This window comes from Cupriavidus sp. CP313 (assembly GCF_054072015.1).
The window spans coordinates 1-54,029 of sequence record NZ_JBSVZB010000038.1 but is presented as its reverse complement, the minus strand read 5'-3'; the positions used below and the strand labels follow the sequence as shown (position 1 = coordinate 54,029).

General features: G+C 60.9%; 54 protein-coding genes and 13 pseudogenes. 30 read left to right on the top strand and 37 right to left on the bottom strand.

The genetic code is table 11. From position 1 onward, the window contains the following. Window positions 1–156: 156 nt before the first annotated feature. From ACW4E8_RS34825 to ACW4E8_RS34815, 3 genes and pseudogenes are all read right to left on the bottom strand, one after another. Window positions 157–261 (bottom strand): annotated as a pseudogene (locus tag ACW4E8_RS34825) (LysR family transcriptional regulator); the annotation flags it as partial. Window positions 262–392: 131 nt separating this feature from the next. After that, the gene (locus ACW4E8_RS34820; protein WP_456808681.1) at window positions 393–533 is read right to left on the bottom strand and encodes a hypothetical protein; all 141 of its coding nucleotides are present in this window, start codon (window positions 531–533) and stop codon (window positions 393–395) included. Between the two features lie 7 nt (window positions 534–540). Then, window positions 541–672, bottom strand: a pseudogene (locus tag ACW4E8_RS34815) (IS110 family transposase); the annotation flags it as partial. 307 nt (window positions 673–979) lie between these two features. On the opposite strand from ACW4E8_RS34815, the gene ACW4E8_RS34810 reads away from it, so the two are divergent. Continuing rightward, window positions 980–1,372, top strand: a complete 393-nt coding sequence (locus tag ACW4E8_RS34810; RefSeq protein WP_456808657.1) for a hypothetical protein — start codon at window positions 980–982, stop codon at window positions 1,370–1,372. Window positions 1,373–1,670: 298 nt separating this feature from the next. Here ACW4E8_RS34810 and ACW4E8_RS34805 read toward each other — a convergent pair. Then, window positions 1,671–2,600: pseudogene (locus tag ACW4E8_RS34805) on the bottom strand (cupin domain-containing protein). Here ACW4E8_RS34805 and ACW4E8_RS34800 point away from each other — a divergent pair. The 4 genes and pseudogenes from ACW4E8_RS34800 to ACW4E8_RS34785 form a co-directional block, all read left to right on the top strand. Next, window positions 2,599–2,910 carry a hypothetical protein gene (locus ACW4E8_RS34800; RefSeq protein WP_456808656.1) on the top strand — a complete coding sequence of 104 codons (312 nt, stop codon included), beginning with the start codon at window positions 2,599–2,601 and terminating at the stop codon, window positions 2,908–2,910. The pseudogene ACW4E8_RS34805 and the gene ACW4E8_RS34800 sit on opposite strands and share 2 nt — an antisense overlap. 16 nt (window positions 2,911–2,926) lie before the next feature. Then, complete coding sequence (locus ACW4E8_RS34795) at window positions 2,927–3,118, top strand: hypothetical protein (protein ID WP_456808655.1); 192 nt, start codon at window positions 2,927–2,929, stop codon at window positions 3,116–3,118. 292 nt (window positions 3,119–3,410) lie between these two features. Then, complete coding sequence (locus ACW4E8_RS34790; RefSeq protein ID WP_456808654.1) at window positions 3,411–3,758, top strand: DUF4148 domain-containing protein; 348 nt, start codon at window positions 3,411–3,413, stop codon at window positions 3,756–3,758. A 44-nt stretch (window positions 3,759–3,802) separates the two neighbouring features. Continuing rightward, window positions 3,803–4,033, top strand: a pseudogene (locus ACW4E8_RS34785) (SDR family oxidoreductase); the annotation flags it as partial. Window positions 4,034–4,282: 249 nt separating this feature from the next. On the opposite strand, the gene ACW4E8_RS34780 reads toward ACW4E8_RS34785, so the two are convergent. The 4 genes from ACW4E8_RS34780 to ACW4E8_RS34765 form a co-directional block, all read right to left on the bottom strand. Beyond that, window positions 4,283–4,519, bottom strand: coding sequence for a hypothetical protein (locus ACW4E8_RS34780; RefSeq protein ID WP_456808653.1), 237 nt, complete (start codon window positions 4,517–4,519; stop codon window positions 4,283–4,285). Between the two features lie 141 nt (window positions 4,520–4,660). Continuing rightward, window positions 4,661–5,161 (bottom strand): hypothetical protein, encoded by a 501-nt coding sequence (locus tag ACW4E8_RS34775; protein WP_456808652.1) that lies wholly within the window; start codon window positions 5,159–5,161, stop codon window positions 4,661–4,663. Window positions 5,162–6,089: 928 nt separating this feature from the next. Continuing rightward, the gene (locus tag ACW4E8_RS34770; protein WP_456808651.1) at window positions 6,090–7,205 is read right to left on the bottom strand and encodes an alkene reductase; all 1,116 of its coding nucleotides are present in this window, start codon (window positions 7,203–7,205) and stop codon (window positions 6,090–6,092) included. A gap of 425 nt (window positions 7,206–7,630) precedes the next feature. Continuing rightward, a complete protein-coding gene (locus ACW4E8_RS34765) occupies window positions 7,631–8,524 on the bottom strand; it encodes a LysR family transcriptional regulator (RefSeq protein ID WP_456808676.1) in 894 nt (297 codons plus the stop codon). A gap of 209 nt (window positions 8,525–8,733) precedes the next feature. On the opposite strand from ACW4E8_RS34765, the gene ACW4E8_RS34760 reads away from it, so the two are divergent. Further along, the gene (locus tag ACW4E8_RS34760) at window positions 8,734–9,288 is read left to right on the top strand and encodes a M23 family metallopeptidase (RefSeq protein ID WP_456808650.1); all 555 of its coding nucleotides are present in this window, start codon (window positions 8,734–8,736) and stop codon (window positions 9,286–9,288) included. A gap of 388 nt (window positions 9,289–9,676) precedes the next feature. Here the strand turns inward: ACW4E8_RS34760 and ACW4E8_RS34755 are convergent, their stop codons facing one another. Continuing rightward, on the bottom strand, window positions 9,677–10,216 hold the full coding sequence (locus ACW4E8_RS34755; protein ID WP_456808649.1) for a carboxymuconolactone decarboxylase family protein: 540 nt from the start codon (window positions 10,214–10,216) through the stop codon (window positions 9,677–9,679). A gap of 113 nt (window positions 10,217–10,329) precedes the next feature. Between ACW4E8_RS34755 and ACW4E8_RS34750 the strand changes: the two are divergent. Further along, a pseudogene (locus ACW4E8_RS34750) lies at window positions 10,330–11,257 on the top strand (cupin domain-containing protein); the annotation flags it as partial. Between the two features lie 195 nt (window positions 11,258–11,452). Here the strand turns inward: ACW4E8_RS34750 and ACW4E8_RS34745 are convergent. After that, on the bottom strand, window positions 11,453–12,172 hold the full coding sequence (locus ACW4E8_RS34745; RefSeq protein WP_456808648.1) for an SDR family oxidoreductase: 720 nt from the start codon (window positions 12,170–12,172) through the stop codon (window positions 11,453–11,455). 252 nt (window positions 12,173–12,424) lie between these two features. Between ACW4E8_RS34745 and ACW4E8_RS34740 the strand changes: the two genes are divergently transcribed. The 5 genes from ACW4E8_RS34740 (at window position 12,425) to ACW4E8_RS34720 (ending at window position 17,373) form a co-directional block, all read left to right on the top strand. Continuing rightward, entirely contained in the window at window positions 12,425–14,089 is a 1,665-nt protein-coding gene (locus tag ACW4E8_RS34740; protein ID WP_456808647.1) for an FAD-dependent oxidoreductase, read from the top strand. 557 nt (window positions 14,090–14,646) lie between these two features. Then, window positions 14,647–15,441 carry an SDR family NAD(P)-dependent oxidoreductase gene (locus ACW4E8_RS34735; RefSeq protein WP_456808646.1) on the top strand — a complete coding sequence of 265 codons (795 nt, stop codon included), beginning with the start codon at window positions 14,647–14,649 and terminating at the stop codon, window positions 15,439–15,441. Window positions 15,442–15,674: 233 nt separating this feature from the next. After that, the gene (locus ACW4E8_RS34730; protein ID WP_456808645.1) at window positions 15,675–16,088 is read left to right on the top strand and encodes a PaaI family thioesterase; all 414 of its coding nucleotides are present in this window, start codon (window positions 15,675–15,677) and stop codon (window positions 16,086–16,088) included. 87 nt (window positions 16,089–16,175) lie between these two features. After that, complete coding sequence (locus tag ACW4E8_RS34725; RefSeq protein ID WP_456808644.1) at window positions 16,176–16,943, top strand: SDR family oxidoreductase; 768 nt, start codon at window positions 16,176–16,178, stop codon at window positions 16,941–16,943. 61 nt (window positions 16,944–17,004) lie between these two features. Then, window positions 17,005–17,373 (top strand): gamma-glutamylcyclotransferase, encoded by a 369-nt coding sequence (locus ACW4E8_RS34720; protein WP_456808643.1) that lies wholly within the window; start codon window positions 17,005–17,007, stop codon window positions 17,371–17,373. A gap of 321 nt (window positions 17,374–17,694) precedes the next feature. On the opposite strand, the gene mrdA is transcribed toward ACW4E8_RS34720, so the two are convergent. The 12 genes from mrdA to arsS form a co-directional block, all read right to left on the bottom strand. Beyond that, window positions 17,695–19,902 (bottom strand): penicillin-binding protein 2, encoded by a 2,208-nt coding sequence (gene mrdA, locus ACW4E8_RS34715; RefSeq protein ID WP_456808642.1) that lies wholly within the window; start codon window positions 19,900–19,902, stop codon window positions 17,695–17,697. 149 nt (window positions 19,903–20,051) lie between these two features. After that, the gene (locus ACW4E8_RS34710) at window positions 20,052–20,897 is read right to left on the bottom strand and encodes an S-methyl-5'-thioinosine phosphorylase (protein WP_456808641.1); all 846 of its coding nucleotides are present in this window, start codon (window positions 20,895–20,897) and stop codon (window positions 20,052–20,054) included. Window positions 20,898–20,900: 3 nt separating this feature from the next. After that, on the bottom strand, window positions 20,901–21,917 hold the full coding sequence (locus ACW4E8_RS34705; protein ID WP_456808640.1) for a metallophosphoesterase family protein: 1,017 nt from the start codon (window positions 21,915–21,917) through the stop codon (window positions 20,901–20,903). After that, window positions 21,914–22,693 (bottom strand): phosphonate ABC transporter ATP-binding protein, encoded by a 780-nt coding sequence (locus ACW4E8_RS34700; RefSeq protein ID WP_456808639.1) that lies wholly within the window; start codon window positions 22,691–22,693, stop codon window positions 21,914–21,916. The genes ACW4E8_RS34705 and ACW4E8_RS34700 overlap by 4 nt, the downstream gene beginning before the upstream one ends. Next, entirely contained in the window at window positions 22,680–23,591 is a 912-nt protein-coding gene (gene phnE, locus ACW4E8_RS34695; protein WP_456808638.1) for a phosphonate ABC transporter, permease protein PhnE, read from the bottom strand. Before phnE ends, ACW4E8_RS34700 begins: the two co-directional genes overlap by 14 nt. A gap of 16 nt (window positions 23,592–23,607) precedes the next feature. Beyond that, window positions 23,608–24,519, bottom strand: a complete 912-nt coding sequence (locus tag ACW4E8_RS34690) for a phosphate/phosphite/phosphonate ABC transporter substrate-binding protein (protein WP_456808637.1) — start codon at window positions 24,517–24,519, stop codon at window positions 23,608–23,610. Then, complete coding sequence (locus ACW4E8_RS34685; protein WP_456808636.1) at window positions 24,516–25,682, bottom strand: FAD-dependent oxidoreductase; 1,167 nt, start codon at window positions 25,680–25,682, stop codon at window positions 24,516–24,518. Before ACW4E8_RS34685 ends, ACW4E8_RS34690 begins: the two co-directional genes overlap by 4 nt. Further along, window positions 25,679–26,287, bottom strand: a complete 609-nt coding sequence (locus ACW4E8_RS34680; protein ID WP_456808635.1) for a TIGR04282 family arsenosugar biosynthesis glycosyltransferase — start codon at window positions 26,285–26,287, stop codon at window positions 25,679–25,681. Before ACW4E8_RS34680 ends, ACW4E8_RS34685 begins: the two co-directional genes overlap by 4 nt. Continuing rightward, complete coding sequence (locus tag ACW4E8_RS34675) at window positions 26,284–26,961, bottom strand: TIGR04283 family arsenosugar biosynthesis glycosyltransferase (RefSeq protein WP_456808634.1); 678 nt, start codon at window positions 26,959–26,961, stop codon at window positions 26,284–26,286. Before ACW4E8_RS34675 ends, ACW4E8_RS34680 begins: the two co-directional genes overlap by 4 nt. Then, window positions 26,958–27,785, bottom strand: coding sequence for a DUF547 domain-containing protein (locus ACW4E8_RS34670; RefSeq protein ID WP_456808633.1), 828 nt, complete (start codon window positions 27,783–27,785; stop codon window positions 26,958–26,960). The genes ACW4E8_RS34675 and ACW4E8_RS34670 overlap by 4 nt, the downstream gene beginning before the upstream one ends. Next, window positions 27,782–29,947 carry an FAD-dependent oxidoreductase gene (locus ACW4E8_RS34665; protein ID WP_456808632.1) on the bottom strand — a complete coding sequence of 722 codons (2,166 nt, stop codon included), beginning with the start codon at window positions 29,945–29,947 and terminating at the stop codon, window positions 27,782–27,784. The genes ACW4E8_RS34670 and ACW4E8_RS34665 overlap by 4 nt, the downstream gene beginning before the upstream one ends. After that, on the bottom strand, window positions 29,947–30,966 hold the full coding sequence (gene arsS / locus ACW4E8_RS34660; protein WP_456808631.1) for an arsenosugar biosynthesis radical SAM (seleno)protein ArsS: 1,020 nt from the start codon (window positions 30,964–30,966) through the stop codon (window positions 29,947–29,949). Before arsS ends, ACW4E8_RS34665 begins: the two co-directional genes overlap by 1 nt. Window positions 30,967–31,153: 187 nt before the next feature. Here arsS and ACW4E8_RS34655 point away from each other — a divergent pair, with 187 nt between their 5' ends. Genes ACW4E8_RS34655 through ACW4E8_RS34635 form a run of 5 tightly spaced genes read left to right on the top strand, consistent with a single transcriptional unit; the run spans window position 31,154 to window position 34,463 of the window. Next, window positions 31,154–31,456, top strand: coding sequence for a BufA1 family periplasmic bufferin-type metallophore (locus tag ACW4E8_RS34655; RefSeq protein ID WP_456808630.1), 303 nt, complete (start codon window positions 31,154–31,156; stop codon window positions 31,454–31,456). 53 nt (window positions 31,457–31,509) lie between these two features. Then, the gene (gene bufB, locus ACW4E8_RS34650; protein ID WP_456808629.1) at window positions 31,510–32,400 is read left to right on the top strand and encodes an MNIO family bufferin maturase; all 891 of its coding nucleotides are present in this window, start codon (window positions 31,510–31,512) and stop codon (window positions 32,398–32,400) included. Continuing rightward, window positions 32,397–33,158, top strand: coding sequence for an HvfC/BufC N-terminal domain-containing protein (locus tag ACW4E8_RS34645; RefSeq protein ID WP_456808628.1), 762 nt, complete (start codon window positions 32,397–32,399; stop codon window positions 33,156–33,158). Before bufB ends, ACW4E8_RS34645 begins: the two co-directional genes overlap by 4 nt. Next, window positions 33,155–33,838: a sigma-70 family RNA polymerase sigma factor gene (locus ACW4E8_RS34640; RefSeq protein WP_456808627.1), complete on the top strand. Its 684-nt coding sequence runs from the start codon at window positions 33,155–33,157 to the stop codon at window positions 33,836–33,838. The genes ACW4E8_RS34645 and ACW4E8_RS34640 overlap by 4 nt, the downstream gene beginning before the upstream one ends. After that, window positions 33,828–34,463: a DUF1109 domain-containing protein gene (locus ACW4E8_RS34635; protein ID WP_456808626.1), complete on the top strand. Its 636-nt coding sequence runs from the start codon at window positions 33,828–33,830 to the stop codon at window positions 34,461–34,463. Before ACW4E8_RS34640 ends, ACW4E8_RS34635 begins: the two co-directional genes overlap by 11 nt. A gap of 13 nt (window positions 34,464–34,476) precedes the next feature. On the opposite strand, the gene ACW4E8_RS34630 is transcribed toward ACW4E8_RS34635, so the two are convergent. After that, entirely contained in the window at window positions 34,477–35,421 is a 945-nt protein-coding gene (locus ACW4E8_RS34630; protein WP_456808625.1) for a cupin domain-containing protein, read from the bottom strand. 186 nt (window positions 35,422–35,607) lie between these two features. On the opposite strand from ACW4E8_RS34630, the gene ACW4E8_RS34625 reads away from it, so the two are divergent. From ACW4E8_RS34625 to ACW4E8_RS34610, 4 genes and pseudogenes are all read left to right on the top strand, one after another. Continuing rightward, window positions 35,608–36,993: a dihydrolipoyl dehydrogenase gene (locus ACW4E8_RS34625; protein ID WP_456808624.1), complete on the top strand. Its 1,386-nt coding sequence runs from the start codon at window positions 35,608–35,610 to the stop codon at window positions 36,991–36,993. Window positions 36,994–37,034: 41 nt separating this feature from the next. Next, window positions 37,035–38,147, top strand: a pseudogene (locus ACW4E8_RS34620) (FAD-binding and (Fe-S)-binding domain-containing protein); the annotation flags it as partial. Next, entirely contained in the window at window positions 38,068–38,271 is a 204-nt protein-coding gene (locus ACW4E8_RS34615) for a hypothetical protein (RefSeq protein WP_456808680.1), read from the top strand. The pseudogene ACW4E8_RS34620 and the gene ACW4E8_RS34615, both read left to right, overlap by 80 nt. After that, window positions 38,272–38,480, top strand: a pseudogene (locus ACW4E8_RS34610) (3-carboxy-cis,cis-muconate cycloisomerase); the annotation flags it as partial. A 216-nt stretch (window positions 38,481–38,696) separates the two neighbouring features. On the opposite strand, the gene ACW4E8_RS34605 reads toward ACW4E8_RS34610, so the two are convergent. Next, window positions 38,697–39,050, bottom strand: coding sequence for a hypothetical protein (locus tag ACW4E8_RS34605; RefSeq protein ID WP_456808623.1), 354 nt, complete (start codon window positions 39,048–39,050; stop codon window positions 38,697–38,699). A gap of 106 nt (window positions 39,051–39,156) precedes the next feature. On the opposite strand from ACW4E8_RS34605, the pseudogene ACW4E8_RS34600 reads away from it, so the two are divergent. Next, window positions 39,157–39,678, top strand: a pseudogene (locus tag ACW4E8_RS34600) (transposase); the annotation flags it as partial. A 139-nt stretch (window positions 39,679–39,817) separates the two neighbouring features. Here the strand turns inward: ACW4E8_RS34600 and ACW4E8_RS34595 are convergent. The 3 genes and pseudogenes from ACW4E8_RS34595 to ACW4E8_RS34585 all read right to left on the bottom strand — a co-directional run. After that, a pseudogene (locus ACW4E8_RS34595) lies at window positions 39,818–39,907 on the bottom strand (hypothetical protein); the annotation flags it as partial. Between the two features lie 80 nt (window positions 39,908–39,987). Next, complete coding sequence (locus ACW4E8_RS34590; protein ID WP_456808622.1) at window positions 39,988–40,962, bottom strand: YeeE/YedE thiosulfate transporter family protein; 975 nt, start codon at window positions 40,960–40,962, stop codon at window positions 39,988–39,990. Window positions 40,963–41,090: 128 nt separating this feature from the next. Further along, window positions 41,091–41,435 carry a hypothetical protein gene (locus ACW4E8_RS34585; protein WP_456808621.1) on the bottom strand — a complete coding sequence of 115 codons (345 nt, stop codon included), beginning with the start codon at window positions 41,433–41,435 and terminating at the stop codon, window positions 41,091–41,093. Between the two features lie 195 nt (window positions 41,436–41,630). Between ACW4E8_RS34585 and ACW4E8_RS34580 the strand changes: the two are divergent. Next, a pseudogene (locus ACW4E8_RS34580) lies at window positions 41,631–41,935 on the top strand (transposase); the annotation flags it as partial. Window positions 41,936–42,158: 223 nt separating this feature from the next. Here ACW4E8_RS34580 and ACW4E8_RS34575 read toward each other — a convergent pair. Further along, window positions 42,159–42,575, bottom strand: a complete 417-nt coding sequence (locus ACW4E8_RS34575; protein WP_456808620.1) for a hypothetical protein — start codon at window positions 42,573–42,575, stop codon at window positions 42,159–42,161. Next, a complete protein-coding gene (locus ACW4E8_RS34570; RefSeq protein WP_456808619.1) occupies window positions 42,572–42,760 on the bottom strand; it encodes a hypothetical protein in 189 nt (62 codons plus the stop codon). Before ACW4E8_RS34570 ends, ACW4E8_RS34575 begins: the two co-directional genes overlap by 4 nt. Here ACW4E8_RS34570 and ACW4E8_RS34565 point away from each other — a divergent pair. After that, window positions 42,750–42,956, top strand: coding sequence for a hypothetical protein (locus ACW4E8_RS34565; protein WP_456808618.1), 207 nt, complete (start codon window positions 42,750–42,752; stop codon window positions 42,954–42,956). The genes ACW4E8_RS34570 and ACW4E8_RS34565 overlap by 11 nt on opposite strands. On the opposite strand, the gene ACW4E8_RS34560 is transcribed toward ACW4E8_RS34565, so the two are convergent. From ACW4E8_RS34560 to ACW4E8_RS34545, 4 genes and pseudogenes are all read right to left on the bottom strand, one after another. Further along, a complete protein-coding gene (locus ACW4E8_RS34560) occupies window positions 42,926–44,041 on the bottom strand; it encodes an alkene reductase (RefSeq protein ID WP_456808617.1) in 1,116 nt (371 codons plus the stop codon). The genes ACW4E8_RS34565 and ACW4E8_RS34560 overlap by 31 nt on opposite strands. 375 nt (window positions 44,042–44,416) lie before the next feature. After that, window positions 44,417–45,337 (bottom strand): LysR substrate-binding domain-containing protein, encoded by a 921-nt coding sequence (locus ACW4E8_RS34555; protein ID WP_456808616.1) that lies wholly within the window; start codon window positions 45,335–45,337, stop codon window positions 44,417–44,419. After that, window positions 45,318–45,563 (bottom strand): annotated as a pseudogene (locus ACW4E8_RS34550) (glycine cleavage system protein H); the annotation flags it as partial. The gene ACW4E8_RS34555 and the pseudogene ACW4E8_RS34550, both read right to left, overlap by 20 nt. 146 nt (window positions 45,564–45,709) lie before the next feature. Next, window positions 45,710–46,108: a CzcE family metal-binding protein gene (locus tag ACW4E8_RS34545; protein WP_456808615.1), complete on the bottom strand. Its 399-nt coding sequence runs from the start codon at window positions 46,106–46,108 to the stop codon at window positions 45,710–45,712. Window positions 46,109–46,543: 435 nt separating this feature from the next. Between ACW4E8_RS34545 and ACW4E8_RS34540 the strand changes: the two are divergent. Both ACW4E8_RS34540 and ACW4E8_RS34535 read left to right on the top strand, forming a co-directional pair. Further along, window positions 46,544–47,638: pseudogene (locus tag ACW4E8_RS34540) on the top strand (IS5 family transposase). An 807-nt stretch (window positions 47,639–48,445) separates the two neighbouring features. Next, complete coding sequence (locus ACW4E8_RS34535; protein WP_456808614.1) at window positions 48,446–49,468, top strand: cupin domain-containing protein; 1,023 nt, start codon at window positions 48,446–48,448, stop codon at window positions 49,466–49,468. A 99-nt stretch (window positions 49,469–49,567) separates the two neighbouring features. Here the strand turns inward: ACW4E8_RS34535 and ACW4E8_RS34530 are convergent, their stop codons facing one another. Continuing rightward, window positions 49,568–49,795 (bottom strand): SDR family oxidoreductase, encoded by a 228-nt coding sequence (locus ACW4E8_RS34530; RefSeq protein WP_456808613.1) that lies wholly within the window; start codon window positions 49,793–49,795, stop codon window positions 49,568–49,570. Here ACW4E8_RS34530 and ACW4E8_RS34525 point away from each other — a divergent pair. Beyond that, window positions 49,757–50,803: pseudogene (locus ACW4E8_RS34525) on the top strand (IS630 family transposase). The gene ACW4E8_RS34530 and the pseudogene ACW4E8_RS34525 overlap by 39 nt on opposite strands. Here ACW4E8_RS34525 and ACW4E8_RS34520 read toward each other — a convergent pair. Both ACW4E8_RS34520 and ACW4E8_RS34515 read right to left on the bottom strand, forming a co-directional pair. Beyond that, window positions 50,722–51,021, bottom strand: a complete 300-nt coding sequence (locus tag ACW4E8_RS34520) for an SDR family NAD(P)-dependent oxidoreductase (protein WP_456808675.1) — start codon at window positions 51,019–51,021, stop codon at window positions 50,722–50,724. The pseudogene ACW4E8_RS34525 and the gene ACW4E8_RS34520 sit on opposite strands and share 82 nt — an antisense overlap. Continuing rightward, a complete protein-coding gene (locus ACW4E8_RS34515; RefSeq protein WP_456808674.1) occupies window positions 51,000–51,134 on the bottom strand; it encodes a hypothetical protein in 135 nt (44 codons plus the stop codon). The genes ACW4E8_RS34520 and ACW4E8_RS34515 overlap by 22 nt, the downstream gene beginning before the upstream one ends. A 139-nt stretch (window positions 51,135–51,273) precedes the next feature. On the opposite strand from ACW4E8_RS34515, the gene ACW4E8_RS34510 reads away from it, so the two are divergent. From ACW4E8_RS34510 to ACW4E8_RS34500, 3 genes are all read left to right on the top strand, one after another. Beyond that, window positions 51,274–51,441 (top strand): hypothetical protein, encoded by a 168-nt coding sequence (locus tag ACW4E8_RS34510; protein WP_456808612.1) that lies wholly within the window; start codon window positions 51,274–51,276, stop codon window positions 51,439–51,441. A 561-nt stretch (window positions 51,442–52,002) separates the two neighbouring features. Next, window positions 52,003–52,890, top strand: coding sequence for a group II intron reverse transcriptase/maturase (locus tag ACW4E8_RS34505; RefSeq protein ID WP_456808611.1), 888 nt, complete (start codon window positions 52,003–52,005; stop codon window positions 52,888–52,890). Then, window positions 52,877–53,242, top strand: a complete 366-nt coding sequence (locus tag ACW4E8_RS34500) for a group II intron maturase-specific domain-containing protein (protein WP_456808610.1) — start codon at window positions 52,877–52,879, stop codon at window positions 53,240–53,242. The genes ACW4E8_RS34505 and ACW4E8_RS34500 overlap by 14 nt, the downstream gene beginning before the upstream one ends. Window positions 53,243–53,427: 185 nt before the next feature. On the opposite strand, the gene ACW4E8_RS34495 is transcribed toward ACW4E8_RS34500, so the two are convergent. After that, on the bottom strand, window positions 53,428–54,029 hold a 602-nt coding region (locus ACW4E8_RS34495; protein WP_456808609.1), incomplete at its 5' end, for an IS5 family transposase.

The window sequence follows — 54,029 nt, the reverse complement described above, 5'->3', positions numbered from 1 at the left end:
GCCTCTGCAGAAGGGGGAGAAGCGGGCTCCCCGGGTCATGCCAAGACACGGGGAACCCGCTATCACAAGGGCGTGTCCCGCGCGGTGCCGCGGGTTCGGACGCCCAAACGCCATTGCACCTAACGCGGCCAAGGACGGGACAATGGTTGCGGGTCGCCCCACCTCCATGTCCGGAATGACATCGGCGGCCGGTCCGGCCTCGATTTCCTTCCCCTCCAGCGACCACGGCCGGAACACCATGTCAGACAGCACCGTGATGCCATGGCAAGTTATACCGAGAATTCCCCCCACTGGCTGCCGGACGCCAATTGCCCGGCACTCGAATGTCGGAGCGAGGCATCCTTCGCGAGAAGTGTGTTGGGGCCTGACCAACTATTGCCCGAGGCGTGGAACTATGTGCCGAATTCGCAGCTTTCACCCCTTTCCGACTTCTTTGTCGAATGACCAAATTCCACGGCTTCGCAAATCGCTTCCGCATCGGCCATGTCGATCTTATTCGTCTTCACATAGGGCTTGACGAACTGGGGAGCCATGAGCCGCATCGCCGAGCAGCCCGCGGATCTGATTCGCCTGCGCAGTGCGGGCGCGCACGAACCCGTGACGGGCGCGGTGTAGCGCAAGAACCGCTTGCTGATCGACGTTCTTGATGGGCACGAACCGCATATTCGGCCGTGGGCTGCGGATTCAACCGGCCATTCGGCGCACCGCTGGCATACGGCTAGAGGCTTCACGACGAAGCCACCTCGGAAACCGTGCATCGTGGTCGAAGATTGATTTGTCCACGTTTGTTGTACGGCTCCTACCCCCGACTTCGGCGTATGTGGACACAGTCGCGGTAGTCCATGGATGTGTGAGACGAAATGGCACTAATTCGAGCCGCTTCATCATTCACTGACTCATTCCGTCGCCCTACACTGGTTTGCATCAGGACGGCATTGACGCTACGCCTGGCCCCCTAACCAGAGTTAAGGAATTCATCATGAACGTAAAGACCATTGTTTCCGCGATCGCGCTCGCTTCCATCTTCGTTGCAGGCGCAGCCGAGGCGCGCATCAGCAACCGCGATGGCTACACCGAAGACGCCAAGGTATCGCGCTCGGCCGATCCGTATCTTGACGGTGCACGTTACGATGCCAACGGTCCGCGCAATCCGTTCGTGGACGGCGCTCGCATCGGCCCCCGCGACGTGTACACCGACGGCGCCCGCATCGTCGCGGGCCTGGACCATGTGGGTGTGTCGGCACCTCCGGCTCGCTCGGCCGACCCGTATCTTGACGGTGCACGTTACGATGCCAACGGTCCGCGCAATCCGTACTACGACGGCGCTCGCATTGGCCCCCGCGACGTGTACACCGACGGCGCGAGGGCGTAAGGACGGGCTCGATACGAAGTGCTCCTCTGCTGCTGCATGATGCCTTCGTACGTAGCTCCAAGGTATATAGACAACGTCCGGCGTGTTCAGGCCGGACGTTTCTATTCCCCGGCATTAACGAATGTATGCGCGATGGAATAACAAGGCCCCGGCGCTCCTTTTGTGACCCAACGTCGCTAAGCCGTGCAGGGCCTGCCAACTGGCAGGCTTCCGAAGCGCATCAGCATGTCGAAAATCGATATGTGCACACCGTGCATCCGATTCAGCATGTTCGAGTTGCGACTGTTTGCATCAGCCACTAGTGTCCAGCGTGGCGCCACGCCGCCGGCGTCACACCCATGTGTTCCTTAAAGGCGCGTCGGAAGGCGGCAACGGATTGATAGCCGACCCGCTCCGCTACGGCCTCGGTCGATACGATCGGGTTGCGTAATTCACTCGCCGCGAGCGTCATACGAATGTCCGCCAGCAGTTCGCTCGCGGACTTTCCCACCTTGTCGGTGAAATGGCGTGCCAGTGTGGCGCGGGACATATTGCAGAGTTGCGCCAGGTCTGGGAGCGTCCACGGATGTGCAGGATCATCGAGCATTGCGGTTAGCGCCGGCGCGAGCCGTGGATGCCCCGCAAGAGCGAGTAGCCCTACAGGCGCCGTTTCCGACTCACTGGCAAGCCGAAGCGCCAGCGCGAACAATGCGGCTGACAGGCCGTTCAGCATGGCAAGCCCACCCAGACTGTCGACAATCGATTCGCTTCGCATGAGATTGACCAAATTCACTACCTTCCCAGCGGTTTCCGACAACTCGCCGTCCTCCTCTCCAGTTCCCGCACGCACCACCAGCGCCGATGGCAGATAGTTGCGCACGAGCCTGTCGTGCTGAGGCGCGACCACGAACCTGCCGCATAGCATGTCCAGCCGGTCACCCCTTCCGCGGTTCTCGCTAACGATGAAGTTGGAGGTGTCGCGCTTGTGGGCCGGCGATGGCTTAACGCCGCTGCCGTCATGCAATACATGGGCCGACCCGTGCGAGAGCAGCACGATATCGCCAGCGTACATCTGTACTCACACATCACCGTCCTCGAGAATGGCCGATCCGCTCAGTATGACGTGGTACGGCATTTCCCCTGGCGCTGACCGTTCGTATGTCACCCGCCAAGGCGCTCCGTAGACACAGCGAATCTCGAGGCGCCCGCTCACGGGCATGATCTCCAGCAGTTGGCTAAGCCAGTCCATGATCGTGAACCCGATTCGAATGAGACGAATGAGCGTGGCATCGAGTATTTACGTCATTACAGAAGAAGGTCATCGTGCCCTCTGCATCGTTACCGCTTTCGATACCGCCACCGGCGCAACCGGGTGTCCAGGTGATAAGCCGCTGGTGGCTGTGGTCGTGCAATGCAGGTACCAAGGTAGCGACTTCGCAAAACCCCGCGATATGAGACGAATGAGCATGCAGACGATTATTTTTGGCATTCATTTAATCACTGGTCTCCCCTACACTGGTTTCCATCGGGACGGCATTTCTGCCACGCCTGGCAACTAACGAATGGAAAACCAACATGAACGCCCTCATCAACCGAATCTCCACCACCAGCCTGTTCCGCAAGGATCTCGACTACCACCTGGTACGGGCTTCGATGGTCATTATCTTCCTCTTCTTCGGTTACCAGAAATGGTTCATGGAAGGGCGGGCTGAGCAGCATACCCGGTCACTTCAACAAGAGCTAACGGCGCCCTGGATGCATCGGTAGCAAGTCTGTTATTCGCCGGTTACCGCGATGTTGCACACCGCTTCATCAACGATTTCAATTGCAACGCAATCGCGGACGGGGGCGTCCAGGCGCGGTCCGACAAAGGCGGGCGTCCTTGTGGGATTGTCGGCCGGCTAAGCGTTGCAGTCCGAAGGAATGATCGATTGTTTTCATGTTGCCTCGCTTGTGGATTGAGGTGCGTTGTCGTTTGCAGGGCTACTAGCTGTTTCGGAGCAGAGGATGTCCGCTACAAACGAAATGAAGTCTGCAACTATCGAGTAACGGCACGTTGATGAAATCCAAGCGATATCCAACGCCTTTCAAGAAAGGAAGAGTACCCAAAATGAGATACGTTACGTCACTTTCCCTCGCCGCTTTGCTTATCGCCCCGATTCTCGGTTATGCGGCACAGCCGGTCGAGGCGAGCGCAGGCACTCAGGCATTGACGCGCGAAGAAGTACGCGCTGACCTTAAGGACTGGCAGAGTGCAGGGCTGGAAGAACTTTGGTCCGAAGGGGAGGGGCCCGATGTGTACAGCGCGGAGTATCAACGGCGGTTCGCCACCTACGAACGTCTGCGGGCAGCCCGGGCTCAAACGGCGGCAGCTGCGGCGCACCCCGCCGGTTCGGGTGCAGATTAGTCGATTCTCGTTGTCGGCGAGTTGCGGACACGACGCACTACACTGGGCCGCGTAAGATTCGCGTCAATTCCATCAATCCTGGGGTGGTCGTGACCGAAGGCACACATAGTGCGGGAATCATCGGTTCCGACTTTGATGCTGCCGCCGTTAGCCAGACACCGCTAGGCCGGCTCGGACAGCCGGATGACATTGCGGCGGTGGCGGTGTTCCTCGCATCGGATGATGCGCGGTGGCTCACCGGCGAACATTTGATCACAAGCGGCGGCCTTCGCTAGCAAGCGAGTTTCAAGCTCTCAAGTCGCGAACGCCCTGTCACGGGGCCACTTCGCGAGCGATGAGCTGTCCAGCCGTTGAGCTTTTCAAATGTGTACCAAAGAAGATTGGCAAACCGCGAAAAAAATGTCGAATTTGACTCGATGGCCCGAGTCACGTTCAGCGAGCGCCTGGTGTCCGTCGGACGTCACGGTGATGCACTCTTATCATACGGCGGCCTTGCGTACATCTATCGATGACCTGAACGAGTCTCATGAAAGCTCCATAGGGGCAATGTGGCCGGATAGGAGGGAATCGGGTAGAAACCCTTGGATCGTGGTCCAGTACACATCGAAGGGCACATGCGCCTGGACGTGCGGCATTTCGAGCAGGGTCGGTGCCACGCTGCAGCCAGCGTTTAGAGAGGCGACCAGCTCCAGTGTCAGGCCACGCGATGTGCCGGAACCCAGCGGCAGAATCCTCAGGTGGCTGTCGGCCAGCCTGCCCACGGCTTCTCCGCCGCCACGCGCACCAGGTCATCGTAGGCATGTGAGTACGGACTGAGCAGGCTGGTCCATACCGCGCGGCACCGCGATGCGAGCTCAGGCAGGCATTCGGCGCTGGGTACGGACAGCGGACGACGGTGGTACTCATGGACGCCTCCTATCGGTGGGCACGTCCACGGGACGTCGCGCGCTGTAGACATAGTTGAGCCCAGCCACCGCGAAGGTGGCGCGAATTAGGGCAATGTGGTGCGCCAACTGTTGCCACTGCACTCGCCAGGCCAGGTGAGCGATGCCGGTGTCGATATGGCGGGAACTGCTGACGATGGCGTGCATCGGCAACAGGTTCTCGACGCTGACCTTGGCGCGAATGAAGCGCAGCAGTTGGTCATCGGGACCGCCGTCGGCGCACGAAATTTCCAGCTCGGCGCTGTCGGTAGAACATCGCGTTATGACGAGTTCGATCATGTTCGGTGCATTGCAGGTGCATGTGCCGTCGACGGCCGCCATATCGCTTGGCATGTCATCGTCGTCTGCTCGGCTGCAGGTCAGCGGTGCCATCACCGTGCGGTTCGGCAGCGCGTAGGGGCCGAGCCAGAGTGGAGAGAACAGATCGGTGGCAATTGCGCCGTCGAGAGTTTTCTTCATTTGGAAGTCTCCGGTTGCGGATGTCCTCGCCATGGGCACGCACCGTTACGCCGCCTCGGCGACAGCATGCTATGGATGGTACGAATGCCGCCCGGCCATAATAGTCTGTCGGTCGGGCAACTCGGCTCACACCTTGGTATGTTTTTCGAATGACCGTCAGGCGGGCAGGATGCTTACCGCTCATGCCTTTGTATTCCCTCACAGATGCAATCGCGTTTGGCGCTCCAAATGGAAATTCGCTCGAGACAAGCACGTTACCGCCGGGGCCTACGACCAGGTCCAGAGGGCTGACCTCATCATCATCGATGAACTGAGTCACCGTCAGGGACGGAGTAAGACCAAAGGCGCAAAAGGTGTTTTGGCCTGCACCATCTGGACTTATCCCGGACGAGAGAAAGAGTCGGCCATCGGCAGCGAACCCAAAGCCGCGCGGAAACGGCACGATGCCGGGGGGGGATCACCCAAACCGGGCGGCCGTTCAGATCAGGGGAGAACGCCGCGATCGTCCTTTCCGAACGCAGGCCCACATAGTAGCGCCCATCAGGTCCAACTACACTACCACCCGCATTTAGTCCGGGAGTCCGGCCGTTATCAAGAACTACCTTGCCTTCAGAATCAAGGGCCAGGATTCGGTCATCGCCACTATTTAGATATAGAACATTTCCGTCGGCGCTCGGGCTCATGCCTTGCCCGTCCGCCGCGAACGCCAGCAACGCGCCGAAGCCATCGCCGTTCGCCTCGGGGGGCGGAAAATTCGAACATCACCTGAAAACGCCCCCCGACCGATCCCGATGCACTGGTTACTAGTAGGTTCACGATAAACCACGCTGGCGAGCCCTCGGCATTCGGTGAGTCAGGGCTTTCTCGCCGCCGCCAGATGCCCGAGGAATATGAAGTTCAGTTCCTGCGATACGCAGGAAGACACTGGTTAGGCCAAAACCACTGCATCATAAGTGGGATAGTCGGTGTAGCCTCGGGAGTCACCGCCGTAGAACGTCGAACGGTCGTAGTGGGACAATGGGACTCCGTGGCGTAGACGCAGGGGCAGGTCAGGGTTTGAAATGAACAACCTACCGAAGGCAACGAGATCGGCTCCCCCCTCCGCGACGATCCGCTCGGCGCTTTCGCCGGTAAAGCCGCCCGCGACGATGAGCGTCCCCTTGAACCAGCGGCGAATATCGCCAGACCAGACGGCGGCCTCGCCGGCACCGATGTCGACGATACCCCTGACTCGTGGCTCGATCACATGCAGGTACGCAAGGTCATAAGCGTTCAACTTCTCCGCAACGTACCGGAAGGTGCCGTGCGAATCGCTGTCCGACATCGTGCCATATGTACCACTAGGCGAAAGACGTACGGCCACTTTACCCGGTCCCCACACGGAAACTACCGCATCGAGCGTCTCAAAGAGGAAACGCGCGCGGTTATCTATCGGACCACCATAGGCGTCGGTCCGGTGATTAGTACCGTCCAGCAGGAATTGTTCAAACAGGTAACCGTTGGCGGCGTGCAGTTCGACGCCGTCAAAGCCAGCCTCCTTGGCCAGAATGGCGCTTCGGCGGAACTCCTCGATGATAGCTGGAATCTCGTGCAACTCCAGCGGCCTGGGAAGGACCAGCTCGGCCTCGGCAATGTTGCCATCCTCGTCCCGGATGGCAGCATGTTCGAGAGAGAGCAAAGCAGAAGGGGCAACGGGTGTTTCGCCGCCCGTATTAGCCGGGTGAGCTTGGCGACCTGCATGCCAGATTTGCAAAAAGATGCGTGCACCTTTCGCATGGACAGCCTCAACAACGCGCTTCCAGCCTTGGACATGGGCCTCCGTATAAATGCCCGGCGCATCGACGTAGGCGATACTAAGGGGCGAGACCGCAGTCGCGTCTGTGATCAAAAGTCCACCCTTTGTGGCCCGCTGCGTGTAGTAGTCAACCATTAGATCACCTGGCACATTGGCGAGCTCGGTGCGCATACGCGTGAGTGGCGCAAGTACCACGCGATGCTCGACCTCGTAGGGTCCCACGGCTTTAATGCTGAATAGGTTCTTCATTGCTCCTGCTCCAAGGAATTAAGTGATGGTGATCAGATAATCGTCGCAACTTAGAGCGAGCAGAAGGGGCCGCAGGGCAATAACACTCATTCCCGGGGGGAATGGAGCGGTGTGCGCCCACTCTAGGGCAGCGGGGGAAACTCACCTTATGCGCTATTTGCCGCCAAACTGGACGAGCGCATACCTTGCATGCGGAAATGGCGCGAATACCCCGCCGCTCACTGCCCGTTCTGTGAGAACAGTTCTGGTAGATAGCGCGGCAGTACCGCCGCGAGAAAGCACGACAGTTTCGGCTAATTTCGCGCTTACCACCATCCAGCTGTATGACTCAGACGCTGCTTTATGACGCATCGGGTCGACTAGTCGATACGATATTGTCCAATCTGTTCGACAACTAGCTATGCCAAAACGCAGCCTCCGTGCAATCAGTGTCCATGCCGGAGAAGGCGCGTTCTCAGGTGGGGCACCGCAAAGTCGAAGAAGGCACGGGTCCTTGCCGGAAGATTCGGCTGCGCGGCGTACATAACACTCACTGGGATGGCTGGAGGCTCGTACTCCCGCAATACGAGCTCCAACTCGTGCTTCTCCACGGCGTTGGCGACTTGGTGCGAGAGTACGTGGGCCAGGCCAACCCCATCAATTGCAGCTTCGATTGCGGCATCGGCGGTATTGACCGACATCCGTGGGCGTACTGGGACGCGTTCGGCCCGCGTCCCGCTATTTGCCATGAAAGCCCAGGGCGGCCCAGACGGTAGAGATTCAAAATCGATGCAGTCGTGCGTTGCCAGGTCACTAGGTATTACAGGGCGACCGCGGGCGCCAAGATATGCGGGACTGCCGCATACAACCCTGTACACACTTCCAACTCGAGTCGCGACCATGTTGCTGTCTGGTAGTCTTCCGACGCGCACCGCAATGTCGATATGGTCGTCGACCAGATTGAGTACCTTGTCCGATAGCACAAGTCGAACATGGATCTCGGGAAAGTTCGAAGTGAACTCCTTTGCAATAGGTAAGACATGAAGGCGCCCCAAAAGCAGCGGGGCTGTGACAACGACGTCCCCCCGCGCAATGCCGTGTCCTTCTGTCGCCGACTTCTCGGTCTCTGCGATACGGGAAAGAATTTCCTTGCACGAGGCGTAGTAAGCAGCGCCAACGTCCGTCAGCCTCAAAGCTCGAGTTGAGCGGGAAAGGAGCCGAGCGTTGAGATAGCCCTCAAGCTGGGAAACCCTTCGGCTAACCGTTGTGAGGGGGATTCCCAGCCGACGGCTCGCTGCGGAAAAACCCCCTTCATCCACAACTGCAGTTAGCACTCTCATCGCATCTAGTCTGTCCATATGAATCTCAACTATTCCTTGACCGCTTTCCAGCAACTCTGCGCCTGCCATTTATTGGAAGGCAGATTCTCAGAACGAGTGCTTAATCGCGCCATCGTGATCCCGTAGCATGACGCTTGAATTTGATGTGCTAGGACAGAGTCGGCAGTGGTCCCGGCGCTGTGATTGCATAAGTCTTCCGGTTGAAAAGAATGAAACTCCTTGCGACGCTGCTCCCGCAGGTTGCCTTTTTGCTGCTTGGGGGGCTGCCGTTGGACGTAATCGCAAAGAAATGGATGCCGTATGCAGCGCCATCTTCCGATACGCGAGAGGAACCGCCTGACCACCGAGCCACTGTTGTGGAAATAGCTTCGCCGATTGCAGGTGAGGCAAGAATCAGCTCCAACTTTGGTATCCGCGTTGACCCTGTGCACGGGGACGCTCGGACACACACTGGCATTGACATCGCGGCTCGCCATGGGACGCCGGTATTGGCTGCTGGCGCGGGAACAGTCGCCTTTTCCGGTGTCGATAAACGAGGATATGGCCGATACATCATCGTGCAACATGCAGCCGGATACTCGAGTTGGTACGCCCACTTGTCTACTGTTGCAAAGGGGCTGCACATCGGTGCCCGATTGTCGCCAGGACAGTTGATAGGTTCTGTCGGCCAGTCTGGGAAAGCAACGGCACCGCATTTGCATTTTGAAGTCAGATTCAACAATCTGCCCGTTGATCCTCTCCGGGCCTTATCCCCTCTATGCTGACGGACGGGACCGTTTGGCGACCAGACATCGACATGTCGGCGTGCCGGATTATCCGCTACGGTCATTTTCGTTCTGAGTACGTCGTTGGGCTCATCGGAACCTGGTCACCTGCACTTGCGAATGCAAACTTCGAGCAGCAGCAATCCACAAACGGCCAAAGCGATCCCGAGTAATTCAAGCGCATCAGCTTGGTGCCCAAGAGCGGGCAATGCGATTGCGGTCGCCAGCGCCGGTGTGAGCCGCGTGAACACCGTGGCGCGAGTTCCGCCTAGGAGGCGTGTGGCTCCGTTCTGGATACCCGACCCGCCACGGCGCAACTACTCCACCTGCAGAAGCCGGTCGGGCATCTCGCGGAGAACGGCTCTAGATTCGTCCTCCGGCTGCCGCATCAGTTTGCTGGAGGGAAATCCAGGTCCGTGTCGTTGACGCGATTAAACGTGTTTGTGAACACGGTCAGTGCGATCGTCAGAGCGATGTCCGCCAACTGCCCATCGGTGTAGCCCGCGCTGCGAATCGCGGAGAACTCTTCATTGCTGATAGTCCCGCTCGACTCTTGGATAGTTCGAACGAATCGAATCAGCGCGTCACGCTTCGAGTCACCGGTCGACTGGCCTGCGCGAATTTGGCGAACGGTTTCGGGCGACAGCCCCACCATCTTGCCGAGCATGACATGTGCGGCAACGCAGTAGTCGCAGCCGGTAAGCTCGCTGACCAGCAGCTTGATCGTCTCCAGGTCTTGCTTGCTAAGGCTGCCGGCTGCGAGAGCCCCTTCTGCATTCAGTACTGCCTTGAGCGTCGCTGGCGCGACATGACCGACTGCCGCAAAAAGGTTTGGGATGCTACCGCCTGTCACTTGCTTGACCTGTGCGTAGACTTGTGCGGTGGCACCAACTGCCGAATCTACTGCTGGTACGGTAATGCGGCTCATCATTGACTCCTATGAAAATCGGTTGGGGAGGCTCTACTGTAGGCAAGCCGGATGAGCTTGCCGAGGCCTCATTGACTCATTAGAATGCTCCAAAGTATCGCTATCGCGGAATCATGTCCCCTCCTAAAGATTGGCTGAGCAGACTGCTTGAAATCATGACTGTCACAGGTCAACTCGACGTCCGATGTGCCTACGGATCGCCATGGCGCATCGTCTACGAGCAGTCCAAACTGGGCGAGATTCCTTACCATGTTGTGCTCAACGGCTCGGCGATTCTCGAAGGCCCATCCAGCACCTCGCCAATCGCCCTTCGGGCCGGTGACATCGTTCTATTGCCTCATGGTTCGGCACACATGCTCCATGACGGCAGCGGCAGACTGGCGGCACCTGCACGCGCGCGAAATGACGTCAACGTTACGGTCAGCGAAAACGACGGCCCAGGGGAACGGCTCGACATGCTCTGCGGCCACTTCTTCATCACACCTCCACATGATCGACTGGCGCGGGACTTTCTACCGACAGCGCTTATTGTTAGCGCAGCGGCGTCTGAACCGGGAGGCGGTACGCGGGCGGGCCTCACGAGTCTTATGGAGTTGATGCGAGGTGAATCCCTTGGAAATCGCCTTTGGGGGACATGCGATGCTCAATGCGCTGTCGACCATGTTGTTTGCTCTGACCATGCGGTTAGCGAGCGAGTCGGACCAACCGCCTACTGGCCTTCTGGGCCTTGCTGGGCATCCACGGTTAGCGCCGGCAATTTCTGCCATCTTCAATCAGCCTGCGTCTCCGTGGACGGTGCCCGAGCTCGCGCAGCGCTGCAACATGTCGCGCGCGACGTTCATGCGGCAGTTCCAACAAAGTTTTGGACGTACCGCCCATGACTTGCTACTAGCCGTCCGAATGAGTCTGGCGGCAAATGCTCTAAAGAATCCCATGACGAAAACGGAGGTAGTCGCTGAAACTTTCGGATATCAGTCTGTCGCCGCATTCCGGCGAGCATTTACAGAGCAGCTGGGCATGACTCCTGCGCAATGGCGTCGAACTGTTGGGTCATTGTCACATCCGGATGAGCAGGCGGAAGAAGCTGTCTCTCTTTTAGGCGAGTCAGTTCCAGCCGGAAACGAGCCAACGGAGTAGACTAGCGGGACTTTCCCTCGCGCCACTGGAAAAACGAAATCACGTCTGCGCGATGGCCCGGTCTCCGGCTCCTATGCAAGCGAGCTCGCACTGACGACATTAGACAAGCGACCTACCAACGGACGCACCGCCGTCGACGAAAAGCGTCTGACCAGTGATGAACGCAGCGTCTTCGGATAACAGGAACTCGATCGCTGCCGCGATCTCATCGGGCTTGCCGAAGCGATTCATCGGAACACTAGAAAGAAATCGCTTCTCCCCCACGCTTCCAGGTGGGCTGTTCTTTCGGAACAATTCCGTCTCTGTCGGCCCTGGAGCAACGGTATTAACAGTAATTCCTGTGGTCGCAAGTTCTAGCGCCCAAGACCTCGAGAAGCTTATTAGGGCCGCTTTCGCTGCGGCGTAAGCCGTCCGTTCGAACGCGCCTAAGACAGTAAGACTCGAAATGTTGACGACACGCCCCCAGCCTGCCTTGCGCATGCTTGGCAACAAAGCCTGCGTAGCTTGGACGGCCGGGTGAAGGTTGGCGGTAAGGACGGCGTCGAGGTCTTCTATCTGCACCTCGCCGATTCGCTGAGGTCTAACGAGACCCACATTGTTCACGAGTCCGTCGAAGTGGATAGTACCCGTTAGCCTGCTCAGCGCGGCTTCAGTCTGGCGGAGGTCTGACAGGTCAACCGAAACTAGTTCGCCGGGAAATGAAGCGTCCTCGCTTCTAGCTAGCCCGATTACCTGATGGCCACCGCCAGCAAGGCGTTCTGCCAAAGCGCGGCCGATGCCTTTGCTGGCGCCAGTGATTAGGAAAGTGCGTGTCTTCATAGGGTCTACCTTGGATCTGACCCCTGGATCTTCCGCGCAGGTGCCTCGGCCCACAAGACAGCCGAATTGAATAACAGCCATTCCGTAGTGGAATACTGCCCCCTTCGTATGTGGCGTCCGCGATACAAGAGACGAGATTGTCGTATATATAGTTACGAGGCCCCTGCCTTGCTACAGTAAATTCAGGCTCACCGCAACGAGGCAGCTACACATGTGGTGGCCTTCCGAAAAAATCCTGCATGGAGTGATGTCATGGACGCCTTAGAAGAATTTGTCCCGCCGCCGCAGGACGACAGGAACAACCAGAGATTTCCGATTCTGACGCCTGCGCAGATCGACCGCATTCTTCGGTACGGCGTTGTTCACCGATTTCCGGCAGGACAGGTCCTTTTCCACCAGGGCGATAGGAACATATCCACCTTCGTCATCCTGACCGGGTCTCTTGAAGTCGATCGTTGCAACGCCATCGACTCACATAGTCTGGGGACGCGCTGCCCAGGGATGTTCACCGGGGATATTGGCTCTCTGGTCGGGCGCGGAGCTGTAGCTACCGTTCGCGTACAGACGGATTCAGAACTGCTGGTAATCGAGCCGGAGGGCATGCGAGCGCTCGTGATCGCAGAGGCAGACCTTAGCGAGATCATCATGCGGGCGTTCATTCTTCGTCGGGTGTCCTTCATAGAAGATGCGACGTCCGGTGGGGTCATTGTCATCGCCTCGAGACACTCGGCAGGGGCGTTGCAGCTCAGAGAGTTCCTGTCCCGCAACAGCTACCCGGCGTTGTATCTGGACGCCGACCAGCAAGTCGAGGGGCGAGCGCTAATGGAGCGGTTCCACATAACGCCAGACGATTTGCCCGCAGTCATCACCCCCAAGGCTGATGTCATGTGCCACCCGACCAACCGGGCCCTTGCTGACGCAATCGGAATGAGCCCGGAGCCTCTGGGTGGCAGGCGCTTCGATCTCGCGATCGTTGGGGCAGGCCCCGCCGGTCTCGCTGCCGCTGTTTATGGGGCATCTGAGGGCCTTCAGTCGGTTGTTTTCGATTCCACCGCTCCGGGGGGGCAAGCGGGAACAAGTTCGAAGATCGAGAACTATTTCGGCTTTCCAACGGGTATCTCGGGAAGGGCTCTGGCAGGTAGGGGATTGGCGCAGTCGAGAAAGTTCGGCGTGGAAGTCGCAGTGCCGGTAGCAGTGTCCGCGCTCCGAAAGGCGGGGAGCGAGTTTGTTCTTGAAGTCGATAATGGTGACCTTGTAACCGCACGCGCCGTGGTAATCGCGACGGGCGCTCATTACAGGAAGCCGGACCTAACTAACCTCGCAGACTACGAAGGTAGGGGTATCTACTACAACGCGTCATTCACGGAGGCCACCTATTGCGCAGGCGAGGAAGTCATTGTTGTCGGAGGAGGGAATTCCGCAGGTCAGGCCGCTGTATTTCTCTCCGAGCACGCACGGCATGTGCACATCTTGGTTCGTTCCACGGGACTAGCGGCGAGCATGTCTCACTATTTGATCCAACGTATCAACGCCGCACCAAATATTACTCTCCATGTTGAAACTGAAATTGGCGCGCTGATTGGTCAAGGGAAGCTGGAAGCGGTCCGATGTCGAAATACCCGCGGCCAGGTTCGCACATTCGAGATCGGTCACGTTTTCCTTTTTCTCGGGGCTGACCCGTGTACGGAATGGCTTGGCGATTGCGTTGCCCTGGACGACAAGTCTTTTGTCCTCACCGGGGCACAGGTACCACAGGGGCACTGGATCCTCGAGCGCTCACCGCTCCCAATGGAAACCAGTCTGCCAGGTGTATTCGCCGTTGGCGACGTAAGAAGCGGCTCGGTCAAGCGGGTTGCGGCCGCTGTAGGGGAGGGCGCCGCTGCGGTGCAGGCACTTCACCTGTTCTTCGCGTGGTAAAGCGCCGCGCATCGTGTCGAGTGATATGTCGCCGCCGCGATGCGGACATTATCGTTCGCGTCGAGCCCAACGGCGCGGCATTCCGCTGTAAGTAGCAGCAGCGGAAGACACCTTTGTATGGTGGCGGCCCGGCGCTCGTCCGCATAGCATTCTAAGTGCCTCGCAAACAGCGAGACCTGGTGCTTCTCCCCCTTTGAGCCCGCCCGCACGGTGGGCTTTCTTTTTTGCCTCATCTGATGCTAGAGGAGGCGATCGAGCGAGCTTTGGACGGTTGGAATGCCTCCCAGGAATGAAAGTTATTCCTTGCGCCGCACTAGTCAAACATGCTCGCCTGTCGCACCATCAGCGCTAAGGATGCTCACAGCGTATCCGCTAGTCTCTCGCCGAGTTTCTGTTGCGCAATGTGGATCGCGAACGAAGCGTATAGCGGCCGGGAGGAACTCACATGGACACTTGGCATCGAAAACTGGCTGCCATGCGGATCGAATGGCATTGCCGAAGGTCGAAGACCTGTTGGCCCGCGCAGTGGTCTTGAAACAGCACATTGGAAGCTAAGGATGGAACTTGAAGGTAAGCGCGTATTGATCACTGGCGGATCGAGTGGTATCGGTTTGGCGTTAGCACATGCGCTCATCGAGCGCGGTGCAAAAGTGTTCATCACCGGACGTCGGAAGGTCGCCCTTGACGAGGCAATTGCCTCATTGCGGTCGGCAAAGGGAGTTGCTGCGGACGTCGGTACGGAAGAAGGGCGAGCTCTCAGCCTTGACGAGATGTTCAAGGCGTTCGGTGGACTCGACATCTTGGTCAACAATGCCGGTGCGGTTCGGGCGGGCAGGCTGGAGACCTTGTCCGAGACCGAGATAGCTGCAATGGTAAACGTCGATCTTTTAGCACCTATTCTGCTTACACGAGCGGCGATGCCACTGCTCAGGGCAAGCGGCGACGCAACGGTTGTGAACATTTCGTCAGGAATGGGCTTGATCGGTGCGCCGTTCTATTCTGCGTATGCAGCCGTAAAGGCGGGCATAGCGCATTTTGGCGAAGCACTGCGGCGCGAACTGAAAGGCGAAGGTGTCCACGTTCTTACCGTATATCCAGGCGGTACGGATACCCCGATGATGAAGTCGAATAATGCAGGCCCGCAGCTGGGCTTTTCGCTCGAGCCTGCTTCTTCGGTCGCGGAGGCGATCGTAGACGGAATCTACTCGGCGGCGTTCTCCGTCGTGCGCGGCGGGGAAGCGCGCGCACAGATGATCGCATTGAATCGCAGCGACCCAGCTGCAGTTGACGAGCGGTTTCTCACGATGAAAGCCGCTTTCGAAGAGGCGGTTCGACACCATTCGGCGCTCTAACGTGTAAATGCCACAGTGCCGAGTCCGCTATAACGGTGCATGAGTCTCGTTTCGCCCCAAAGCGGCATGGATCTAATTTGAGCACCAACTTGCCTGGCGCAGCAAGGGAGGTGCTCGCGCCAGTCCGCGTCGCCCCATGGCTCCGCGACAGTCGAGTAAGCCCGCCTTGCCGAAGCTTCTCGACTGACCGGGCTGATCCATCAACCAGGCAACGATTCCAAGCGTTCAGCAAAATGGTCATGCAAACTCGGTCTCGTATTGACGCTATTCTGGAAGTCCCGCTAAATCGGTACATGGGCCTGGTATTCGACGGAGCAGGAGATGGTACAGCACAAGCCCATTTCGACGTCGGTCCAGAACACCTGGCATTCGGCGGGCTCCATGGGGGCGTGCTCTATTCCCTGATGGAAGCGGCGTGCCTCTTCTCACTATTGGACTCGCTAGATAGCTCCGAACACGCGGTGACTCATGATCTGCACGCCTCGGTCATGCGCCCCGTGCCAGCCGGTACGCGATGCGAACTAACTGCCCAAGTGATTCGGCGGGGACGCATGCTGGCTTTTATAGAAGCAAAGGCAGAGGTGGGGGGCAAAGTCGTCGCAGCCGTCCGGGTCACAAAATCGATAGTCAAACTCGGCGCCACATAAAGGGTACGCGATTCTACAAATGAGGGGCGGCGACATCGCAGTCACCGCCAAAGTATGTCTTCTTGGGCGGCTCTTAAGAGGTAGAGAATGGCAAAAGACGTGTCGAAACACCGGATCGCGCTCGTCACCAATGCGGCAGACTATGCCGGGCCACCTGCTTGCAGTGCGCTTACAGCGGCCGGATTCCGGGTGTTTGTACACGACAGGACGTTTGGTGAACCTGCGCGTTGGACCGCGTTCTCGCGTGATCATCCAGGGGCCGAAAGGGTTTTGGCGGAGTACCCGGCGGAATTGATCGAAGCCATTTGGACGAAGGAAGGTCGTCTTGATGCACTCGTGAGCAATGATCACTATCCCGCGCCACAGTCAGAGTTCATCGCTACAGACCTGACACACCTGAGGAACACACTGGAGGCCCTACTTGTGTGGCCGTTTGCACTGCTGCAGGCCGCTCTAGCGAAGCTGAAGTACCAAGGTGGGGCCAATATTGTCCTTATTACATCGTGTCGCACGCTTTCGCCGATGGCGGGCGGTGCTGTTCCTGACACTGCTCGCGCCGCAGCGAATGCACTTGTGCGGTCTCTCTCTGTTGAGTTCGCGCCAGACAATATCGCGATAAATGCGGTCGCGCCAAACTTCCTTTACAGCGAGGCATACTACCCTCGCGCTATCTATGTCGAAAGCCCCCGCGGCAAAGCTTACATCGATGGCCACGTGCCAATCGGAAGGCTCGGCAAGCCAGAAGAAATCGGCGAGATTATCTCGTTCCTTGCCACAACCCACGCAAGATTCCTGACTGGCGCAGTGATTGATTTTTCTGGGGGATGGCCAGCCACGGTGCCCCGCCCAGCGTAGCGCTATATCTGGTCACTTACAGTCAGGGAATGGCTCTGGGCGACCATCGCGATTAGCGAGGATGACACTACCTATCAGGAGTAATGAAGAACTTATTCCCTTGGATACCTTTCTCGACGCCTCTGCATCCATTCCGGACGACATGGCGTGGCCGTTGGCGCGTATCCAACAGTCGCTGGACCAGACGATGCAAGCGAGAACGCCAGAATCTGATGTTTGCGTATTCGCTGCCGGATCACTCATCTGGAACCCTGGATTTTCTTATGCACAGCGTCGCGTCGCAACGCTGGAAGGGTGGCGACGGAGCTTTTGTTTGCGGCTGATTGCAGGCAGAGCCACTCCGGAGGCGCCGGGCAGGATGCTGGCGCTGGAACCGGGATGTATGGCTGTAATCTTCACCTCTGCCCATCACCCCTTGAAACCCTGGTAATCCTGGGGGCGTCCATGTATGTATAACGAGATGACTCTAACCGGCGTCAAGTCTTCAAATTGGTTGTAGTGCCGGATCGCCCGTTTGGCAGAGCGCTGATCTGATCCAATTCTACGAGTATCAATCCTCTTTTTGATTGATCGTCTCAGCGTGGCAGGCCTCGGCAACGGGTTGCTTGCAGCAGACCATGCCCGAGTGCAACCGAGCCTGAGTGACGAGCATCCCTCATGCGTACCGATTGCAGGGCTTCGCCGTGCCGAATGCCGTCATGGTGCGCAGGGGTCTGCGCGCCGGCTTCATCGTGGGCTGGTGTGTTGGCGCTCACGCCGGCCGCCGGCGACCGGCTTGTCGCCGGGCTTTGCCTCCAGTGTGAGCCGGCAGGGTGGGGGCGGAAACTGGTGTTGGCGGCTGCGGGCCATGTCTGAGCGCCCGCATCAGCAGTTCCTCGGGTGTCTGCACCGCCAGGGCAGGCGGGATAGCGATCGGGTCGAGTACTGGCGCCGCATCGCTCGTGCCCATCGCCGTTGAGCTTGCGATGGTGGCGGTCCGGCCGGTGGTGGACACGCTTGGCGTATCGGCCGGCGACACGCCGCTGACCCGCTCGTAAGCTGGCGGGGCGATCCCGGCCAGTTCCTCAGGCCACTTGCCGAGCAGATAGTAGTCCATCACCTTGCGCGCGATCGGGGCGGCGTGCTGGGCGCCGAAGCCGGCGTTCTCGACGATCAGCGCAATGGCGATGCGCGGCTTGTCGGAGGGCGCAAAGGCGGTGTAGAGGGCATGGTCGCGCTTGTGCTCGATCAGTCTCCGATGGTCGTATTTCTCGCCCTTGGACAGGGAGTACGTCTGCGCGGTGCCGGTCTTGCCGGCGGACTCGTAGGCGGCGCCGGCGAAGGCGCGCGCCGCGGTGCCAGAGTGTGTCACCGCTACCATGGCTCGCTTGATCACGTCGATGTCGGCTTGCTTGAACGGCAGGCGGTAGCTTTCCTTGGGCGCTGTCTCGATGCGCTGGCGCGTGCGCGCATCCTCGACCGCCTTGACCAGGTGGGGTTTCATCACCACGCCGCCATTGACGATCACCGAGGTGGCCTGGGCAAGCTGCAGGATGGTGAAGCTGTTGTAGCCCTGCCCGATGCCGAGCGAGATGGTTTCGCCGTCATACCATTTCTGCTGCTCGGGCTTGCGGTACGCGCGTCGCTTCCAGTCGGTGGACGGCAGGATGCCGCGGCTTTCGCCTTCGATGTCGATGCCGGTGAGCTGCCCGAAGCCGAGCGGCTTCATGAAGTCGTGGATGGCGTCGACGCCCATATCGCGCGCCAGCGCGTAGTAGTAGGTGTCGCTGGACAGCATGATGGAGGCATGCATATCGACCCAGCCATGGCCGCCCGGCTTGTTATCGCGGAAGGTGTGGTTGCCAAGCGTGAAGAAGCCGGGGTCGTGCATGCCCCATGCAGCGGTCCGCTTGCCGGTGGTCAGCGCCGCCAGCGCCATAAACGGCTTGTAGGTCGAGCCGGGCGGATAGGTGCCGCGCAGCGGGCGGTTCAGGAGCGGCTTGTCCGGGGAGACGCTCAGTTCGTTCCAGGTGCTGGTGTCGATGCCCTCGACGAACAGGTTGGGGTCATAGGTCGGTTTGGACGCGAAGGCGAGGATGTCGCCGGTCTGCGGCTCGATCGCCACCAGCGCGCCGCGGCGGTCGCCGAACAGCGCCTCGGCCAGCTGCTGCAGGCGGATGTCGAGCGACAGGATCAGGTTATTGCCCGGCGTGGCGGGCGCGGTGGACAGCGTGCGGATGGGGCGACCGCCCGCGCTCACCTCCACTTCCTCGATGCCAGTCAGCCCGTGCAGTTCGGACTCGTAGCTCTGCTCGATACCGATCTTGCCGATGTAGTTGGTGCCCTTGTAGTTGTCGGCATCGCGGCGCGCATCGTAGGTGGAGCCGTCGGCATCGTTGGCCGTGTCCATCGCCTCGATGCGTTCCTGGTCGCGCTGCGAGATGCGGCCGATATAACCCACCACGTGCGAAGCCGATTCGCCCAGCGGGTACTGGCGGAACAGGCGGGCGCGTACGTCCACGCCGGGAAAGCGGAAGCGCTGCGCGGAAAAGCGCGCCACTTCCTCGTCGCTCAGCTGGCTGTGCAACGGCAGGCTCTCGAAGCTGCGCGACTCTTCCATCAGCCGCTTGAAGCGGCGCCGGTCGCGCGGCTGGATATCGACCAGCCCGGACAGCGCGTCGAGGGTGTTGTCCAGCGTGTCGTCGAGCTTGGACGGGGTGATTTCCAGCGTGTAGGCCGAGTAGTTGCGCGCCAGCACGATGCCGTTGCGGTCCATGATGATGCCGCGGTTGGGCTCGATCGGCGCTACCGAGATGCGGTTGTCCTCCGCCTTGGCGGAATACTGGTCGTGCTTGACCCATTGCAGCCACGCGAAGCGGGCGAACAGCAGGGAGAACAGGATCACGACGAACAGCGCCGCGGCCGCCACACGAATGCGGAAGCGCCCGAGTTCCAGTTCGACGTTGCGGATTTCGGTCATGGTACTGCCAGGGAAAAGGCGTGGCACGCGGCTAGATCGGCCGCGTTTCGTCGACGTCGGCCGAACGCCATTGCGGCGCCAGCAGCGACCGGCGTTGGAATCAGCGCCGGCGCAGGACGCAGTCAGTGCCACAACGAAGATGCTGACGCCTAGCGCCGTAGCACTTCGAGCCAACCCCTCTGTGCCTCTGTCAAAGCAGCATCCGGGGTGAGCATGGCGTTTTGCAGGGCAGATCGGGACTCGTCTTCGGCGGTCGGCAGCGGCGCGCTCAGCAGCGCCTCCAGCACCCGGCCGGCCTTCCGCAGAGTCTGCCCATAGAGTTCGAAGATGGAGGCGACGCTGACATGCTGGGCGGGATCCTCGAGCCAGCAGTCGTAGTCGGTGACGAGGCCGACGGTCGCATATGCTAATTGGGCTTCCCGGGCCAAGAATACCTCGGGAACGTTTGTCATACCTACGAGATGACATCCCGCCTGGCGAAGGAACCGGCTCTCCGCCTGTGTGCCAAGGCGCGGGCCTTCGACACAGCCGTATGTGAGGCCACGATGCACGGCGACACCAATGCGCCCGGCGGCGGCTTCCACGGCATTGCCGAGCTGCGCACTGACGGGTTTTGCGGTGGACACATGTGCTGCGACGCCATTGCCAAAGAAGGTCCGCTCGCGATGGCCGCGCGTCCAGTCGAAGTACTGTTCCGGCATCGCCAGGTCTCCCGGTTCCAGTTCCTGCTGCAGGCTACCGACTGCCGAGAAGCCCAGCAGCATCGTAGCCCCCGACTTCTTTAGCGCGAAGACATTTGCGCGGTAGTTGACCTCATGCGGCAAAAGGCGGTGGCCCGATCCATGACGGGCGAGGAACAGCACATCCTGACCGTGGAGGCGCCCGAGCAAGATGTCGCCGGAAGGAACGCCGAACGGCGTCGCATCGGCGATGCGCTGATCAATCGTCAATCCAGGGAGGTCGTAGAGGCCGGTGCCTCCAATGATGGCTAGCATGAATTAGTCTTCCAAACGAATTGCCTCGTCCAGGGTATATTCAGGTCCCTGTACGATGCGCTGGTAGTAGGAAATATTGGCATCACTGGCCTCTGGCCATTGATGCAGGAATCGACGCCGAACCTCGGCAATGTCGACTTGCAGGGCGATCGCATCCATGAACACGTTGCCTTGCCGGACGCCAAATCTCCGCTCACGTCCGGCGAGCGGCCGCAATGCCACGCGGGTTAGCAGTCCGGCTCCATCATCGCGGAAATTGGGCATGCCTGCGGCGCCGTTATTTAGGATCCAGTGGCGGCCAGGAAGGCCGGAAGTGTTCAGCGCCTGAAAAACAGGGAGACAGGTGTGCGTGCAGGCGAACGCGTCGACATCAGCAGCACGGAACCAGCCACGAGCCCGGTCACGATGCCCGGGCTCACGCATATGCTCCTGCGCGAAGCCCCAGCCTGCCAGCGACTGCGCGTCGCCGTGCACCAGGCCCAACCGCATATCGCCCACATCCGCCCGTAGCCACATCGGCAAGGCCGAGAGCTCGGATCGTTGGGCTGGCGTCGTCGCACCGCGTAGTCGTTGCAGGATGTGGTTCGACCGTGTGACAACGCCGTCACTAACCCATTCCGGGTACGCACAGCCGCAACCCGCGGCGTCCGAGGAGGTGTCGTCCGACAGTTCCGTCTCGACATTGCCACGCAGGCAGGTGTGCGCAAGGACTTCCCGCTGGATCCGGGCAAACGTATCGGGCGCCGCATCGAACCAATGGAAGTCGCCATTGAACACGAGGCGCTTGCAGCCCTGTTCACGCTCGAAAAGCCTCAGCACCTCGTGCAGCGCCAGTTCGTTGCCATAAAGACCGCCGACGACATACAGCACCTCCAGGTCGCTCAAATCGCTAGGTGCGTTGCGCGCGAATACCTGAGGGCCATATTGGTAGTGCAGGGGGCAGGCGCGTCCCGGCTCGGCTGCGCGCGGAGCGTCGCGCGTGCTTTCGGTCAAATGAATGAGTGGGTCGTCCAGGGTCATGCTGCTTGGGGCTCAGTGCCTGCGTAGATCCGGCCGAGGCGTTCGGCGCACGCTTCGGCAGGGCTGCCATCGAAGACGATCCGTCCCCCCGCCAGACCGATGACCCGCTCCGCCAGCAGTGGAATGAGGCTGGCGTTGTGCACCACGGTGACGAGGGTGGCCGATTCCGCAGCAACCCGCAACGCGGTGCAGGCTTGCGCTGTGGCGCCGGGATCCAGCGCCGAAGTGGGCTCGTCTGCGAGAATCAGCCGGGGCTGCTGCAACTGAAGACGTGCGAGACTGACCTTCTGGCGCTCGCCGCCGGAGAGCCGGCCGGCCAGCGTGCCGGCGCGATCGGCGAGGCCGAGCGATGACAGCGCGGCGTCGGCCTTCTGCTGGACGCTTGCCGGATACAGGCGGACCCAGCTTCGCCAGAGTGGTATCTGGCCGGGCTGCGCCAAGGCGCCCAGGATTACGTTCTCGCGGGCAGTAAGGCGAGGCACAAGGTGAAGTCCTTGCAGGAGTTGCCCGATTTCGGCCCGCAAGAAACGCCAATCCGAGCGGCCCAGGGTTCGCGGTACGCCGGGACCGAATGACCGGTCCAGCACCGAGAGCCGGCCCTGGGCGGGAGCAATGAAGCCCCCGAGCGCTCTGAGCAGCGTGCTTTTGCCAGCGCCATTGGGCCCGACAAGCGCCACGCGCTCGCCACGATAGATGGTGAGTTCGGGAACGTACAGTAACGTCCGGCCGCCTGCTTTTACCACAAGGTCTTGTACCAGGATGTCAGGTCGGGCCATTGAGTCCCCCGATCAGTCCCTGCCGGATGCGGCGCGATAGCGCGTCGAACGCCGTGACGAGTGCGACCACGATCAGCAGGATCGTCGCCAGCCGACTCCACTGGAAGAGGCTTACCGCCTCCGAGATCAGAAGACCGAGGCCACCCGCCCCAATCAGGCCAAGGATGGTTGAGTCGCGGATATTGAACTCCCAAACGTAGAGATGGTTGCTGATGAACTGCGGCAGTACCGACGGCCATACCGCGCTGAAGAACACCTGGGAGGGCGTGGCCCCGGTGGCACGCACCGCGTCCACCGCGCTCATGTCTAGCGTCTCGATGCTCTCGGCGTAAAGCTTGCCGTAGGTGCCCAGCGAGTGCAGCGCGATGGCCAGCACACCCGCCGTGGGGCCCAGCCCGACGATGCCGACCAGCACCAGCCCAAAGACCAGGGTGTGCACGGCACGGGCGATATCGAGTACGCCGGTGGTGGCCCATGCCAGCAGGCGTGGCGCGTTCAGGTTGCGGGCGCTGAGCAGCGCCAGGGGCAGCGCCAGCACTGCCGCGAGCAGCGAACCTAGCGTGGCAATCTGGAACGTGGTCCAGGTGGCCCGCCCAAGTGCCCACAGAAATTCCAGCTCGGTCGCGCGCCGATTCTCCGCGCGCAGCAGCGTCCCGTCTTCGCTCCGATACTCGAGGCGTTCCGGTCCCAGCCAGACATCGAGGAAGCTCGGATGCCCGAAGTCCGCCAACGACTTCATCAGGTTGTGCCAGGGGCTGCGCCCCAGGGACAGGTCGCCGGCGGCGGCGAGCGTGCCCACGCAGAGCCCCACAATGACAAGGTAGGACGCTGCCACCGCAAGGAAGCGCAGGCGGCCGGGATTGCCATCCCGCCCGGAGCGATGAACGAGTGCCGTCATTTCCCCTGTTCCCGGGTCACCTGGTGCTCAGCTTGCCAGTGGCAAGGCCCGCATCCCGGATCGGCTTATAAAAGCCATCGTCCTTGGATACGAAGCCCGTATAGTGCGCGGGCAGCAAGCCGGGTTGGGTTTTCAGCAGCGGTCCCACTTCCCCCAGCGCGTCCTGCAAGCGCTTGACGAAGGCCTTGTCCTTGAACAGCGCTTCGCTGACAGCGACGGCGTCATTCGGTAGCGGCTCGGATTGCCAGACGATCTTGCTGCGGTCTGCCTTGATCAGGCCCTGCTCGATCATCGCATTGCGATTGCGGTTGTAATCCGCGCCGGCATCGAGCTGTCCGGCGGTGACCTGTGTCTGGATGGCCTGATGCTTGGTGAAGAGGACGCGACCGAAGTGGCGTTCCGGATCCAACCCCTGCTGCAGGAAGTAGTGCAGGGGGATAAGGTAGCCAGAGGTCGAGCCCTTGTCGCCGAAGGCGAACGACCGACCTTTGCCCTTGGGCCCGAGCAGGTCCTGGATGGTGTTCAGGCCGGAGTCCGGGTGCGTGACGATTATGGCGAAGTAGTCGGGCTTGCCGTCGTAGAGGATAGTCGAGACGACTTGCGCGCCCGAAACGTGATTGGCCAGCACGTATCCCCAGGGTCCTATCAGCGCAATGTCGGTCTCGCCGCTTGCCAGTGACTTCGCCAGTCCTTCCCAGCTATCCACGGTACGCAGTTCCACCGGCCGGCCCAGGCGCCGCGAAAGGTGCTCCGCCAGCGGGCGATAAGTCGCATCGTTACGCTCCTTGTCCGGTTGGAACAAGCCGACGCCGAATTTCAATGGCGCGGCTTGCGCCTGTGCAGTCGCGGTGCCCGCGAAGCCGAGCGCGGCCAGCGCCAGGGCGGATATGGCGCCGAGTGTGGCGGCGCGTCGGGTGAGTCGAGTCATTGCGGAGCTCCTGCTGAAGGTGGGTCGAACTTGGGTGAAACCGCGGCTGCCGACAGCGTGGATTGGGCAGCACTGGCGAAGCGGCGCAGGAAGCGGCGGTCGATGTGGTCTTTCCACTTCCGCACCCAGCCGCCCTCGAAGCCGACGCTGCCGCGGGAAGCGATCGCACGCCCGTCTCCGATGTCCAGCAGCGCAAGCACGCGGTTCTGGGGTCGATACGGCGCGGCAGTTCCATGGCCCAGCACCGAGCGCAGATTCCGGTCGAGCGCCTGCCCCATGCGCACCGCGTAGACGCCGGCTTTCGGCAACGGATCGACCCATTCGGCGCAGTCGCCCGCGGCATACACCTCGGAGTGCGAGACCGAGCGCAGCAGCGTGTCGACGCGTATGTAGCCTTGCGCGGTCGCCGCCAGGCCACCGCGCCGCTTCGCGTCGCGCTGCCAATGGTGCGGCTCGGCGCCGGTCGCCCACAGCACGAGATCGTTGCCTGCATCGATCGTGTCTTCCCAGGTGGCACCATGCCGGACCGTGACCCCAGCCCGCTGGAGCGCCCGCTGCGCGGCACGCACGGCGGCGGGTGCAAGGCGCGGAAGCAGAGTTTGGCTGCGCGTCACCAGCGTGCCGCGAACCACCCGGTCCGGGCGCTCTATGCGCAGGCGGGACAGCACCGCCAGCAGGGACTCGACGCCGGCGGCGCCGCCACCGACCGCCGTGACCGAGAATGGCCGCGTGCTGCGCGAACCTCGCCAGCGCTCCATGACTTCGTCCCAGCGCTCACGCAGCAATGAAAGCGGACGCAGCGGCAGGATGGTGCCGGCATCCGGCATCGGAGGCGTGAGTGTGGCCCCCACGTTGAGCGACAGAAGGTCGTAGGGGAGGTTGGCGCCGGACGTCAGGGATAGACGCCGGTCACGCGGAGCCAGGCATTCCAGCTCGGATTGCACGAAGCTCGCTCCCGCCGCAGCGGCGAGGGCCCGGAAATTGATGCAGAGATCGTCAAAATCGTAAGTGCCGGCGATCCACCCCGGGACCATGCCGGAATAGGGCGCCAGCGCTATGGGGGATACCACGACGAGGTCCACGCCCGCCAGTGGTCGGTCAATCCAATGGCGCAGTACCTGCGCGTGGGCGTGGCCGGCGCCGACGAGCACAAGTCTCTTCATGGCAGCCACCCGGCCGGAAGATGAGCGAGGTCCGCTGGCTCATCGATGTCCATCACCGGTTCCAGCTCCACCCAATGCAATCCAGCCGCCTTTGCGCGCGTTCGGGTCTGCGCCATCACTTCAGCCGTGCTCCACCGCATGCCTTCAAAGAGGGCATGCGCCGGGCGGCGCAGGCCGACCAGGGCGTATCCGCCGTCCAGGGCGGGGACAAAGACCGCGTCATGTTGGCGCAGCGCCAGCGCCGCCTCGGATAGCCGCGCCGGTCCGAGCATCGGCGCATCGGTTCCGATCAGCAGGACGCGCGGGTGCCTGGCAAGCGTTCTCGACATTGCGCGAGTCATGCGCGCCCCGAGATCGCCATGGCCTTGCACGCCAAGCGTCAAGCCGAAGCGTTCCGCGAGCCGCCGGAACGCAGGGTGGCTGGCATCCGGAGCCGTGCAGAGCTCAATGTGGTCGAAGCCCGCGGACGCGGCTTGTGCCACGCAATGCTCCAGCAGACGTTCCGCCAGCGCGGCCGCGCCGTCCGCACCCAGTGCGGGGGCGAGACGGGTTTTGGCCAGCCCGGCGACGGGGGCCTTGGCAAAAATCAACAGGGCGGTGGTCATCGATACGCCTCGGCCAGCGCATCAGGGGATTCGCCCCGCCAGTAACGCCAGCGAAGGTGCCACATCAGCAGGATGGTTCTCCACACGCCGCGGCTTTCCCAGCGTCGCCCGGAGGTCGTGACGCGTGGCGCCAGGCAGGCAGGTCGCGCGATGGCGCGAAGGCGCTGCGAAAGCGCTATGTCCTCCATCAGTGGCTGGTCCGGAAACCCACCAATCCGTTCGAACCACGCACGGCGGACGAATATTGCCTGGTCCCCCGTGGCGATGCCGCTCAGACGGGAGCGCAAATTCATCATGGCGGCCACGATACGAAGCGATTTCGCCCGCCCGGCGATCCGCACATCGAATCGCCCCCAGATGGCGCCTCGTCCAACGGCCGCCAGCAACAGGGTATCGGCGCGTTCCGGCAGAAGGGTGTCGGCGTGCAGGAACAGCAGTGTCTCCCCGCTCGCGTGGGCCGCGCCGTCGTTGAGTTGCCGTGCGCGGCCCCTCGGTGCCTTCACGAGCCTATCGGCAAGTGGAGCGGACAAGTCGCGCGTGTCGTCCTCGCTACCGCCATCCACGACAATCACTTCGACCCCGCGCGCGCGCAAGGGCGTCAGTTCGCGGAGCGTATCGGCAATACCGGCGGCTTCATTCAGCGCCGGGATGATGATGGAAAGCCTGGGTTTCATTGGATATCGTTGAGCGCCCAGTCGTAGTCGAGAAAGGCAATCGGAAGCGATTCGCTGCGGATCCGCATGCGGTCGGCAGGCGAGTCCGTGAGCAAGGCGGCGTACCGGGCGGCAAAGCCGGACAGCGAGCCGATGCCACCAAATCCGAGACGGAAATCCTCGCCGTACCAGTCGAAGAGCTTCGATAGCGCGATCCGGCCACGATGACCGTCGAAGCGATTACGCGTGCGGTCGCTCATGTAACGCATCGTCTGCTGCTCGAGTTGCGCGTCGAGCCGCTCTGCGACGTACGCTTCCTCGCGTAGCATCGGGCAGCCGACCGAGGCACAGTTGACGGCAAAATGCACGCGCCAGTCGTCATAGCGACCTCGCGCGCGCAGCATGTCGTGCTCGATGTTGTCGAGCGAGACCATGGCTCCCAGCAGCGGAATCCACGTTGGCTTCCAAGCGCTGGAGAGCAGGCCACCAAGTTCCTTGATGGACTTCAGGTTGGGGTACCTGGTCAGAACGAGCTCGATCGTGAACGCGTTGTAGGCGTTGATGAGGAAAGCTTGCTGCTGGGCTTTGCCGAAGCGTGCGAAGGCCTTCCCTGTCACGGCTGACAAGTTGTCCAGATAGTCCCTCAGCGCCACGCGTTCAGAAGCGAACCCTGCATAGTTCACCTGGGACGCCTGGCCGCCGCGGAGCAGGACAACGTATTTGTTCAACAGCGTCGTCCAGGCACCGTGTGCGGGATCGAAGGCCTCGGCGAATGTCCGGGGCGCCACTGCGATAGCAGCAGCGCCAACACCAGCGCGCAGCACGCGGCGGCGGTCCGATCTCATGCGCGCTCCCATGCGTGATAGCGCGCCACCCATGCAAGCAGGCGCTGCGGTGCGTGTGCCCGCTTCCACGCCCCCGCGGCATGCTTGTTCGCCTCTGCCAGCGTGGGGTAAGCATGGATGGTGCCGAGGATCTTGTTGAGGCCGATCCCGTGCTTCATGGCCAGCACGTACTCCGCGAGCAGGTCGCCGGCATGGGCGCCCACGATGGTCACGCCGAGAATCCTATCTTTGTCCGGTACGGTCAACACCTTGACGAAGCCGTGCGCGTTGCCATCGGCGATCGCACGATCAAGGTCGTCGAGCGCATAACGGGTAACTTCATAGGCGATGCCTTGCTTGCTCGCCTCAGTCTCCGAGAGGCCGGCGCGCGATACCTCAGGCTCGGTGAAGGTGGTCCATGGAATCACGGAGTAGTCGGCCTTGAACTTCCGGAAGCGGCCAAAGAGCGCATTGACCGCGGCGTACCACGCCTGGTGAGCCGCCGCGTGGGTGAACTGGAACGGTCCGGTTACGTCGCCTACAGCGTAGATATTGGGATACAGCGTTTGCAAGTAGGCATTGGTCTCTATGGTGTTGCCATCTGTCAGCGGAATTCCGAGCTCTTCCAGTCCGTATCCGGTGACACGGGGTGTTCGCCCCACCGCACAAAGAAGTTGGTCGAATTCCACCGCAACTTCGCCATCAGTGTTTCGCGCGATTAGACGCTTCTGCCCCTCAACGACCTCGGCCCTGATTGGCAGATGCCCGGTCAGGATATTGATGCCGTCTTCCCGTAGCGCGCCGTCCACCAGCGCCGACACGTCCGGGTCTTCGCGCATCAGTATCCGCGGCGCCACCTCCAGTTGCGTGACCTGCGCGCCCAGCCGGGCAAAACTCTGCGCCAGCTCGCAACCGATCGGACCGCCGCCGAGCACGACGAGCCGCCGCGGCAATTGCGTGAGTCCCCAGACCGTGTCACTGGTCAGATAGCCGGTGTCGTCGATCCCGGGAATCGGCGGCACGACCGGACTGGCGCCAGCGGCGATCACGATGCTGCGTGTGGTGATCGTCCGCACGGTGCCCCCTGCAAGCGTTACCTGAACGCGCCAGGGGTCGACAATGCGGGCGTGACCGTGGAGAACGTCCACGCCAAGCGCGCGGTAGCGCTCCATCGAATCGTGGGGTTCGATATCATGGATCACACCTTGCAAGCGCCGCATCACCGCCGCAAAGTCGACGTCGACGTTGATGTTCCTGAATCCAAATCGCTCCGCGGTCTTCAACTGCCTGGCCAGTTTGGCAGAGCGGATCAGCGCTTTGCTCGGCACGCAGCCTGTGTTAAGGCAGTCGCCGCCCATTCTGTGGGCTTCGATCAGGGTCACCTGGGCCTTTACCGCGGCGGCGATGTATGCGGAGACGAGACCACCGGCGCCGGCACCGATGACCACAAGGTTTCGCTCGTAGGTCGCCGGCGCCTTCCACTTCGCATACAGCGTGCGGCGCCGCCGCCACGCCGCGCACGCCTTGGCTACCATGGGGAAAGCGCCCAGCAGCAGAAAGCTGGCCAACAACTTCGGCGACAAAATGTCGTCCATGGACTGAATGGCAGCGAGCTGCGTTCCCGCATTGACATAGACCGCCGTGCCGGCAAGCATGCCGGCCTGGCTGACGAGGTAGAACGTGCCGGCGTTGATGGGCGCGAGGCCCATCAGAAGGTTGATCAGCCAGAACGGGAATACCGGCACCAGGCGCAGTGTCAGCAGGTAAAGGACGCCGTCCTTCCGAATCCCCTCGTTGATGGCTGCAAGAGACTGGCCGAAGCGAGCCTGAACCGGAGCGCGCAGGAGATAGCGCGAGGCCAGGAACGCAAGCAGCGCGCCGAGGCTCGAGGCAAACGACGTGACCAGCATGCCCGGGCCAAGGCCGAACATCGCCCCGGCTCCGAGCGTCAGGATCGCCGCACCCGGAATGGACAGCGCCGCGGCTGCAACATACAGCGCAAAGAAGGCAATCAGCGTCGGCAACGGCTGGTCGCGGTAAGCGGCCGCCAGCGTGTCGCGACTTTCCTTCAGATGGTCGAGCGTCAGCACATTGCCGAGTTCGAAGTGCCAATATGCCGCGATGCAGAGGATGGCGGCCACGGCCACGCCGATCCATGGCGCCTGCCTCGGGGAAGCGGCCATCACACGCCTCCCGTCGGGGCGGCAGCGGCTGTGGCGGCCAACGCTCCGCCGCAACCGCTCCCCTGCCCTGCAGTGCAGCCGTAGCAGTGATCCGCGATGCGAATGGCTTCACTGGCTGGATCGTGATCGAGCAGATCGCGTAGCTGCGGCCGCGTCAGGCCACCGAGGCGGGCGCGCAGAGCGAGCATCTGGTTGAAGTCGCAGTCGTACAGATCTCCCTGCCAATCCACGCTGATCAGGCTTCGGCACATGACCGTGTCGAGGTTCTCCTCGCGAAAGGCATCGCGCAGCAGCGCCATGTAGTCGCGGAATGTCCCTTTGCTGACGAGCGTGCTGCCAAAGCGCTGGATCGGCATATTCGCGACCGCGAATAGACTATTGAAGCGGATGCCGAAATGCAGCAGCAGCTCGCGCTTGTAATCGTCTTCCAGTTTGCCCTGGGCAGGGGGCAGCGCAGCGCCCTGGGGGTTGTAGACGAGATTGAGCACGAGTCCGCTGCCTTCCTTGCCATAGCCCAGGTCATTCAGCGCACGCAGGCCGGCGATGCTCCGGTGGAAGACACCGTCTCCACGCTGGCGGTCCACATTGGCCGGCGAGTAGCACGGCAGTGAGGCGGTCACTTCCACACCTTCCCCGGCGAGGAAATCAGCAAGCGTCTCCATGCCTGGTTCGGAGAGGATGGTTAGGTTGCAGCGGTCGATGACCCTCACGCCCAACGTCCTTGCCTCGCGGACCAGGTCACGGAAATGCTCGGACAGCTCGGGGGCGCCACCGGTCAGATCCAGCGTCCTGACCTGACGTGCATAAAGTACCTGTACGACGAGCCCGACCGTGTCCGCATCCATCATCTCGATCCGGTTCGGGCCGGCATTCACGTGGCAGTGCAGGCAGCTCTGGTTGCACCTGTAGCCCAGATTCACTTGCAGGGTATCGAGGCGATCGCGGCGCACCGCCGGGAAGTCGGTGGTCACGAGCAATGGAAGGGTGGGGTGCATGAGCTGTTCCTTCGGGCTAACCATGCCCGTCTCCGGCCAATTCGCCGGCGCTCCCGAATTGGTTACAGCCACCTCGGGCAGGGGGGCGCGATATTTTGGGCGGACCTTGTAACCTTTTGCTGGGCGCGAGCGAATTGGTGGGGCGTGTCGATCGGTCACCATGCGACCGCGCCACCCTGAAGCACCTGACCAACTGAATAAGAGGCCACCCATGTCGAACACCACTCACCCGACCTCCGTCGCAGCACTCGCGCTCGCCCTCGGTATGGCACTGACGCTGTCCAGTTCGCCTGCCAATGCACAACCCGCCGACAAGGAGGCATGCTTCGGCGTCGCGAAGAAGGGCATGAATGATTGCGCTGCGGGACCTGGCACGACGTGTGCCGGTTCCTCGAAGCGCGACCACCAGGGCAACGCCTACAAGGTGGTTCCCAAAGGCACCTGCCTCAAGATTGCCTCGAAGACATCCGAAACCGGATTTGGTCAACTGCAGCCGTTCCAGGAAAAGTCCTGATTCCAGGCGTGTTCCCCGCCGCCTGTCGATCCCAAACTCCGCCGTCCTGCATCATGAGAGCCAGCGCCAACCGTGGCTGCGCGCCAACGGCTGGTATCGGCCTGAAGGCTGCCCACGTCAGTGAGGTACTCCGGCGGGGGGCGGCGGTCGACTTCTTCGAGGTGCACGCCGAGAATTACATGGTGGCCGGTGGTCCTTTCCTGAAGCACCTGGAACAGGTACGGGAGCGCTGGCCGCTGTCCATTCATGGTGTGGGCCTTTCCATCGGGGGAGAGGACCCGCTTGATGAAGGCCATCTGGAGCGGTTGGCGAGCTTGCTGGACCGCTTTCAGCCACGCTGGTTCTCCGAACACCTGGCGTGGTCATCCCACGGCGGGATCTGGCTCAACGACTTGCTGCCACTGCCGTATGACGACAGGACACTGCAGCGCGTGTGCGAGCATGTCGATCACGTCCAGCATCGTCTGGGGCGTCGCATGCTTCTTGAGAACCCCGCCACGTACCTCGAATACCAATGCTCGTCGATGAGCGAAGGAGAGTTTCTCGCCAAGGTCGTGGACCGAACTGGCTGCGGGCTATTGCTTGACGTCAACAACGCCTATGTCGGCGCGGTCAATCACCACCGCGATCCGCGTGGGTTGATCCACGCGTTAACCGCAGAGGCGATCTGCGAGGTGCATCTTGCCGGTTTCGCCGAGGATCGTGATGCGGCCGGCGGGCGATTGCTGATTGATTCCCATGGCTGCGCCGTGGACGACGACGTGTGGCGCCTGTACCAATACACGATGGGGCGACTGGGCCCGGTGCCTACGCTCATCGAGCGTGACAACGACGTGCCATCCTTGTGTGTACTGGAGGATGAAGCGGCCCGGGCGCGTTTGGTGCAAGCCGGTTGCGAGAGGCAGGGCCCCGGTACACCGTCATTGTCGAGGCGGACGGCATGAACGGCGCGCCAATGTATCCGTCGCAACGCGAGATGGCGGAGGCCCTGCTTGCCCCTTCGCTGAGCATGCCGGGCGACGCCTCGGTGTGGAAAGGGCCTGCGGCGGACAGCCGCTTCGCCGTCTATCGGAACAACGTCATCGTTTCGTTCGTCGATGCCCTGGCCTCGGGCTTTCCGGTTGTGCAGCAACTTGTCGGGGAGGCGTTCTTTCGTGCCATGGCGTGGCACTTCGCCCAGCAGCATCCCCCGCGGTCACCAGTGATGGCGGAGTACGGCAGCGGCTTCGGCGCCTGGATCGCCGGATTCCACCCCGCGATGTCGCTCCCTTACCTTGCCGACATGGCGCGCCTGGAGTGGGCGCGCTTGCGTGCGCTCCATGCGGCGGACGCGGAACCACTGGCGACCGACATGCTGGGGGCGGCGCTCAGGGATCCTGTCGGGCTGGCGAATCTGCGCCTCACGCTGCATCCCTCACTGACGTTGATGCGTTCGCCTTACGCTGTGGTTTCCGTGTGGTCGGCGCATCAGACTGAAGAGGATTCGGCTTTTGGCGCAATCGTGCTGGAATCAGAGGAGGCGGCGATTGTCATGCGTCAGGACGAGACGGTGACTGTATTGCCGGTTCCCGTGCCGACAGCGGGCGTCATCGAGGCCATCGGAAACGGTCGGACAATGAGCGAGTTGGCAGGGGGCGCATCCGGCCTCGATCTGGCAACTGCACTGGCCACCCTGATCCGCAACGGCGCAATCGTTTCATGAGTGGCACCAGCGCGATGGCGATTCCCACTATCATGGGCGTTTCTTCCTATCAACGGGTTGCCGGTACCGACTCGGGCCGATGTAACCAAAGCGAGGGCGCCGCCGAAATGCCTGATGAGGTTACGCAGAACGCTTTCGAATCCGGCGTGAAGCCGCTGTGGCTGCGCGCTCAGGCAGGAGACGAGGCAGCCTATCGGGACGCGTTGGAGCGTATTGCCGACCGACTGCGCTGCTATCTGCGTTTCCGCATGAAAGGCGTGCCGGATGACGTAGAGGACCTGGTGCAGGAAACGCTACTTGCACTGCATCTGCAGCGCGGCACCTATGACCCGTCATTTCCGGTCGGTGCGTGGGTCCTGGCGATCGCGCGCCACAAGCTGGCGGACCTCTGGCGTCGGCGTGGCAGGCGAGAGGATCTGCATGACACCCTGGATGACGTGGACGAGGCCGATCTTGCCGCCCCCCCGCAAGAGGGCGAGGCGCGACGGGACCTCGAAAAATTGCTCCAGGAGCTGTCGCTCCCCCAGCGTGAGGCCATCCTTCTGACGAAGGTCGAGGGGATGTCGGTGGCCGAGGCGGCAAAGCGGACCGGCGCGTCCGAATCGGCGATCAAGGTTCAAGTGCACCGCGGCCTCAAGCGACTGGCCGCACTGGTCAAAGGTGAGTCCAATGAAAACTGAAGCGCTGATCGAAATGCTTGCCCGTGATGCCGGTCCCGCGCCGGTCGTTGTCGCCGCCCGGCGGCTGGTTCCGGCCGTTGCCCTGGGGCTGCTATTCAGCTGCGCGCTGGCACTTGTCTTACTGGGACCCGTGGAAGGTCCGATGTTCGCAGCCGCTGCGCCGTGGATCAAACTCATATACGCATCGGCGCTCGCGATTGCCGCGGGATGGCTGACGGCCCGGCTTGCCCGGCCACTACCTCGGATAGCCGCACCTTGTCTAGCATTGTTGCTGGTGGTCTGCGCCATGGCGTTCCTTGGCCTGAACTCGGTATTGGCAACGCCCCACGGGGAGCGGGTTGCAGCGGTGCTCGGCAAGACCTGGTTCGAGTGCCCGATCATGGTGCTGGGCTTCTCACTGCCCGCATTGGCTGGCACGCTCTGGGCGGTCCGCGGCCTGGCACCCACCCGGTTGCGGGGGGCTGGATTTGCTGCGGGACTCCTGGCCGGTTGCGTGGGGGCCTTCGGCTATGCGCTGGCGTGCCCGGAAGGCTCCGCAGTGTTCGTTGCGGTATGGTATTCGATCGGTATCTGCCTGACCGCGCTGCTGGGGGCGATGTTGGGACGACGCGTCCTGTGGTGGTGAATGCACGGGTCCGCTACCGTCCCACGGCTCGCTCGGATTGCTGACGGTAAACGCGTGGCACAACGCCAAACTGCTGTTTGAAGATCCGCGAAAACGCCGCCGGGGAACTGTATCCACACGCCTCTCCCACGTTCGCAATCGGGAGTCTTCCATCCGCCAGCATGCTGGCGGCGCGCTCCATGCGCAGGCGTGTCACGAACTCCAGCGGTGTCATGCCGCCCAGATCAGCGAAGCGCCGCGCCAGCGTTGGCCTCGACATGCTGGCGATAGCCGCCAGCTTATCTATCGTCCATGACTGCTCAGGTGCAGTAATGACGGCATGAATGGCCTTGGACACGCGGGCGTCCGCCATCAGCGCAAGCACGCTTTGCGATAGCCCGCCCCTGGCGATGACCGTGCGAAGCAGAATCGTAAACAGCGCCGTGGATAACTCCGTGATGATGGCCGCGCCCCCCGGCTGGGGCACCTCTGCTTCTGCACGGATCATGGCGATCAGGCTGCGCAGCCATCCACTGTCGTTCTCGTCCGATGTACCGACTTTCATGACGCCGGGCAATGTGCGCAGGAGCGCCATACCGGGCGCGCCCAACACGAACGTTCCGCAAAGCATGTCGAGGCTCGGTTCAAGAAGGGCAGCATCCGCCGCCAGCGTTACCTCGTTGAGGACCCCATTGAAGCTCGTTTCTGTGCGGGCTACCGCGGCCCGGCCGCGGGCCCCGCCACTGAAGTGAATGTAGTGCGCTGCACCGTGCGGAAACGAAACGATATCGCCGGGCCGAAGGCGAATGGGACCGCCGGCACGATCAATGTGCGCCTCTCCCTGCAGGATGACATGGTAGGGGATATGGCCTGCCGGAGCCGCGCTTTGCGCAGCGGTCCACGGCGCTGCAATACGGCATCGAAGATCGACCGTCCCCGAGGGGGCGAGCATTTGTACCAGCGCGCTAAGCGTATCCATGGTCGCGGTACCGTTGAGACGTTCTGGCAATAATGTGCATCATTCTATGCTACTTCGATCCGCATTGTGCTGGTGCGGAGATGAGCCGGACGGGCAAATTCATGAGCATTCAGGCATCAATGGCGGAGAGGGTCGTACATACACTGGATGCAACGGACGGATGGCGTCCTTCTCTATTCAGACACTATGAAGACGATTCAAACCGATGTTGCGGTCATTGGTGCCGGTACCGCGGGACTCGCGGCATATCGCGCCGCCGTCGCGGCAGGAAAGCGTGCAGTTGTGATCGAAGGCGGCGCGTATGGGACCACCTGTGCCCGCGTGGGCTGCATGCCGTCGAAGCTGTTGATCGCCGCGGCGGAGGTTGCGCACGAGGCACGGCACACAGCCGAATTCGGTGTGCATGTGGACGGAGGCGTCCGCATTGACGGTCGCGAGGTCATGGCTCGCGTACGCCGCGAACGCGACCGCTTTGTCGGCTTTGTCGTGCAGGGCGTGGAGAATATCCCGGAGGCAGATCGCATCCGTGGTTACGCTGCCTTTGTCGACAACTCGGTCTTGCAGGTGGACGATCATACTGTGGTGCGCGCAAGCCGGGTGGTGATCGCCACCGGGTCAAGTCCAGTCGTGACACCGCAGTTCAAGGTGTTTGGGGATCGGCTGATCGTCAACGACGACGTCTTCGCATGGGAAGACTTGCCTGCTAGCGTGGCCGTGTTCGGCCCGGGCGTGATCGGGCTGGAATTGGGGCAGGCGCTGTCACGGCTTGGCGTGCGGGTTCGTGTGTTCGGCCAGAGCGGTTCGCTGGCCGCGCTGACGGATCCTGAGGTCCGGGCCTATGCCGAACGGAGCTTCAACAGGGAGTTCTATCTGGATCCTGGCGCGCGCGTCATGGACATGCGGCGAGAGGGCGACGAAGCGGTGATCACCTATGTCCACCGAGACGGCAGTACCCTGACCGAGCGCTTCGAGTACGTGCTGGCCGCCACCGGACGACAGCCCAATCTGAAAGGACTGGCCCTCGATCGCACGGGCCTGGCGCTCGATGCGCGCGGCGTTCCGCTCTATGATCCTGAAACGTTGCAGTGGGGCGATGCGCCCATATTCATTGCGGGCGATGCCAACAATGTCCTTCCGCTGCTGCACGAGGCGGCCGACGAAGGAAGGCTTGCCGGCGAGAACGCCGCTGCGTGGCCGGCTGTGAAGCCGCTTATGCGCCGCGCGCCGCTGGCAATCGTGTTCTCGGACCCGCAGATCGCCATGGTTGGCCTGCGCTACGCTGCCCTGAACATGGACACGTTTGTCACAGGAGAGGTCAGCTTCGAGGACCAGGGGCGCAGCCGCGTGATGGTGAAGAACCGCGGTCTGATGCACGTCTATGCAGATAAGGCTACTGGCCACTTCCTCGGTGCCGAATGGACCGGGCCGCGCGCCGAGAATATCGCGCACCTGCTGGCATGGTCGTACCAGCAGGGTCTGACCATAGCGCAGATGCTTGCGATCCCGTTCTATCATCCGGTCGTGGAAGAGGGCCTGCGGACAGCACTTCGGGATGCGGCCGCCAAGCTATGACGGCATCCTCGGATTGGGGCCATCACAGGACGTCAAGCGTTCCCGCGCGGCTGGGAGACTATCTGCGCGCGTTCCAGGCGCTGGTGGACCGCTACGGCTACAAGACTTCGCTGTTCGGACATTTTGGTCATGGATGCGTCCATTCGCGCATCACCTTCCGGTTGTCGAGCAATGAAGGCATCGCGCAGTGGCGCGCTATTACCCGCGAAGCGGACGAGCTGGTCGTGCAATACGGCGGCTCGCTGTCGGGCGAGCACGGCGACGGACAAGCCAAGGCCGAGTTCCTGCCCATCATGTTCGGCCCCGAGCTGATGGCAGCCATGGAACGCTTCAAGGCCATCTGGGATCCGTACAATCGCCTGAACCCGGGCAAGGTCGTGCATGCCAACCGGATGGACGAGAACCTGCGCGCGGGCCCCGAGTACAAGATCGTGACGTTGCAGACCAAGCTGGCCTTGCGCAGCGCCGAGGGTGACAGCATGCAGTGGGGCGGTGGAGCGCTGCGTCGGCATGGGGCGATGCCGCACGTAGAAGGGCAACACCATGTGCACCAGCTATCGCGTGACCCGCGAGGAGCGCTACTCGATGCGCGGCCGCTCGCGGCTGTTCTGGGAGATGCTGCACGGTGAGGTGATCGCCGACGGGTGGAAGAGCGAGGCGGTGAAGGAGGCGTTGGATACGTGCCTCTCCTGCAAGGGATGCCGTAGCGACTGCCCTACGCACGTCGACATGGCAGCCTACAAGGCTGAATTCCTGTCGCACTACTACGAAGGCCGCCGCCGCCCCAGGCAGGCCGTTATTCATGGGAAGGATCGGCGATTGGACGCCAATTGCCGCACGCTTGCCCCGGCTTGCCAATTTCTTCACACAGACGTCCGGTCTTGCGCGCCATCGCGAATCGCGTGACGGGCGTGGCCTCCAGCCGGGAGTTGCCGGCACTTGCTCCCACACCGTTCCGCAAGAGCTTTGAGGCTGGCAGTTCGGCGAGCGCGAAGGCCGATACGGGCAAGAGCCTCCCGCGCGTGGTCTTGTGGGTGGACACCTTCGCCGAACATTTCTATGCGGAGATCGCCCATGCCGCTGCCGAAGTACTGCACCATGCCGGCTTCGCACCGACCTTGCCGCCGTCCCGCAACCTCTGTTGCGGTCGGCCGTTCTTACTTCGACTTCGACCACGTGCGCGAGGAAACCGACATTGTCGGCTTTCCGATCCAGCCGCTGGTGCACCAGCTTGTGGCGATGTGGGGCGAGGCCGGGCGCCACGTGCACTGGGGCTAGCAGGCGCCTGACGTGGTCTACGACGCCTGCCGCACCATCAACGAGCACGGCGGCACGCTGGCCGACGCGCTCGTTGCACTGCCCGAGGTCACGCCCCACTCCGACCGCGCCACCATCGATCGCATGACCGATCCGGCCAACTACTACCTAGATCTTGTGCCAGAGATGGTCACCGCGCCATCGCCCTGTCCAGGCAACCTGCCGCCTGAGGTGCGCCTCAGGCGGACGAAGATACTTTGCACATGCATCCGGCATCCCGCTGAAGGGCGGAAGGGCGCAGCGCACTATTTCGAGAGACTCCAGCACAACCTTGCCGCCGGCGGCCGACGATAAAGACGCGTGGCGCCCCTATGTGCAACCCTTTCAAGGCGATTAAACGACACCTCCAGCCTTGATGACACGGGCGGTAGAAACATGCCGCCGTGCTACGCATCTGGCCACATAGCCTTTCTTCCTAGGCGCTTTCGGTCCCCGCGTATGTTTGCGCATCGCGCGAGGATCAACGTGCGTATCAACTCGCGACCGAGCTGAGCTGGGGTGAGGAGGTCATAGGCCTGCCACACCTCGGGCGGCACTGCGATCATCATGCCGGCATAAGTTGCCCGGATTTCGCTGGCCAGGTAATACGGCGAGAGTTCGATATCACTGGTATCCAGTTCATGGCGGATTCTCACCGTAGTCGCAATCACGCTCAGCACGTTATACGCCAGCGCGGCCACGCCGAAGGCCAGCAGCGCCGCGCGCGGTTGGCTCAACGAACGAATCTCACTGTTGAGCATTGTGGAATCAACCGGTGGATGCAACACACCAAAGGCTGTGTGGGCGGGGGTGTTGCAAATGAAACAAAGGCGGCGGATCTAATACACGGAAACCCAGAAGGCGTTGATGTGGGAGCGCTGGCGGAAGGGTGAAACGCTTCATCAGATTGCCCGGCTGTTCGATCGGAACCACTCGTCGGTACAGGGAATCCTGGCGGAAACAGGCGGAATACAGCCAGCACAACGACACCGCTCCAGGCTGGCGTTGAAGCTTGCCGAACGAGAGGAGATCTCGCGCTCAGTGATTGCTGGCCGCTCGATCCGTTCAGTTGCAGCCCGGCTCGGGCGGGCTCCATCTACCATCAGCCGGGAGATCAGGCGAAATGGTGGCAACTTCTGGAACACCTACGGCGTTCTCGAGCCATGCGTCGGTCGCGCCATTACACAATGAAGACTGACGACCGCCGGAACATCTGTGACGCCGTATCGATCAGTGAACGCCCTGCCACGGCTGAGGATCGCGCGATACCCGGGCACTGGGAAGGTGACCTACTGTTCGGCAGCGCCAACAGCCAGATTGCAACCTCTCGTCGAACTTCAGACCCGGTTCGTGATGCTGGTGAGGATCGCCAGCAAGGATACTGAGAGTGGTCAACGATATCGTCAGCAAAGCGGTGATAGTTCACGGCCTCGTAAGGGCCTTGTGCCGTCTTGCGTCGAATCTCGTCGAACATCCAGTCAATCTCATTCAAGTAGATGTTCGCAGCTAGTGGGAATTTGTTCTTGTTGATCAAGTGCACCACGTTGACTGCACTGCCGTCGGCGACTTGCTGCGCCTTGCGCACCAGCGGATGGGTACGTCGCACTTCTTCCGGGATTTGCGACCATGAAGAATGCTCAATCCTTTCGCGGTGGTGATGATCGCACAGCGTTTGGCCTGACTCTCAGATGATCACCATTACCGGCGAACTCGAGATCCGATGCGCGTACGGAGCGCCGTGGCGCCGGCGAAACGGGTGATGCGTATAGCAAAGTAGATGGTGATGCAGATACTGGCAAAGGCTAGCCAAGCGTGGGGCCAAAGCAAAGGCATACCGACCAGCACCAACCCGGTATTGCCTCCGGGAATCAACGTTCCGCCGATTCCCATCATTACACCGCCGAAGAGACAACGAACAAGACCGCTTACACTCGGGACGACGAACTGGATCCGCCCCGCGGTGCAGCCGCCGAGTACTGCGCCTCCGAGCAGCGTGATGTACAGGAGCAGCCTCGAAGGCAAGGCGAGTTCGGCGCCACGTGCCAAGTCGCTGAGGAGTTCAGTGTAAGTCCAATTCCCCGCCGCCATCAAGGCTACGAGGAAAGTGACACCGATGACCGTCGTGGCGACATGCGGCGACCAGATATGATCCAGTGTGGACCGATTGCTTCGGTGAATTCTTAGGGCATGCACAGAGAGCCTGATCGCAACAAGCGCGACGACCAGGACTGCCAGCCAGCTCGATGCGGCCAGAACGATGGAGTCCCGCGCCAACTGCTGCGGTGTGGGTAGGTACGCTGCAGCAAGACTACCTAGGTAGAAGCCAACCGGCGTGAAAAGATAGGCCAATTCTCCCTTGCCCAGGCGCGCGACGGTGCCAAATTCGCAAGCCCGGTTCACAAACGCACCCGCGCCGAACAGAACGCCCCCTACGATGGTTAGCGCTCCTGCCGCGTAGCCTACTGGCATCGCGGGAAGCACGCCGAATGCGTTCAGAAGGACAAGGCCACCGCCAACCCAGAGCGACGCTTCGACTAGCGCGGCCAATTGACTCACACGTCGGGTAGCCACGAATTCTTCAATCGCGGAAACCGTACAGGTGCCACCACGCTGGTTCGCAAAACCCATTAAGCCGACCGCAGCGGCGGCAATCAGAAAGGATGCTGACGCCATTGGTCGAGCCTCAGTTCATGCTTGTCGGAGTACCGAATATCCCCGACATTGGCCATAAGCTTCATGGCGAAGTCGGGGATACGAGAAAAAGCTAGTGAGCCCAGACCCTGATGGGTGAAGGTTGAACGTCAGACCGCGACGGTAGTGTCAGCATTTGCGCTGTGTTCCGGGGGCGCGGAAACCCCCGTGCGGTCCTTGCCGGCGATCTGCGAAGCGCCGCTCGCGCGGGCGCCGTCTGTGAACGGGTCCCGCGGGCTATGGATGTTGGCTCCATCTGTGTAAGGATCCGGTCGCTTGATACCGTGGGCGCCCTCTGTAAAGGCATCGAATTTGGCCTGGCGGAAGACGTAGCCGTACTTGTCGCCGTCAAGCGGACTGTCTTTCGGGCCTTGTGCCTGCGCTTGCACGGCAGTCAGTGCGCCTGCAGAGAGAATGACAGAGGAAAGGATAGCGCGAATGATAGTGGCTTTCATGGTGTTTTGGTCCCGAAGTGTGAAACGTGAGGAAAACAGGCCTCGCGGTCATCACGGTGCTTGGATAGACTTCCGTTCGTTGCGTCCATGACTGTAAGCGGTGCCGAAGCGCGATCAGGCTGCATCGCATGTAAGTACTTTAGGCGCTGCTAAATAAAATTTGAATTCTCGATGGACTCAAACGAATGCTCATTCGGCTCAAGCGATAGCGGCGCTCCCCCGTTCAGCATTTCTTTGGTCTGTGAGCAGGCGAGTGTCCCAGTAGCCTACCAACTCTATCTTCCGCGGGAGTGGGCGGGAGATGACGAGCGGCGGCACAAAGCGGGAATTCCCGCTGAGGTAAAGGAATTCCCCTGAGGTGAGGTTTGCAACCAAGACTGAGATCGCAATTGCGACAGATCGAATCGCTGTTGTCTGCTGGCGCGCCCAAGTATTGCGTGTTGGCCGATGCCGGCTACGGGGTGGCTAACGCGTTTCGTCAGCGTCTGAGCGATTTGGGCGGTATGGGGTCGCTTCAGAATTCGGACAATATTGCAGGGCAAGCGGATGAGTACCGGCCGGGCTGCTGAACCGTTGGTTTATAAGTGCGGCGTGTCACGGGGCCACACGTAGATCTGATGGGCCACAATCCATTGCCTGTCAGGAGTCCGTCGGATGTCACGACGGTGCCGTCTCGTCCGCCGGTGGCTGTGGCGTAAGCGGTATAGAAGATCTGATCGAGTTTCATGAAAGCTCCATGGTGGCCATGTGGCCGGATAAGGAGGAATCGGGTAGAAACCCCTGGATCGTAGTCCAGTACACATCGAAGGCCACAAGCGCCTGGACGTGCGGCATCAGCACGGCAGACAGGATGGTTTCGAGCAGGCTCGGTGCCACGTGGCAGCCAACCTCCGGAGAGGCAACCAGCTCCAGCGTCTGGCCATGCGATGCACCGGAACCCACCGGCAGAATCGTCAGTTGGATGTCGGCCAGCTTGCCGACGGATTCTCCGCCACCTGCGCAGCAGACCAGGTCATCGTAGGCATGCGAGTACGGATTGAGCAGGCTGGTCCATACCGTGCGGCACCGCGATGCGAGTTCAGACAGGCAATCGGCGCTGGGTACGGACACGAGGCAGCGGACAACGGACTGGGTACTCATGGAAGCCTCCTCGCAGCGGGCACGTCCGCGGGACGGCGCGCGCTGTAGACATAGTTGAGCTCGGCCACCGCGAAGGTGGCACGAATCAGGGGGATGTGGTGCGCCCACTGTCGCCACTGCACCCGCCAGGCCAGGTGAGCGATGCCGGTGTCGAAATGGCAGGAACTGCTGACGATGGCGTTCATCGGCAGCAAGGTTCTCGACGCTGGCCTTGGCGCGAATGAAGCGCAGCAGTTGATCATCGGGACCGCCGTCGGCGCACGAGATTTCCATCTCGGCGCTGCCGGCGGAACATCGCGTGACGACGAGTTCGATCATGTTCGGTGCATTGCAAGTGCGTGTGCCGTTGATCAGGCAATGTGCTGGGCCAGTGTCGGGTAATCGGTGTAGCCGTTGGCGCCGCCACCATGGAACGTTTCCTGATCGGGAGGATTGAGTGCTGCACCGGTGCGAAATCGCTCGACAAGGTCCGGGTTCGACAGGAAAAGCCGGCCATAGGACACGAGGTCGGCGTGGCCGCCGTCAATCGCCGACATGCCATCGTGGTAGCCATAGCAATTGTTGGCGATATAGACGCCGTTGAACGCGAGCCGCAGGCGTCGCGGATCGAACCCGCCAGGCACTTCGCGCTTGGCACCCCGAGCGCCTTCAACCACGTGCAGATACGCCACGCGCAGCGCGCCGACTTGCTGGGCGACATATGTGAACAGCGATTCGGGATCGCTGTCAGCGATATCGTTGAAGGTCGCCAGCGGCGAGATGCGAACACCGACGCGATCGCGGCCCCAGATGTCGATGACGGCCCGCGTGACCTCCAGCAGCAGACGCGCGCGGTTCTCGATCGATCCGCCATAGGCATCGGTGCGATGGTTGGTCTTGTCGCGCAGGAACTGGTCCAGCAGGTAACCGTTGGCGGCGTGGATCTCGACACCCTGGAAACCCGCGCGCAAGGCATTACGCGCACCGTCGCGGAACTGTTCAATGATGCCCGGGATCTCGTTGGTTTCGAGTGCGCGGGGCGTTTCCAGCGGTACAAATCCATCGTTGACGTAGAGGCGCCCGTCAGGACGAACGGCGGAGGGCGCGACGGGCAGGGCGTGGCCCGGCTGCAGCCGCGGGTGCGATACGCGACCCACGTGCCAGATTTGCGCAAAGATTCGACCACCGGCGGCGTGCACGGCATCGGTTATGCGCCGCCACTGGCGGACCTGCGCTTCGCTGTAGATGCCGGGTGTGCCCATGTAGCCCTTGCCTTGCTGCGAAACATGCGTGGCCTCGGTGATGATCAGCCCTGCGCTGGCGCGTCGCGCGTAGTAGGTGGTCGCCAGGTCGCTTGGTACGTCATCGTCATCCGCATGGCTGAGGGTCAGCGGTGCCATCACCATGCGGTTCGGCAGCGCGTAGGGGCCGAGCCTGAGTGGGGAGAACAGATCGGCGGCAATTGCGCCGTCGAGGGCTTTCTTCATTTGGGAGTCTCCGGTTGTGGATGTCATCGCCATGGGCCCGCTCCGCTACGTCAGCTGTGGTGACAGCATGCTATGGATGGTACGGATGCCGTCCGGCCATAATAGTCTGTCGGTTGATAAACTCGGCTGACACCTTGGTATGCTCTTGGAATGACTGTCAAGCGGGTATCTTCGGAGCGCGATCACCGCGCATGGCCTAGTCGTTCCGTTGCGTATCAATTCATGGTTTCCCGTGCAGGCTTATCGGCGCACGGGGGCGCTCCTATAGTTCGTTCCACCCCAACGGCCAATGACGCCGCCAGCAGAAACTACGCGAACCGAAACCAGGATTCCCCTCTCATGGGAACAAGCATGTCCGAAATTACCGGTGCGGTCCTACGCAACCACGATCTTTCGAGTAGCAGGTGATTCGATGCTGCTGAGCGCATGATCAATGAATGCGCCAATCTTTGGCGATAGGCCGCGCGCGGCCGGGTAAAGAGCGTGAATTGACCGGACAGGAGTCTTGAAGTCCGCGAGGACCCTCACGAGAGCGCCGCTGTTTAGATGGCGTTCAACAACATAATTGTGCAAATAGACGACACCCGCCCCGGACAACGCAGCGTCCACGAGCACATCGCAGTGGTCAACGACATGTCGCGCAATGTCCCCAATCTTCAGGGCCGAGATCCTGTCGCCATGTGAGAATTGCCAGTCATGAAAGCGCCCGCTGCTAGGAGAAAAGTATGCGACGCAATCATGGTCTATTAGATCGTCAGGCTGCTGCGGGAGGCCGCGCTCGCGAAGATAGCCGGGACTGGCGCAAGCGATCCACCTCGCAATGCCAAGGCGACAGGATGTCAGCTTAGGAGGAATTGACTCCCCCACTCTGATTGCCAGGTCGAAGCCGTCATCCACAAGGTCCACGATCTCGTCTGACAGGCTCGTCTCCACTACTATCTTTGGGTGGCGTCGCTGGAAAAGTGGCATCATCGGAATCAATACAGATCTCCCATAACCGACCGGGGCCGTAATTCTCAATTTTCCGTTCGGACCATTTGCGGATTCCAGCAGTTCCGCTTCTGCCATCTTTAGGTCCGCGAGAATGCCGCGACAGCGCTCAAAGAATGCTGCGCCTTCAGTAGTAAGTCCGACATTTCGCGTCGAACGATTGAGTAGCACAACGCCGGTTTGCGCCTCGAGCCGGCTGACTGCTCGGCTTACTCCAGAACTTGTCAGCCCCGTTGTCCGGGCGGCTCCGGTGAAGCTTTTCGCCTCAGCGACCCGAACGAAAGCCTCAACCAAAGAGAGATCCATCTACTATTCCTTTCGCCCGGCAAAGTGAATTCTGATCGAGGCGAATCAAGTTGCCGATTGCTTCAGCGTAGGCTTGCGCACTCAATAGCTCGTCGAGTTCCGCCTCTTGCGAAGGCTTTACCCGGAAAAGCCACATGCCGTACGGTTCCGAATTCACTTGGCCCGGGTCGGCGAGCAATTTCATGTTGGTGGAAACGATTTGGCCGGAGACCGGCGAGTGGATATCTGCCGCGGCCCTTGAGCGACGTCGTCATGGGACTCCGCCGGTTGAACCTCGAGTGATTTGGTTCTGGAATCGCACACGCTATACTTGCTGTACTTTTGCAATGAATGGGAAGGGAGAGTCGTTTACTAGTCAACCTTCCATTATTGTCAGTGACCTGCAAATACATTGGAGCCGTTCTGATGAATCCAAATACCACTTGCTGCAGGGATATCAGGGAACAGACTGAGTAGTTCTACAGCAAGGTTTCCCGGGCGGGCCGCGAAGGCCCAACCCGCCGACGTAGATCCGAAGTCGAAACGGACCTTTTCTCCGGCGTGTACTGCAATTGCTCTGGTTTGCGGAGTAACTTGGACCGTGCGCGCACCATCGACGGAAAGCGCTCGTTCGCCGAAAAGCTTGCCGGCGGAGGAAGTTTGCGGGCTCGGATCTACCTCAACCGTTTGAACAGCGAATGATGCCGAGCTTAGTGCAGTCAGCGCGGCGGCGGCCATAAGGCGTATAGCTTTGCCAAGAGGATTTTGGATACCTCGATGATGTCTGGTCATCTGTAACTTCAAGGAGTGGTTGTTGGTGAGTTGTACTGTATGGCCTTCGCGCGAGCTTGTTGAGACTCTGGCTGATCAATATGCTGCTCGAAAGTATCATGCGACTTGGCGACTTGGCGACTTGGCGCCTTGGCCGTGCCTACGCCGGGAACTGCAAGTCCTACACGGTATATGTTGCCTTCAATGCGGGCCCGGAAGAGCGGCTCCCGTTGTTCCAACATCACTTGACACGAGGCTTGTGGAAGGGCTCCCGCGGAGCGCTAGGCTTGTCCCGAGTTGCGCAATAACTTGCTAGAAGCGCTGCCTAACGGCAGGTCGGGGAATGCGAGCTTGCGCAGGCTACGCACCTGGCAGGCTGCAGAAATACCGGCCAATCACGTCAGCGCGGTAGCCTGCCGAAGCGTTGATTAACCGATACCACTCCATCTGAGATTCATGCGCGGCTCCGACACCTTCACCGAAAGCTTGTTCACTATGCGCCGATTGGAAGATTTCGTGCCGCAATCGCATCCGTTGCGCCCGATCCGCGCCATGGTCAACGAAGTCCTGGCGAAGATGGACCGGCTGTTCGCCGACATGCATGAAGCTGACATCAAGGGCGGTCGCCCGAGCATTGCGCCAGAGAAACTGCTGCGCGCGATGCTGCTGCAGGTGCTGTACAGCATCCGCTCCGAGCGCCAACTGATGGAACAAACGCAATACAACCTGCTGTTCCGCTGGTTCATCCCCCTGTCGATGGATGACGCAGTCTGGGTGCCGACGGTGTTCACCAAGAACCGCGCACCGCTGATCCAGCACGATGCCGTGATCGCGTTCTTCAACGAGGTGCTGGCCATCGCGCACAAGCGCAACTGGCTGCCGGGCGAGCACTTCAGCGTGGATGGCACGATGATTCAGGCGTGGGCCGGCCACAAGAGCTTCGTGCGCAAGGATGTCGGTGACAGCGACAACGGTGGCACCGGCGGCTTCCAAGGAGAGAAGCGCCGCAACGAGACGCATCAGTCCAAGACTGATCCGGACGCCAAGCTCTATCGCAAGGGCAAGACCGCCAGTGAGTTGCGCTACATGGGCCACACCTTGAGCGACAACGGCCATGGCCTGGTGGTTAGCGCGGTGGTGACTCATGCCGACGGATATGCTGAGCGCGAGGCCGCCAAGGCCATGCTCAACGACGCACGACAGGTCGCTAACGATCCGGGCACAGAGGTTACAGTGGGCGCCGATAAGGCCTACGATGCCGAGGAATTCATCTAAGCCTGCCTGCAGATGAAGGTCACGCCGCACGTGGCGAAAAGCACCTCAGGGCGACGCTCGGCAGTACCGGACGAGATTGCGCGCAGTACCGGCTATGCCATCTCACAACAGAAGCGCAAGCTGATCGAACAAGGCTTCGGTTGGGTCAAGACTGTGGGGCGCATGCGTCAGGTGATGGTGCGCGGCCTAAAGAAAGTCGACCAGATGTTCGTGCTGAGCATGGCCGCCTACAACCTCGTGCGGATGCGTTCGCTGGGACAAATCCGTCCGCAGTGACAGTAATGCTTGGCGAGTGAGCCGAAAACGGGCGCCAAACCGCTGGAAAACCGATGAAATGGCGGCTGGCTTCCGGATTGTGAAAAATGCCGGGCATACGAGCTGCGCAGCGGGAAGCTCTGCCCGTGTGCAGCGAGTACTTCAGCACCCTGCTAGACTAGCCAGGAGGAGGTGTAAGGGAGCGTACGTGAACAGCATACTTGGGTATATCACAGGCAGCGCCAAATTGATGGCACGTTGCGCTGTTGCGTCATCAGGCTAGCGCAAGCGGACATACTTCCAGCGAGTATGAACAACGTATCGCCAAGCAACGCCTCTATTGTCCACCCGGCGTCAACTGTGGCAGCGAGAACGCCAAGTCCGCACAGCACAAGGCGTATCGGAAAGACCTTACGCGGGATGAGTTTCGTTCCCCATACTCGCTTTGCACCAAGCGCACAGACTATCGACCCGGCAGAAGCGGGCATGGCCGCCGCATGAACTGAGGGCGCAATCCTCAAGCCAGTGAAAAATAGCAGAGCCGACACAGGACCTATCAGAACTAAGAGGGCAAGCCAGAGGTCTCAATTGAGAGAGAGAGAGAGAGAGAGAGAGAGAGTTTTTCGCGATCCGAATGTAGGTAGTACGCGAGAATCGGCAGCATGATCACGCCGCCAGCGCCGAAGCGAAGAAGCGTGGGATCGAGCTTCGTGAGGCCGTGCGCTATGCCATAGCGCGCGAAAACTGTATGGACCGCGCTGGATCCTGCCGCAATAAGCGCGGCCACTGACTCAATAGAATGCTCCAAAGTATCACTATCGCGGAATCATGTCCCCTCCTAAAGATTGGCTGAGCAGACTGCTCGAAATCATGACTGTCACAGGTCAACTCGACGTCCGATGTGCCTACGGATCGCCATGGCGCATCGTCTACGAGCAGTCCAAACTGGGCGAGATTCCTTACCATGTTGTGCTCAACGGCTCGGCGATTCTCGAAGGCCCATCCAGCACCTCGCCAATCGCCCTTCGGGCCGGTGACATCGTTCTATTGCCTCATGGTTCGGCACACATGCTCCATGACGGCAGCGGCAGACTGGCGGCACCTGCACGCGTGCGAAATGACGTCAACGTTACGGTCAGCGAAAACGACGGCCTAGGGGAACGGCTCGACATGCTCTGCGGCCACTTCTTCATCACACCTCCACATGATCGACTGGCGCGGGACTTTCTACCGACAGCGCTTATTGTTAGCGCAGCGGCGTCTGAACCGGGAGGCGGTACGCGGGCGGGCCTCACGAGTCTTATGGAGCTGATGCGAGGTGAATCGCTTGGAAATCGCCTTGGGGGACATGCGATGCTCAATGCGCTGTCGACCATGTTGTTTGCTCTGACCATGCGGTTAGCGAGCGAGTCGGACCAACCGCCTACTGGCCTTCTGGGCCTTGCTGGGCATCCAAGGTTAGCGCCGGCAATTTCTGCCATCTTCAATCAGCCTGCGTCTCCGTGGACGGTGCCCGAGCTCGCGCAACGCTGCAACATGTCGCGCGCGACGTTCATGCGGCAGTTCCAACAAAGTTTTGGACGTACCGCCCATGACTTGCTACTAGCCGTCCGAATGAGTCTGGCGGCAAATGCTCTAAAGAATCCCGTGACGAAAACGGAGGTAGTCGCTGAAACTGTCGGATATCAGTCTGTCGCCGCATTCCGGCGAGCATTTACAGAGCAGCTGGGCATGACTCCTGCGCAATGGCGTCGAACTGTTGGAACATTGTCACATCCGGATGAGCAGGCGGAAGAAGCTGTCTCTCTTTTAGGCGAGTCAGTTCCAGCCGGAAACGAGCCAACGGAGTAGACTAGCGGGACTTTCCCTCGCGCCACTGGAAAAACGAAATCACGTCTGCGCGATGGCCCGGTCTCCGGCTCCTATGCAAGCGAGCTCGCACTGACGACATTAGACAAGCGACCTACCAACGGACGCACCGCCGTCGACGAAAAGCGTCTGACCAGTGATGAACGCAGCGTCTTCGGATAACAGAAACTCGATCGCTGCCGCGATCTCATCGGGCTTGCCGAAGCGATTCATCGGAGCACTAGTCCATCGCGTCTTTGAAATAGCACCCCATTCATTTATGATGGATGCATGGGAAAAATGAACTTGGACGAGGTCGAACGAGAGCAATTGTTGGCAGCCACGCGCAGCCAAACTGTGCGTGTGGCGGATGTGCGTCGGGCCAGGTTGATCCTGATGCTCGAAGACGGGGAATCGCGCGACGCGATCATGCAGCGGCTCGGTTCCGATCCGCGCTTTATCGCGCGTTGGTCGCGCCGGTTTCTGGCCCAGCGAATGGCGGGCCTGTACGCACGCCATCCCGGCAGAGCCCCCCGCGTGCCGGAGAAGCTTGAGGCGCGTGTGGTTGAACACCACGCTCAAGCGCAAGCCAGCCGACGGCTCCACGCATTGGAGTAGTTACAAGTTGGCCGCGAAGTTGGGCAACGTGTCGGTCTCGACCGTGCAACGTATCTGGCGCGAACATGGTCTGCGCCGCCATCGACTGGCGCAGCGCATGATCTCCAACGATCCGGACTTCGAGACCAAGGCGGCCGACGTCATTGGCTTGTGCCTGAACCCGCCGGCGCATGCGGTGGTGTTCTGCGTGGACGAGAAGACCGCGATCCAGGCATTGGACCGCAAAGACCGCATGTTGCCGCTGTCGTCCGGGCGTGCCGAAAGCCATGGATTCGAGTACAAGCGCAACGGCACCTTGAGCCTGTTTGCCGCGTTGAACACGGCCACCTGCGAAGTGCTAGGCAAGACTGCGGCGCGCCATACCAGCGAGCAGTTCGTGGCGTTTCTGACCGACATCGTGGCCCATCAGCCCGATGGTCAGGAAATCCACGTGATCTGTGACAACGTGAGCAGCCACAAGACGTCGCGCGTCCAGGATTCCTGCGGGCCCATCGGCACGTGCACATGCACTTCACGCCCCCATATTCGTCGTGGCTGAACCAGGTGGAGAGTTGGTTCCGTATCCAGCGCGACGTAATTTGTCGCGGTATCTTTACTTCCGTGAAGGACCTAGACCGGAAGCTGATGCGCTATATCCGTCAGCACAACGAGAATCCGGCACCCATTAAGTGGAAGTACAACGACCCAACTCGGCGAATTCGCCCGGTGCCATTTGATTGACGCAGTGTACTAGACAGAAATCGCTTCTCCGCCAAGCTTCCTGGCGGGCTGTTCTTTCGGAACAATTCCGTCTCTGTCGGCCCTGGAGCAACGGTGTTAACCGCAATTCCTGTGGTCGCGAGTTCCAGCGCCCAAGACCTCGAGAAGTTTATTTGGGCCGCTTTCGCTGCGGCGTATGCCGTCCGTTCGAACGCGCCTAAGACCGTAAGACTCGAAATGTTGACAACACGCCCCAGCCTGCCTTTCGCATGCTTGGCAACAGAGCTTGCATAGCCTGGACGGCTGGGTGAAGCTTGGCAGTAAGGACGGCGTCGAGGTCTTCTATCTGCACCTCGCCGATTCGCTGAGGTCTAACGAGACCCACATTGTTCACGAGTCCGTCGAAGTGGATAGTACCCGTTAGCGCTGCTCAGCGCGGCTTCAGTCTGGCGGAGGTCTGACCGGTCGGGCGTCACCTGCTGATCAAACGTTTGGACGACGAGGAGCCGACCGTGGTGGCTCGGCTGACCGAGCTCGGCCGCAATCGTTATGGCGCCGCCATACGCAGTCATAGTGGGCGTTGGGAACCTCTGCCTGGCACCGGCACACTCGACGAGATGGGCCAGGTGATCGTCACGCTCATGCAGCCGTATTTGTAGCCGTATAATTATTAAACCTATTTGCGGGAGTGTGTCACGAACACGGGCGCGAGCCCGTGATGCTGTACCGAAGATGGGAGAAGGCCTCCCGAAGCCGGCCTGCAGGGGCAGGCTTCAAACCGCCCGGTGCTGCTGCGTTCAAAAGGCGTGGTAGTGAGCGACCGTGGAAAAGTCATTCTGGAGAATGGCAGGTACGTATTGAGAAGATGAACGAAAGTGAACCGTCCGATGACGCATCGAAAATAGGTCAAGACACTGTCAAAACTGGGGCCGTCCCGTAGCTCCAGGATCAGTCGGGACGATACCTGCTTACGGTCCCGTCGGCAGTCGGTGTAAAGGCGGCATGAGCTCAATACAGGCTTTGGTGCGGAACGTGAGAACCTTGCTCCGGATGTGAAGAGAAATGACAAATGGCAGACACCATGAGAAAGAATATCGATGCCGGAGTGAGGGGCGGAGCTGCCCGTAGTAGTGTTGAAGCCTTTGTAATGAAGGTGGAGCGAAGGGGCAGCGTTATCCCGCTGACGAATGTTGCCAACCGGCATTGTCGGGATGAGTGACATGACATCAGCAAAACCGTATTGCATTGCGAAGCGGGTCGTGTGGGAGGCGTACCAGCTGGTGAGGGCCAACCGCGGCGCTGCGGGCGTGGACGATGAGACCATTGCCATGTTCGAGCAGAACCTCTCGGGAAATCTCTACAAGTTGTGGAACCGGATGTCGTCGGGGTCGTACTTCCCGCCGCCCGTGAAGCAGGTGGAGATACCGAAGGCCAAGGGCGGCACGAGAAAGCTGGGCGTGCCCACTGTGTCGGACAGAATTGCTCAGACTGTTGCCAAGCTCATGATTGAACCGATCCTCGATCCGATATTCCACGAAGATTCCTATGGATATCGGCCGGGTAAGTCGGCTAAACAGGCGATTGCCGTGACGCGCAAGCGTTGCTGGCAGTATGACTGGGTTGTTGAGTTTGACATCAAGGCGGCGTTCGACCAAATCGATCATGCGTTGCTGTTAAAGGCGGTGCGAAGCCACATCAAGGAAGACTGGATCCTGCTGTACATCGAGCGGTGGCTGACTGCACCGTTCGAGACCGCGGACGGGGTACGTATTCCCCGCACGCGGGGTACACCCCAGGGCGGCGTGGTCAGTCCGATCCTGATGAACCTGTTCATGCATTATGCGTTCGATAGTTGGATGCGACGGACCCATCCTCAATCTCCCTTTGCGCGCTACCCATGCGGTGGTTCACTGCCGCACTCAGACGCAGGCAGAAGCTGTCATGCGCGCAATTGCCTCACGGCTGGAGGAGTGTGGCCTGACGATGCATCCGGAGAAGTCGAAGATTGTGTACTGCATGGACAGCAACCGTACTGGCAACTATCCAAACGTGCAGTTTACGTTTCTGGGCTTTACATTCCGGCCCAGAGACGCGTTGAGCAAGCATAACCGGCGATTCACCAGCTTCTTGCCGGCGGTGAGCAACGATGCGCTGAAACGGATGAGGACGACGGTGCGGGGCTGGCGGATATACCGTCGGACCTCGGCGACGCTTGATGATCTCGCACAGCGATGCAACGCCACGATACAAAGGTGGTGGAACTACTACGGGGCGTTCTATCGGACTGCAATGCGCAAGCTCTTCTCGTATGTTGACCGGAGGCTTGAGCAGTGGGCCAGACGCAAATATATAACACTGTCGCGGCACAAGCTGCGCAGTGTGGCCTGGCTCAGCAAGATGAAACAGGTCGTCCCCGGAATGTTCTACCACTGGCGTATCGTCGGTGCCATGGGTGGATAACGGGAGCCGTATGAAGCGCGAGCTTCACGTACGGTTCTGCGAGAGCCTCAGGGTGAAACTCCCCGGGGCTACTCACCTGGTGCACTAGTTACGTCGCCTCCGCCTTGCTACAGTAAATTCAGGCTCGCCGCGACCTTGTTGCATAAATCGAGCTTGAAGACAAAGGTCCCGCTGTGATCTTGAATTCATGCGATACGGACAGAATGAGGGCTGGCAAGCGCTGTCATGCGATTGAGCACGCCCGCGCGAATCGCCACCTCGCTCGCCTGGGAGCCGACCTTGCGTGCCCATGCCCACAGGCAATTGCCTGTGAGCGTCTTGAGGCGGTACATCAAGGTCTCGACGAGCGAGCGCCGGTGGTAGCCGCTGAACGTCTTCCATTCGCGCCGGCTACGTTGCGCAATAGCGTCAATGGCCTCGTTGCGCCAAGCCGCGCCGGACGTGCTCTCCGGCCAGGGCATCGCCCCCGCACGCGGTGGAATCGACGGTTGCGCATCTCGCGCGGCAATCGCCGCATGGCATTGCTTCGTGTCGTACGCGCCGTCGCCGCCGATGGTGTCGATCGGCGTGTCGGTGGGGATCTGATCGAGCAGCTCGGGCAACACGTCGGCATCGCCAACGTCCTGATGCGTCATCAGAGCCGCGCATATCTGACCGGTCTTCGCATCCATCGCCAAATGCACCTTGCGCCAGGTACGCCGCTTCGAATAGCCGTGCTTGCGTACCTTCCACTCGCCCTCACCGATACGCGCAAGAGAGAAAAAATGGACATCAGCCAGAGCCCTGC

Excerpts from the sequence above, each read along its gene's own strand:
- ACW4E8_RS34670 (WP_456808633.1), bottom strand. The coding sequence starts at position 27,785 with ATGAGATCGGACCGCCGCCGCGTGCTGCGCGCTGGTGTTGGCGCTGCT.
- ACW4E8_RS34605 (WP_456808623.1), bottom strand. The coding sequence starts at position 39,050 with ATGCTCAACAGTGAGATTCGTTCGTTGAGCCAACCGCGCGCGGCGCTG.
- ACW4E8_RS34700 (WP_456808639.1), bottom strand. The coding sequence starts at position 22,693 with ATGGCCCGACCTGACATCCTGGTACAAGACCTTGTGGTAAAAGCAGGC.
- ACW4E8_RS34555 (WP_456808616.1), bottom strand. The coding sequence starts at position 45,337 with ATGGATCTCTCTTTGGTTGAGGCTTTCGTTCGGGTCGCTGAGGCGAAA.
- ACW4E8_RS34625 (WP_456808624.1), top strand. The coding sequence starts at position 35,608 with ATGAAGACGATTCAAACCGATGTTGCGGTCATTGGTGCCGGTACCGCG.
- ACW4E8_RS34730 (WP_456808645.1), top strand. The coding sequence starts at position 15,675 with ATGGTCATGCAAACTCGGTCTCGTATTGACGCTATTCTGGAAGTCCCG.
- ACW4E8_RS34615 (WP_456808680.1), top strand. The coding sequence starts at position 38,068 with ATGCCGCTGCCGAAGTACTGCACCATGCCGGCTTCGCACCGACCTTGC.
- ACW4E8_RS34725 (WP_456808644.1), top strand. The coding sequence starts at position 16,176 with ATGGCAAAAGACGTGTCGAAACACCGGATCGCGCTCGTCACCAATGCG.
- ACW4E8_RS34665 (WP_456808632.1), bottom strand. The coding sequence starts at position 29,947 with ATGGCCGCTTCCCCGAGGCAGGCGCCATGGATCGGCGTGGCCGTGGCC.
- ACW4E8_RS34655 (WP_456808630.1), top strand. The coding sequence starts at position 31,154 with ATGTCGAACACCACTCACCCGACCTCCGTCGCAGCACTCGCGCTCGCC.
- ACW4E8_RS34690 (WP_456808637.1), bottom strand. The coding sequence starts at position 24,519 with ATGACTCGACTCACCCGACGCGCCGCCACACTCGGCGCCATATCCGCC.
- ACW4E8_RS34795 (WP_456808655.1), top strand. The coding sequence starts at position 2,927 with ATGAACGCCCTCATCAACCGAATCTCCACCACCAGCCTGTTCCGCAAG.
- mrdA (WP_456808642.1), bottom strand. The coding sequence starts at position 19,902 with ATGACCGAAATCCGCAACGTCGAACTGGAACTCGGGCGCTTCCGCATT.
- ACW4E8_RS34820 (WP_456808681.1), bottom strand. The coding sequence starts at position 533 with ATGGCTCCCCAGTTCGTCAAGCCCTATGTGAAGACGAATAAGATCGAC.
- ACW4E8_RS34810 (WP_456808657.1), top strand. The coding sequence starts at position 980 with ATGAACGTAAAGACCATTGTTTCCGCGATCGCGCTCGCTTCCATCTTC.
- ACW4E8_RS34560 (WP_456808617.1), bottom strand. The coding sequence starts at position 44,041 with ATGAAGAAAGCCCTCGACGGCGCAATTGCCGCCGATCTGTTCTCCCCA.
- ACW4E8_RS34740 (WP_456808647.1), top strand. The coding sequence starts at position 12,425 with ATGGACGCCTTAGAAGAATTTGTCCCGCCGCCGCAGGACGACAGGAAC.
- ACW4E8_RS34645 (WP_456808628.1), top strand. The coding sequence starts at position 32,397 with ATGAACGGCGCGCCAATGTATCCGTCGCAACGCGAGATGGCGGAGGCC.
- ACW4E8_RS34565 (WP_456808618.1), top strand. The coding sequence starts at position 42,750 with ATGGCGTTCATCGGCAGCAAGGTTCTCGACGCTGGCCTTGGCGCGAAT.
- ACW4E8_RS34755 (WP_456808649.1), bottom strand. The coding sequence starts at position 10,216 with ATGAGCCGCATTACCGTACCAGCAGTAGATTCGGCAGTTGGTGCCACC.
- ACW4E8_RS34800 (WP_456808656.1), top strand. The coding sequence starts at position 2,599 with ATGATCGTGAACCCGATTCGAATGAGACGAATGAGCGTGGCATCGAGT.
- ACW4E8_RS34675 (WP_456808634.1), bottom strand. The coding sequence starts at position 26,961 with ATGAAACCCAGGCTTTCCATCATCATCCCGGCGCTGAATGAAGCCGCC.
- ACW4E8_RS34720 (WP_456808643.1), top strand. The coding sequence starts at position 17,005 with ATGACACTACCTATCAGGAGTAATGAAGAACTTATTCCCTTGGATACC.
- ACW4E8_RS34505 (WP_456808611.1), top strand. The coding sequence starts at position 52,003 with ATGACATCAGCAAAACCGTATTGCATTGCGAAGCGGGTCGTGTGGGAG.
- ACW4E8_RS34570 (WP_456808619.1), bottom strand. The coding sequence starts at position 42,760 with ATGAACGCCATCGTCAGCAGTTCCTGCCATTTCGACACCGGCATCGCT.
- ACW4E8_RS34535 (WP_456808614.1), top strand. The coding sequence starts at position 48,446 with ATGTCCCCTCCTAAAGATTGGCTGAGCAGACTGCTCGAAATCATGACT.
- ACW4E8_RS34575 (WP_456808620.1), bottom strand. The coding sequence starts at position 42,575 with ATGAGTACCCAGTCCGTTGTCCGCTGCCTCGTGTCCGTACCCAGCGCC.
- ACW4E8_RS34775 (WP_456808652.1), bottom strand. The coding sequence starts at position 5,161 with ATGAAGAAAACTCTCGACGGCGCAATTGCCACCGATCTGTTCTCTCCA.
- ACW4E8_RS34640 (WP_456808627.1), top strand. The coding sequence starts at position 33,155 with ATGAGTGGCACCAGCGCGATGGCGATTCCCACTATCATGGGCGTTTCT.
- phnE (WP_456808638.1), bottom strand. The coding sequence starts at position 23,591 with ATGACGGCACTCGTTCATCGCTCCGGGCGGGATGGCAATCCCGGCCGC.
- arsS (WP_456808631.1), bottom strand. The coding sequence starts at position 30,966 with ATGGTTAGCCCGAAGGAACAGCTCATGCACCCCACCCTTCCATTGCTC.
- bufB (WP_456808629.1), top strand. The coding sequence starts at position 31,510 with ATGAGAGCCAGCGCCAACCGTGGCTGCGCGCCAACGGCTGGTATCGGC.
- ACW4E8_RS34710 (WP_456808641.1), bottom strand. The coding sequence starts at position 20,897 with ATGCTAGCCATCATTGGAGGCACCGGCCTCTACGACCTCCCTGGATTG.
- ACW4E8_RS34630 (WP_456808625.1), bottom strand. The coding sequence starts at position 35,421 with ATGGATACGCTTAGCGCGCTGGTACAAATGCTCGCCCCCTCGGGGACG.
- ACW4E8_RS34545 (WP_456808615.1), bottom strand. The coding sequence starts at position 46,108 with ATGACCAGACATCATCGAGGTATCCAAAATCCTCTTGGCAAAGCTATA.
- ACW4E8_RS34790 (WP_456808654.1), top strand. The coding sequence starts at position 3,411 with ATGAAATCCAAGCGATATCCAACGCCTTTCAAGAAAGGAAGAGTACCC.
- ACW4E8_RS34760 (WP_456808650.1), top strand. The coding sequence starts at position 8,734 with ATGAAACTCCTTGCGACGCTGCTCCCGCAGGTTGCCTTTTTGCTGCTT.
- ACW4E8_RS34590 (WP_456808622.1), bottom strand. The coding sequence starts at position 40,962 with ATGGCGTCAGCATCCTTTCTGATTGCCGCCGCTGCGGTCGGCTTAATG.
- ACW4E8_RS34635 (WP_456808626.1), top strand. The coding sequence starts at position 33,828 with ATGAAAACTGAAGCGCTGATCGAAATGCTTGCCCGTGATGCCGGTCCC.
- ACW4E8_RS34735 (WP_456808646.1), top strand. The coding sequence starts at position 14,647 with ATGGAACTTGAAGGTAAGCGCGTATTGATCACTGGCGGATCGAGTGGT.
- ACW4E8_RS34680 (WP_456808635.1), bottom strand. The coding sequence starts at position 26,287 with ATGACCACCGCCCTGTTGATTTTTGCCAAGGCCCCCGTCGCCGGGCTG.
- ACW4E8_RS34585 (WP_456808621.1), bottom strand. The coding sequence starts at position 41,435 with ATGAAAGCCACTATCATTCGCGCTATCCTTTCCTCTGTCATTCTCTCT.
- ACW4E8_RS34770 (WP_456808651.1), bottom strand. The coding sequence starts at position 7,205 with ATGAAGAACCTATTCAGCATTAAAGCCGTGGGACCCTACGAGGTCGAG.
- ACW4E8_RS34765 (WP_456808676.1), bottom strand. The coding sequence starts at position 8,524 with ATGAGAGTGCTAACTGCAGTTGTGGATGAAGGGGGTTTTTCCGCAGCG.
- ACW4E8_RS34745 (WP_456808648.1), bottom strand. The coding sequence starts at position 12,172 with ATGAAGACACGCACTTTCCTAATCACTGGCGCCAGCAAAGGCATCGGC.
- ACW4E8_RS34705 (WP_456808640.1), bottom strand. The coding sequence starts at position 21,917 with ATGACCCTGGACGACCCACTCATTCATTTGACCGAAAGCACGCGCGAC.
- ACW4E8_RS34685 (WP_456808636.1), bottom strand. The coding sequence starts at position 25,682 with ATGAAGAGACTTGTGCTCGTCGGCGCCGGCCACGCCCACGCGCAGGTA.